The organism is Mesorhizobium sp. L2C066B000, from assembly GCF_000502335.1.
Lineage (GTDB): Bacteria > Pseudomonadota > Alphaproteobacteria > Rhizobiales > Rhizobiaceae > Mesorhizobium.
In genome coordinates, this window is sequence record NZ_AYWZ01000001.1 from 1,874,340 (window position 1) to 1,915,858 (window position 41,519).

General features: G+C 62.3%; 39 protein-coding genes, 4 tRNA genes and 3 pseudogenes (1 of these 46 only partly in view). 36 read left to right on the forward strand and 10 right to left on the reverse strand.

Going from position 1 to position 41,519, the window contains the following annotated elements; translation table 11 throughout:
• Nucleotides 1-1,760, reverse strand: the 5' portion of a protein-coding gene (locus X733_RS157300; RefSeq protein WP_023818197.1) for a caspase family protein. 1,027 nt of this gene lie to the left of the window's left edge; only the first 1,760 of its 2,787 coding nucleotides appear in the window; it begins with the start codon at nt 1,758-1,760; its stop codon lies off the left edge, out of view.
• 283 nt (nt 1,761-2,043) lie between these two features.
• On the opposite strand from X733_RS157300, the gene X733_RS157295 reads away from it, so the two are divergent.
• From X733_RS157295 to X733_RS157280, 4 genes are all read left to right on the forward strand, one after another.
• A complete protein-coding gene (locus tag X733_RS157295; protein WP_023715777.1) occupies nt 2,044-3,078 on the forward strand; it encodes an extracellular solute-binding protein in 1,035 nt (344 codons plus the stop codon).
• Nucleotides 3,079-3,175: 97 nt separating this feature from the next.
• Nucleotides 3,176-4,603, forward strand: a complete 1,428-nt coding sequence (locus X733_RS157290) for an amidase (protein ID WP_023695353.1) — start codon at nt 3,176-3,178, stop codon at nt 4,601-4,603.
• A 69-nt stretch (nt 4,604-4,672) separates the two neighbouring features.
• The gene (locus tag X733_RS157285) at nt 4,673-5,362 is read left to right on the forward strand and encodes a TetR/AcrR family transcriptional regulator (RefSeq protein ID WP_023688400.1); all 690 of its coding nucleotides are present in this window, start codon (nt 4,673-4,675) and stop codon (nt 5,360-5,362) included.
• Nucleotides 5,363-5,528: 166 nt separating this feature from the next.
• Nucleotides 5,529-6,056: a DUF2569 family protein gene (locus X733_RS157280; protein WP_245260196.1), complete on the forward strand. Its 528-nt coding sequence runs from the start codon at nt 5,529-5,531 to the stop codon at nt 6,054-6,056.
• Nucleotides 6,057-6,183: 127 nt separating this feature from the next.
• Here the strand turns inward: X733_RS157280 and X733_RS157275 are convergent.
• A tRNA-Thr gene (locus X733_RS157275) sits at nt 6,184-6,259 on the reverse strand.
• A 158-nt stretch (nt 6,260-6,417) separates the two neighbouring features.
• Here X733_RS157275 and X733_RS157270 point away from each other — a divergent pair.
• The 3 genes from X733_RS157270 (at nt 6,418) to X733_RS157260 (ending at nt 7,441) form a co-directional block, all read left to right on the forward strand.
• The gene (locus X733_RS157270; RefSeq protein WP_023667458.1) at nt 6,418-6,600 is read left to right on the forward strand and encodes a hypothetical protein; all 183 of its coding nucleotides are present in this window, start codon (nt 6,418-6,420) and stop codon (nt 6,598-6,600) included.
• Between the two features lie 120 nt (nt 6,601-6,720).
• The gene (locus X733_RS157265) at nt 6,721-6,930 is read left to right on the forward strand and encodes a hypothetical protein (protein ID WP_023818198.1); all 210 of its coding nucleotides are present in this window, start codon (nt 6,721-6,723) and stop codon (nt 6,928-6,930) included.
• A gap of 202 nt (nt 6,931-7,132) precedes the next feature.
• A complete protein-coding gene (locus X733_RS157260) occupies nt 7,133-7,441 on the forward strand; it encodes a BA14K family protein (RefSeq protein WP_023667455.1) in 309 nt (102 codons plus the stop codon).
• Nucleotides 7,442-7,517: 76 nt separating this feature from the next.
• Here the strand turns inward: X733_RS157260 and X733_RS157255 are convergent, their stop codons facing one another.
• Complete coding sequence (locus X733_RS157255; protein WP_245271306.1) at nt 7,518-7,907, reverse strand: hypothetical protein; 390 nt, start codon at nt 7,905-7,907, stop codon at nt 7,518-7,520.
• Between the two features lie 20 nt (nt 7,908-7,927).
• Nucleotides 7,928-8,746, reverse strand: a complete 819-nt coding sequence (gene bhcR / locus X733_RS157250; RefSeq protein WP_023681470.1) for an HTH-type transcriptional regulator BhcR — start codon at nt 8,744-8,746, stop codon at nt 7,928-7,930.
• 204 nt (nt 8,747-8,950) lie between these two features.
• On the opposite strand from bhcR, the pseudogene gcl reads away from it, so the two are divergent.
• From gcl to X733_RS157240, 3 genes and pseudogenes are all read left to right on the forward strand, one after another.
• Nucleotides 8,951-10,652 (forward strand): annotated as a pseudogene (gene gcl, locus X733_RS01000000165985) (glyoxylate carboligase).
• A 168-nt stretch (nt 10,653-10,820) separates the two neighbouring features.
• Complete coding sequence (gene hyi / locus X733_RS157245; protein ID WP_023715773.1) at nt 10,821-11,618, forward strand: hydroxypyruvate isomerase; 798 nt, start codon at nt 10,821-10,823, stop codon at nt 11,616-11,618.
• Nucleotides 11,619-11,836: 218 nt separating this feature from the next.
• Complete coding sequence (locus X733_RS157240) at nt 11,837-12,724, forward strand: 2-hydroxy-3-oxopropionate reductase (RefSeq protein WP_023818200.1); 888 nt, start codon at nt 11,837-11,839, stop codon at nt 12,722-12,724.
• Nucleotides 12,725-12,767: 43 nt separating this feature from the next.
• Here the strand turns inward: X733_RS157240 and rlmB are convergent, their stop codons facing one another.
• The gene (gene rlmB, locus X733_RS157235; protein WP_023667451.1) at nt 12,768-13,619 is read right to left on the reverse strand and encodes a 23S rRNA (guanosine(2251)-2'-O)-methyltransferase RlmB; all 852 of its coding nucleotides are present in this window, start codon (nt 13,617-13,619) and stop codon (nt 12,768-12,770) included.
• On the opposite strand from rlmB, the gene X733_RS1000000167770 reads away from it, so the two are divergent.
• The 3 genes from X733_RS1000000167770 to X733_RS157225 all read left to right on the forward strand — a co-directional run bounded on the left by X733_RS1000000167770 (nt 13,618) and on the right by X733_RS157225 (nt 14,016).
• The gene (locus X733_RS1000000167770) at nt 13,618-13,851 is read left to right on the forward strand and encodes a hypothetical protein (protein WP_023818201.1); all 234 of its coding nucleotides are present in this window, start codon (nt 13,618-13,620) and stop codon (nt 13,849-13,851) included. The two genes, rlmB and X733_RS1000000167770, sit on opposite strands and share 2 nt — an antisense overlap.
• Nucleotides 13,830-13,914, forward strand: a tRNA-Tyr gene (locus tag X733_RS157230). Before X733_RS1000000167770 ends, X733_RS157230 begins: the two co-directional genes overlap by 22 nt.
• Nucleotides 13,915-13,942: 28 nt before the next feature.
• Nucleotides 13,943-14,016: transfer RNA gene (locus tag X733_RS157225), tRNA-Gly, on the forward strand.
• A gap of 16 nt (nt 14,017-14,032) precedes the next feature.
• On the opposite strand, the gene X733_RS157220 is transcribed toward X733_RS157225, so the two are convergent.
• The gene (locus tag X733_RS157220) at nt 14,033-14,422 is read right to left on the reverse strand and encodes a VOC family protein (RefSeq protein WP_023688409.1); all 390 of its coding nucleotides are present in this window, start codon (nt 14,420-14,422) and stop codon (nt 14,033-14,035) included.
• Between the two features lie 98 nt (nt 14,423-14,520).
• Here X733_RS157220 and X733_RS157215 point away from each other — a divergent pair, with 98 nt between their 5' ends.
• The gene (locus X733_RS157215; RefSeq protein WP_023741372.1) at nt 14,521-15,408 is read left to right on the forward strand and encodes a helix-turn-helix transcriptional regulator; all 888 of its coding nucleotides are present in this window, start codon (nt 14,521-14,523) and stop codon (nt 15,406-15,408) included.
• Here the strand turns inward: X733_RS157215 and X733_RS157210 are convergent.
• Nucleotides 15,405-15,881, reverse strand: a complete 477-nt coding sequence (locus X733_RS157210) for a YidB family protein (protein WP_023741371.1) — start codon at nt 15,879-15,881, stop codon at nt 15,405-15,407. The genes X733_RS157215 and X733_RS157210 overlap by 4 nt on opposite strands.
• 130 nt (nt 15,882-16,011) lie before the next feature.
• On the opposite strand from X733_RS157210, the gene X733_RS157205 reads away from it, so the two are divergent.
• A complete protein-coding gene (locus X733_RS157205) occupies nt 16,012-16,269 on the forward strand; it encodes a GlsB/YeaQ/YmgE family stress response membrane protein (protein ID WP_023688411.1) in 258 nt (85 codons plus the stop codon).
• Nucleotides 16,270-16,334: 65 nt separating this feature from the next.
• Here the strand turns inward: X733_RS157205 and X733_RS157200 are convergent, their stop codons facing one another.
• Nucleotides 16,335-17,222 (reverse strand): DMT family transporter, encoded by an 888-nt coding sequence (locus X733_RS157200; protein WP_023681464.1) that lies wholly within the window; start codon nt 17,220-17,222, stop codon nt 16,335-16,337.
• A gap of 312 nt (nt 17,223-17,534) precedes the next feature.
• Between X733_RS157200 and X733_RS01000000165990 the strand changes: the two are divergent.
• From X733_RS01000000165990 to X733_RS157130, 16 genes and pseudogenes are all read left to right on the forward strand, one after another.
• Nucleotides 17,535-18,561 (forward strand): annotated as a pseudogene (locus tag X733_RS01000000165990) (elongation factor Tu).
• A gap of 148 nt (nt 18,562-18,709) precedes the next feature.
• Nucleotides 18,710-20,344, forward strand: a complete 1,635-nt coding sequence (locus tag X733_RS157195; RefSeq protein ID WP_023743053.1) for a hypothetical protein — start codon at nt 18,710-18,712, stop codon at nt 20,342-20,344.
• A 198-nt stretch (nt 20,345-20,542) separates the two neighbouring features.
• Nucleotides 20,543-21,025 carry a group II truncated hemoglobin gene (locus tag X733_RS157190; RefSeq protein ID WP_023743052.1) on the forward strand — a complete coding sequence of 161 codons (483 nt, stop codon included), beginning with the start codon at nt 20,543-20,545 and terminating at the stop codon, nt 21,023-21,025.
• A gap of 160 nt (nt 21,026-21,185) precedes the next feature.
• Nucleotides 21,186-21,261 (forward strand) — tRNA-Trp (locus X733_RS157185).
• 119 nt (nt 21,262-21,380) lie between these two features.
• Entirely contained in the window at nt 21,381-21,563 is a 183-nt protein-coding gene (locus X733_RS1000000169450) for a hypothetical protein (protein WP_155924168.1), read from the forward strand.
• A gap of 125 nt (nt 21,564-21,688) precedes the next feature.
• A complete protein-coding gene (locus tag X733_RS157180) occupies nt 21,689-22,234 on the forward strand; it encodes an Hsp20 family protein (protein ID WP_023818202.1) in 546 nt (181 codons plus the stop codon).
• A gap of 73 nt (nt 22,235-22,307) precedes the next feature.
• Nucleotides 22,308-22,775: a hypothetical protein gene (locus tag X733_RS157175; protein ID WP_050588468.1), complete on the forward strand. Its 468-nt coding sequence runs from the start codon at nt 22,308-22,310 to the stop codon at nt 22,773-22,775.
• Nucleotides 22,776-23,266: 491 nt separating this feature from the next.
• The gene (secE, locus tag X733_RS157170; protein ID WP_023667439.1) at nt 23,267-23,470 is read left to right on the forward strand and encodes a preprotein translocase subunit SecE; all 204 of its coding nucleotides are present in this window, start codon (nt 23,267-23,269) and stop codon (nt 23,468-23,470) included.
• A gap of 27 nt (nt 23,471-23,497) precedes the next feature.
• Complete coding sequence (gene nusG, locus X733_RS157165; RefSeq protein WP_006333333.1) at nt 23,498-24,025, forward strand: transcription termination/antitermination protein NusG; 528 nt, start codon at nt 23,498-23,500, stop codon at nt 24,023-24,025.
• A 172-nt stretch (nt 24,026-24,197) separates the two neighbouring features.
• On the forward strand, nt 24,198-24,626 hold the full coding sequence (gene rplK, locus X733_RS157160; protein WP_006333334.1) for a 50S ribosomal protein L11: 429 nt from the start codon (nt 24,198-24,200) through the stop codon (nt 24,624-24,626).
• Between the two features lie 4 nt (nt 24,627-24,630).
• Complete coding sequence (rplA, locus tag X733_RS157155; protein WP_023667438.1) at nt 24,631-25,329, forward strand: 50S ribosomal protein L1; 699 nt, start codon at nt 24,631-24,633, stop codon at nt 25,327-25,329.
• Between the two features lie 374 nt (nt 25,330-25,703).
• On the forward strand, nt 25,704-26,222 hold the full coding sequence (rplJ, locus tag X733_RS157150; protein ID WP_023667437.1) for a 50S ribosomal protein L10: 519 nt from the start codon (nt 25,704-25,706) through the stop codon (nt 26,220-26,222).
• A gap of 54 nt (nt 26,223-26,276) precedes the next feature.
• Nucleotides 26,277-26,654: a 50S ribosomal protein L7/L12 gene (gene rplL / locus X733_RS157145; RefSeq protein WP_023667436.1), complete on the forward strand. Its 378-nt coding sequence runs from the start codon at nt 26,277-26,279 to the stop codon at nt 26,652-26,654.
• A gap of 248 nt (nt 26,655-26,902) precedes the next feature.
• Nucleotides 26,903-31,039, forward strand: a complete 4,137-nt coding sequence (gene rpoB / locus X733_RS157140) for a DNA-directed RNA polymerase subunit beta (protein ID WP_023818203.1) — start codon at nt 26,903-26,905, stop codon at nt 31,037-31,039.
• Nucleotides 31,040-31,186: 147 nt separating this feature from the next.
• Nucleotides 31,187-35,383 (forward strand): DNA-directed RNA polymerase subunit beta', encoded by a 4,197-nt coding sequence (gene rpoC, locus X733_RS157135; protein ID WP_023667434.1) that lies wholly within the window; start codon nt 31,187-31,189, stop codon nt 35,381-35,383.
• 79 nt (nt 35,384-35,462) lie between these two features.
• Complete coding sequence (locus X733_RS157130; protein WP_023818204.1) at nt 35,463-36,128, forward strand: O-methyltransferase; 666 nt, start codon at nt 35,463-35,465, stop codon at nt 36,126-36,128.
• Between the two features lie 46 nt (nt 36,129-36,174).
• Here the strand turns inward: X733_RS157130 and X733_RS157125 are convergent, their stop codons facing one another.
• The gene (locus tag X733_RS157125; RefSeq protein WP_023818205.1) at nt 36,175-37,110 is read right to left on the reverse strand and encodes a Gfo/Idh/MocA family oxidoreductase; all 936 of its coding nucleotides are present in this window, start codon (nt 37,108-37,110) and stop codon (nt 36,175-36,177) included.
• A 106-nt stretch (nt 37,111-37,216) separates the two neighbouring features.
• On the reverse strand, nt 37,217-37,498 hold the full coding sequence (locus tag X733_RS157120; RefSeq protein ID WP_023713029.1) for a transcriptional regulator: 282 nt from the start codon (nt 37,496-37,498) through the stop codon (nt 37,217-37,219).
• Between the two features lie 494 nt (nt 37,499-37,992).
• On the opposite strand from X733_RS157120, the gene rpsL reads away from it, so the two are divergent.
• From rpsL to X733_RS0134295, 5 genes and pseudogenes are all read left to right on the forward strand, one after another.
• On the forward strand, nt 37,993-38,364 hold the full coding sequence (gene rpsL / locus X733_RS157115) for a 30S ribosomal protein S12 (RefSeq protein WP_006333356.1): 372 nt from the start codon (nt 37,993-37,995) through the stop codon (nt 38,362-38,364).
• A gap of 76 nt (nt 38,365-38,440) precedes the next feature.
• On the forward strand, nt 38,441-38,911 hold the full coding sequence (gene rpsG, locus X733_RS157110; RefSeq protein ID WP_008875664.1) for a 30S ribosomal protein S7: 471 nt from the start codon (nt 38,441-38,443) through the stop codon (nt 38,909-38,911).
• A 30-nt stretch (nt 38,912-38,941) separates the two neighbouring features.
• Complete coding sequence (gene fusA / locus X733_RS157105; RefSeq protein ID WP_023667430.1) at nt 38,942-41,032, forward strand: elongation factor G; 2,091 nt, start codon at nt 38,942-38,944, stop codon at nt 41,030-41,032.
• A gap of 65 nt (nt 41,033-41,097) precedes the next feature.
• Nucleotides 41,098-41,190 (forward strand): annotated as a pseudogene (locus X733_RS1000000170670) (GTP-binding protein); the annotation flags it as partial.
• Nucleotides 41,191-41,209: 19 nt separating this feature from the next.
• Nucleotides 41,210-41,519: GTP-binding protein (locus tag X733_RS0134295; RefSeq protein WP_031193142.1), on the forward strand; the 310-nt coding region annotated here is incomplete at its 3' end.

The following is a 41,519-nucleotide window of genomic DNA, read 5'->3' on the forward strand; positions in this document are numbered from 1 at the left end:
GCGGAGCGTTCGGCTGTGGCGCTCGGAGCGGCTGCCTCGACAGGCGCTGTGCGACGGATGACAACGGACCGCGACGCCGATCCGAGGAACCTCCCGGCGCTGTAGATGCGTGCGATGAACTGGGACGGCTTGCTGTTCTTGGCGATCGGCCGCGCCTTGACGTCGAAGCGGACGAAGTCGCTGTCGCCCTGGCGGTAGAGCGTCGTCCGTCGGCTCCATTTGCCGCCGTCGGTGAGATCGAAGCCGGAGGCGAACAGATCGATGTCGATCGGCCATTGCTCGGCTCCTGCCGGCATCGCCATGGCCAGGGCGCCATCTTCCGTCACCGACGAGTCCGGCGCTGCCTTCACCTTCACTTCGGGCGTGAATTGCTCTTCGGTAAGGGCGATCGAAACGGTCACCGTCTCGCCGGCGACAATCTCATCCGGCGCATCGATGGTTGGATGGCGCACCACCTCGACAGCGCCCGTCTCGGGGTGTGGAAGGGCGCCGCCGGAAGGAGGGCTTTGCGCCTGGTCGATGGGCGGCGGCGCTGGTTTCGGTGGCGCCTGCGCCTCCGGCGGACTTTCGGCGCCGGTCGCGGGTGGCGGGGCCGATGTCATGCCATCCTCAGGGGGGATCCTTGCCTTATCGGGGGGCGGTTCGGCGCCGGTGGCTTCGCCATCCTGCGGATAGGTCCCGCCGAGATTGTTCTGGGCAGCGGCCGCAGCCGCGTCTTCAAGACGTTGCTTTTCCTCTTCGTATCGTTGCCGAGCCTGCTCTTCCTGCAATTGGCGCTGCTGTTCCTGGCGTTTGTATTCCTCGTAGAGCGCCGCCTCCTTGGCGCTGTCGCCCATCGCGGCATCGGGACTGCCGGAGCCCGGTGCAACGTCCATGGGGTAGGGCTCCTGACCGCTGTCATCGGCGTAGTCGCTGCCGTCAGGCTGCCAACCCCCACTCCGGGAGATGTAGCCGCCGCTCGCCATCGCCGGCGGTGCCGGTTCCGGCACAAGCGGCAGCGCCGGTGCCGCGCCGGCCACTTGGTCCGGCGTCAGCACAAAGGCAGCGTCTGCCGAGCGGCCATATGACATCCATGGCCACTGGGCGCCTGACGTTTTGTCGATAGTGGTTTGCCTGACCGAGGCGAGGATGATGGCTATGTCCGCGCCGCGCTTGACCAGCGCAGCGGTGAGCGCATCGGCAAATACGGTGACGGGGCGGGCTTCGTCCAGTGCAACGGTTCCGGGTTTGGCCGACAGAGCGACGATGGCGTGGGTGAGGGGATCGACCGCAGCCAGACCCTGCATCACGCCGGAAGTAGGGTTGTGGCCATCGCCGGGATTGTCGAGCAGAACCACCTTCAATGTCGGGGTTGCCTCGAGCGCCTGCATGAACAGATCGAGGGGCAATGCCGTCTGGTCGACCGTTTCCTTTGAATCGATCCGGGTGCCGCGCGTCAGTAAATAGTTCCTGCCGTTGGCCTGCGCGGTGTGGCCGACATAGTAGAAGATGCCGACGGAGTCCGGATTGGCCAGGGATTGGGCGAAATCATGCATGGCGCGCGCGACATCGGCGCGGTCGCCATCCGACACCTGCCGGACGGTGAAGCTAAGCGATCGTAGTGTCGCTGCAACGAGTTCGGCACTGAGGTCGGCGTTGGCGATTGCCGGTGAGCCCTCAGAGGCCGGATTGGCGACAACCAGCGCTATCCGCGCTTCGCCGCGCGCAGCGGAGAAGAGCGCCATGGTCATCAGCAGCACGACCGCCAGAAAAAGGCGCATGACCGTGATCCAAGCCCTGCAGGCTGCGGCGCTCACGCCACGGCTTGCCCCAATTCATCAATGGCCCAACCTTGACCATATCATGTCGGCTTCGCCGGCGCACTGCCGGTGCCGATCATGCAGTTGTGTCGCAAAAGATATTGACTGTATGTTTAGTAATTAATACCGTTGCCGAGATACCGAGTTGGTCAGCCGGCATTCGCCGGTGAATGATCACCAGGACGAAGGGAACTTAGGGACTCGAGGCGCAATCCCGCCGGTCCCAACAATGGGAGACACAAGCATGCAGTTGAAATCGACCGCCACGGCGCTCGGCCTGTCGCTGCTGGCGATGACCGGCATTGCCCGCGCCGAGGGCGAACTCCAAATCTACAATTGGGGCAACTACACCAGCCCGGACCTGATCAAGAAGTTCGAGGAAACCTACAAGGTCAAGGTTACCGTCACCGACTACGACTCCAACGATACGGCTCTGGCCAAGGTCCGCCAGGGCGCTTCCGGCTATGACATCGTCGTTCCATCGGCCAGCGTGATGCCGATCTGGATCAGCGAAGGCCTGCTCTTGGAAACCGATCCCAACACGATGGAGAACTTTAGAAACGTCGATCCGAGATGGGTCGACGTGCCGTTCGACCCCGGCCGCAAATATTCGGTGCCGTGGCAATGGGGCACGACCGGCATCTCGGTCAACAAATCGGTCTATGCGGGCGATCCGAACACCTCGGCGATTTTCCTCGATCCGCCGCCGGAACTCGTGGGCAAGATCAATGTCGTGCCCGAAATGGGAGACATCATGTTCCTCGCCATTGCCTATGAGGGCGGTAAGTACTGCACCGACGACAAGGTGCTTTTGAAAAAGGTGCATGACAAGCTCATCGAGGCGAAAGCGAAATGGCTGTCGCTCGACTATGCGGCCGTCGACGGTCTCGGCAGGGGTGACATTGCCGCCGGCGTCAACTGGAACGGCATATCGCTGCGCGAGCGGCTGGAGAACGACAAGATCGTCTACGGCTATCCCAAGGAGGGCTTTCCAATCTGGATGGACAGTGTCGCGGTGCTCAAGGATGCCAAGAACGTCGAGAACGCCAAGCTCTTCCAGAATTTCATCATGGACCCCAGGAATGCAGCGATGATCTCGGCCTTCGCGCACTACGCCAATGGCATCAAGGGCTCCGAGCCCTTCCTGCCGGCCGATATGAAGGGCGCGCCCGAAGTGGATGTTCCGGCCGAATTTGCCGACAAGGGCCAATTCATGTCGGCCTGTCCCGCCGACGTCCAGGCGCTCTACACCAGGATCTGGACCGATCTGCAGAAATAGCAGCGCCGCCGGCCGAAGCTGACCAACATCGGGCCGCGCATCGCGGCTCGGCCATCCCCAATGCCAGATGCCGTAAAGCAGCCGCGGGAGATTTTCGATGTCCGATCTCGACCTTTGCTACATGCCGGCCAGCGAGGCGTTGCGGCTGTTCAAGGCGAAGAAACTGTCGCCTGTGGAACTGATGCAGGCCACCATCCGCCGCGCCGAGGCGACCAAGGCGACGATCAATTGCCTTACCTTCACGCATTTCGACGAGGCGATGGCTCTCGCCGGAAAAGCCGAGGCGAAATACACCAAGGGCGCCAGAACCGGCGCGCTCGAGGGCCTGCCGATCGGCATCAAGGATGAGAGTTACATCAAGGGCAAGCCGACATCGCATGGCTCGCTGCTGTCGAAGGACGCCATTGGCGGCCATACCTCGACCATGAACGAGCGTGTCATGAAGGCCGGCGGCATCGTCCACGCCCGCACCGCGACGCCCGAATTCAGCTGCGCCGGTTATACCTGGTCGAAGCGCTGGGGCGTCACGCGCAACCCCTGGAACCCGGATTTCACGCCGGGCGGTTCGTCGGGCGGTTCGGCGGCAACGCTGGCCTCCGGCACGTCGTCGATCGCAACCGGCTCGGACATAGCGGGCTCAATCCGCATCCCTGCCTCGGCCTGCGGCCTGGTCGGCTTCAAGCCGCCTTACGGCCGCAATCCCGATGAGCCGCCGTTCAATCTCGATTTTTACTGCCACACCGGGCCCTTGGCCCGAAACGTCGGGGATGCGATCCTGCTGCAGAACGTCATGGCCGGGCCGAGCCCGCTCGACATCGCCACGCTGCGCCCGAAACTGCGCCTGCCGCTCGACTACAAGCCGATCAAGGGTTGGAAGATCGCATTCTCCATGGATCTCGGGTCCTTCGAGGTGGATGCGGACGTGCGCAAGAACACGCTCGCTGCCTGCGATGTGTTCCGCTCGCTCGGCGCCACCGTCGAGGAGGTGGACCTCGGCTGGGGCGACGAGGTGCTCAAGGCCGGCATGGCCTATCTCGAACATCTCTTCGGCGCCTCGCTGTCGCCGCTGCTCGCCAAGAACGGCAAGGACATGACCAGCTATGCCAGGCAGTTCGCGCAGGACGGGCAGAAGTCGAAGGCGACGGATTTTGTCGCGACGCTCGATGTGGCGGCCAGGATGTACCTGACGCTGGGGCCTTTGCTGGAAAAATACGACGTGCTGATCTGCCCGACCAATGCGCTTCCCGCAGTGCCGGCGGAATTCGATCAGACCAAAGGCAAGGTCGAGATCAATGGACGAGAGGTGAACCCGTCGCTGGGCTGGGTGATGACGACGCCGTTCAACATGCTGAGCCGCTGCCCGGTTCTGTCGATCCCGTCGGGCCGCGCCGCCAACGGCGTGCCGACAGGCATCCAGATTGTCGGCCGCACCTATAGCGACGCCGACGTGTTCCGGGCGGGTATGGCCTATGAGACGGCTCGTGGTCAGTGGTACACGAATGCCGGGACACGCCCGGCGCTGTGAGTCCGCAGGGCGCCGGCATGCCAAGGCAGCGGCGGGATGTTTCGGCCGCCGGGGAAAGGCCTGACGACAATGGCGCAACGCATAGCCACTCCGGATGCGGGAAAAAGCAAGGCGGCCAAGGGTGCGGCGAACGACGCCGCGCCCAAGGACCGCCGGCGCGAGCGCGGCGAAGCGAGCGTCCAGCGCATCATCGACGCCACCATCGAGCTCATCGCGGAGGAGGGGCTGGCCAGCGTCACCATGCAGCGCATTGCCGAGCATGTCGGCTCGTCCAACGCACTGGTGGTCTTTCATTTTCGCAGCAAGGAGAACCTGTTCCGGGCCGTCCTGCAATATCTCAGCGACCAATATGACGCGCTGTGGCTGACGCTGGTGCGGGCGCCCGGCCTGTCGCCGGTCGAGCGGGTGTTGGGCGCGGTCGATTGCGCGCAGCGCTTTGCCCGGCAGCATCCGAAATGGGTCTCGGTCTTCGTCGTGTTTTCCAGCGACCGCAAGAGCATGCAGATCTACAATGAAATCGGCCTGCCGAGCGATCTCGCCTACACGGCCGAAGCGCGCGAGCTGCTGATCGAGATTTCACGCAGCGGCGGTTACACCGGCGTCGACATAGACACGCTGTCGGAGAGCCTGAACTATCTGGTGCATGGCGCCTGGTATTGGGACCATCTCAACCCGTCCAGCCGCGACACCGACGTGCTGCGCAAGACCATGCTGCTCCTGCTGCACCAGGCCTTTCCGCGGCATTTTGACTTGGGGTGAGATGCGGCCATTGCGAGCGACGAAAGCGTCCTCTGCAAACCTAAACCCGAAAATCTCTACGATGCCTTGATCTCTGTAAAAACGCTTGCACAATCCAGAGGTGCGAGCTAAACAACCCAGGGATGTATTCGAGGGTGGGTAAATGTGGCATTGGGCGATACTTCTGTTGCTGATTGGCGTGCCGGTTTTCTTCGCCGTCCGGTCGTCGCGCAAATCCTCACAGAGCCCAGATGACCTCGTGGGGTTCGGCGGCTGGCTGATCCTGCTGGCGATCAGCCTGTCCCTTTCGCCGTTGCGCACACTTGTCGATATGGCCAGTCTGGTCAAAACCTACCAACAGCTTGTTACAGTGCCCAACGGGGCCTTGGCCATCTATGGCGAGGCAGCCCTCAATCTGGCATTTCTGGTGCTTCAGCTGGTCGTGCTTGTTTCGATGCTGCGGCGAAGCCACCGCTTTCCGCAGCTGTTCATATGTCTGTGGTTCGCGATCCCTCTCTTATTCGTACTGGACACAGTTTGGATATCGACTGTTCTTGGTGTCCCGGTAAACCGTTTGCTTGCCGGAGGAGCTCTGGTTACACCTTTGGCATCCTTCATAGTCACAGGGATCTGGGCCGCCTACGTCTACAGGTCGGTTAGGGTGAGGAACACGTTCGGCGATACGGCAGCCATACAGGCTGCCACATTTTCCTAGAAGGTCCGACGGCTGCGAGTTGGCCTGATGTCGTGCTGCCAGCTCCGCCGAATAGAACTGTCGGCAGTCCTCCTTCGTCTAACGAGCTTTGGGTGGCCTGCCACCCGAAGCTCGAAGAGCGAAGGGGTGGTGCCCCCGGACGGAATCGAACCGCCGACCTTCGGTTTACAAAACCGCTGCTCTACCAGCTGAGCTACAAGGGCACGGCGCTCCGGTTAGCATATTTCCTGCGCCAGTAAAGACAAAACTCCGTTTTCGATCGCTGATGGACCCCGCCGAGGTGGGCGGGCCGCCATGCTGAAAACCGCCAATGCGATTCCTACATATCTCTCAGGTGCAAACGCATCGAACGGGGTGTCGCATGATCAGACTTGTCATCATCCTGCCGCTTGTCGTCATTGCCTGGCTGCTTGCGGTAAAGCTCATCAGGGACGTGAAGAGCGCCAATGTCGACTGGACCGGCATCGCCGCCATCGTCGGTTTTATCGCGATGGCGTTTTGGCTGCGGCATGTGACTGGGATGGGGATGAATGGTGAATGGTGAATGGGCGAACGCCTTTCGGACCATTGACTACTCACTACTCGCTCAAAACCTCGAACATTTCACCACGTCACCGCGACTGATCTCCAGAGGCGAATGGTCGCCTCGATCAAGGAGATCATCATGTTGAAGCGCAGTCTTACTTCGGGCCTGGTCGCCATCTTCGTCGCCACCGGCGCGCTCGCCGGTACCCAGTCGTCCTCCGCTCACAGCCATCATCACCACCATCATCACAAGCACCACGACAAGCCCTGGTGGTGGTGGAACCATCAACACAAGCACCATCACCACAAGCATCATCATCACCACGGCAAGGTGATCATCTTCCTTTGAGCGAGACGACCTGCCTCGCGGAAGGGCGGCTTCGGCCGCCCTTTTTTGCGTTGAGCGCTCGATCGATCAGATCTTGGTTTCCATCGGCTGATTTGCGGCCTTCAAGAAAATCCCAAATTCTTTCGAACCTTTTTCCGCGCCGAAACGACCCATCATCAAGAGGCGGATGGATCGCCTCTCGCAACGAAACAAGGAGATCGTCATGTTCACGCGCAAAATCGCTTCCGCTCTTATCGCCAGCACTGTCGCCGCCACCTCGCTGGTCGGCACCGTCCAGCCGTCGGCCGCCCACAGCCATCACCACAACCGCGAAATCGGCATCGGCATCGCCGCCGGCGTCGGCGGGTTCGTGCTCGGCAGCCTGCTCAACCAGCAGCCCCGCACCGTCTATGTCGACGACGAGGGTGGCTCCTGGCACGTCCGCCGCTGCGCCAACCGCTACGCCAGTTACGATCCGTACTCCGACACCTATGTCGGCTATGACGGCTACCGCCACTATTGCCGCCTTTAGGAGGAGGCACCCCCACACGGAAAGGAGGGGCTGTACGCAGCCCCTCCTTCCTGATTTGAGCGCGCCGCGGTGCGGGCTACGGTTCGGAGATCGGCAATCCCGCTGCACGGCAGATGCGGGCAACACTCGCATTCTGCGATTGATCGCCCATGGCGATGAGTTCGAAGCTGCTTCCTTCATCCGGATAGATCTTGGCGGCGAACGGTTGGTCTGTTGTATGACCACCGGACGACGTCTTTGCAGCGACATGGCCGCAGACCAGGATTTCGCGGCGGCCGTCGAGCGTTCGCTCGCCGGCACGCATCTGCCCGAATCTGGCGGATACAGGATCCTGCAAATGCTGGCGAATGCCGATCGTGATTGTCTCCTCCAAAGCGAGCGAGATCGGAATCTCGCTGACTTGCTGGGAGACAGGGGCGGGTTCGGGCGCCGTCGCCACGCATCCGCACAGTGAAGCGGCGAGCAAAAGCTGAAGCGTTCTCCGCATTATAATCGGAACCCGCCGATCATCCTCGTCACCTCAGCGGCGGCGTCGCGCACCAGCGGCCCGATCTCGTCCAGCCGCTCCATCGTCACCCGCACCGTCGGTCCGGAGACCGAGACACCGCCGATCGGCTCGCCGAACTCGTTGAAAATGGCGGCGGCTACGCAGCGCATGCCGGGATGCCGCTCCTCGTCGTCGACCGACCAGCCGCGGTGCTTGATGACAGCCAGGTCATGGGCCAGCGCCGAAATGTCGGACAGCGTCTTGTCGGTGAAGCGCTGCAGGCCCGACTTGCGCAGGATGGCGGCGACGCGTTCCGGCTCGAGCTGCGCCAGCACCGCCTTGCCGATGCCCGAGGCATGGAAGGAGCTGCGCGTGCCCGGGCGGAAGAAGGCGCGGATCGCCTGATGGGTCTCGACCTGGCTGACGAAAACGACGCAATCGTCCTCGGCGACGCCGAGATTGGCGGTTTCACCGGTCTTCTCCATCAATTCCTGCATGACCACGCGGGCCCTGTCGACAAGCTTGCGGCGGCGCAGGAAGGCGGCACCCATGCGGTAGGTCTCGACGCCGATCGACCACAGCTGGTCCGATGTATCGAACTCGACCATGCCGTGGTTCTGCAGCGTCGTCAGCATGCGGTAGGCGGTGGACGCCGCGAGCTCGCTACGCGCCGAAATCTCGCTCAGCGACAGGCCACTGCCTTCAGCGACGATGGCCAGGATGCGCAAGGCCCGGTCCAGCGACTGTACAGAACCGGCCTCGGACGGACCGTTGAAAGCGCGCGGCCGGCCGCGCTGGCGTTTTTCGCTGGTTTCCATGGCGGCATTGTCGCCGGTTTCGCCGAAATCGCAATGAAAAACTTTTTCATCGATTTTGATGGCCGGATTCACGGAAAACGAAAAAGCCAGTGGAATCAGTGTATAGAAGGGGTTTTCTCGAAATGAAAAATTATTCTGAAAAAATTGAAAAATGAAAACGACACTGGCATTGTCAACCAACCAACAATCTTGAGGAGGCTGGACATGGCCAGGATGCGCGCTGTCGATGCAGCGGTTCTCGTTCTCGAAAAGGAAGGCATTTCCTGCGGCTTCGGCGTGCCGGGCGCGGCGATCAATCCGTTCTATTCGGCGCTGAAGGCGAGGGGCTCGATCCGCCACATCCTGGCGCGGCATGTCGAGGCGGCCTCGCACATGGCCGAAGGTTATACGAGGGCCAAGGCGGGCAATATCGGGCTTTGCATCGGCACATCCGGCCCCGCCGGTACCGACATGATCACCGGGCTTTATTCGGCGGCGGCGGACTCCATCCCGATCCTGTGCATCACCGGTCAGGCGCCGCGGGCACGGCTCAACAAGGAGGATTTCCAGGCGGTCGATATCGCCGCCATAGCCGTACCCGTCGCCAAATGGGCGGTCACGGTCATGGAGCCCTATCTCGTGCCGATGGCGCTGCAGAAGGCGTTTCACCTGATGCGCTCGTCGCGGCCTGGTCCGGTGCTGATCGACCTGCCGGTCGATGTGCAATTGGCCGAGATCGAATTCGATATCGATGCCTACGAGCCGCTTGTCCCGTTCAAGCCGGCAATGTCGCGCGCCCAGGCCGAAAAGGCCTTGGCGATGCTCAACGCCGCGGAAAAGCCGCTGATCGTCGCCGGCGGCGGCATCATCAACGCCGATGCGTCGGATCTGTTGATCGAATTCGCCGAGATAACGGGCGTGCCGGTCATACCGACATTGATGGGCTGGGGCACGATCCCCGACGATCACCGGCTGATGGCCGGCATGTGCGGGCTGCAGACCTCGCACCGCTACGGCAATGCGACGATGTTGGAAGCCGATTTCGTCTTTGGCATCGGCAATCGCTGGGCCAACCGCCACACCGGTTCGGTCGATGTCTACACCAAGGGCAAGAAATTCATCCATGTCGACATCGAACCGACCCAGATCGGCCGGGTGTTCGCGCCGGATCTCGGCGTCGTCTCGGACGCCGGTGCGGCACTAAAGATGCTGCTCGACGTCGCCACCGAATGGAAGACGGCAGGAAAGCTGCGCGACTGGTCGGGCTGGGCGAAGGAATGCCAGACCCNCGTTCGGCCGTGACACCACCTACGTCACCACGATCGGCCTCTCGCAGATCGCCGGGGCGCAGTTCCTGCATGTCTACAAGCCGCGCAACTGGATCAATTGCGGCCAGGCCGGCCCGCTCGGCTGGACGCTGCCGGCAGCGCTTGGCGTGCGCGCCGCCGATCCGGATCGCACCATCGTGGCGCTGTCGGGCGACTACGACTTCCAGTTCATGATCGAGGAACTGGCGGCCGGCGCACAGCACAAACTGCCGTATATCCATGTCGTCGTGAACAATGCCTATCTCGGCCTGATCCGCCAGGCGCAGCGCGGTTTTGCGATGGATTTCGAGGTGAGCCTGGCCTTCGAGAACGTCAACCGCGCCAACGATCCGGAGGCCGGCTACGGCGTCGATCATGTCGCGGTCGCAGAAGCGATGGGCTGCAAGGCGGTCCGGGTGCGCAAACCGGAAGAGTTCGCCGGCGCGTTCAAGGAAGCGCAGCGGCTGATGAAGGAATACCAGGTGCCGGTGGTGCTCGAATTCATCCTCGAGCGCGTCACCAACATTTCCATGGGCACGGAAATCGACAAGATCACCGAATTCGAGGACCTTGCCGAAAGCCATGAGGATGCGCCAACGGCGATTGTGTTGCTCGATTAGGCGCGCCGATATTCAGGTGAGACAGGCCTGCAAACGGCGCCTTCCTGCGCTTCCGGTGCTCACGTACAGAAAGTACGTTCCGCTCCGGTTTTCGAAAGTCACCGTTTTCGACTCTGCCCGACCTGAATCTCAACACGCCTAGGGCCAAGCAGAAGAAGGAGAAAAAGAATGCCGCGTTTTTCAGCCAATCTGTCGATGCTCTTTGGCGAGCATGAGTTCCTCGATCGCTTCGATGCCGCAGCCCGCGCCGGCTTCAAGGGCGTCGAATATATCGGCCCCTATGATCATACGCCTGACGTGGTCGCGGCCCGGCTGAAGAAGAACGGCCTGACACAGGTGCTGTTCAACCTCCCGGCCGGCGACTGGGGCAACGGCGAGCGCGGCATCGCGGTTTTGCCCGACCGCGCGCCGGAATTCCGGCAAGGCATCGCCAAGGCGATCAGCTATGCCCATGCGCTCGGCTGCGAGCAGGTCAATTGCCTCGCCGGCATCGCGCCGCAGGGCGTGGATCGTTCGGTGCTGGAAAATACTTTAGCCGAGAACCTCGCGTTTGCAGCCGAGAAACTGGAGCAGGCCGGCATCCGGCTTTTGATCGAGCCGATCAACACGCGCGACATACCGGGTTTTTTCCTGAACTATTCGGAGCAGGCGCTGGCGCTGATCGAGCGCGTCGGTTCGAAGAACCTGTTCCTGCAATACGACATCTATCACATGCAGATCATGGAGGGGGATCTCGCCCGTACCATCGAGGCCAACCTCGGCCGCATCGCGCATATCCAGCTTGCGGACAATCCCGGCCGTCACGAGCCGGGGACGGGCGAGATCAATTATCCCTTCCTCTACGAGCATATCGACAGGATCGGCTATTCCGGCTGGGTCGGAGCGGAATACAAACCGAAGGCGGGGACGGAGGCTGGGCTGGGGTGGTTTCGGGAGCTTAACGGGCAGGGGAGTGCCGCGGCTTAGCTGTTACGATTGAAGTCGCGTTCCTTCGCGCCCCCTCTGGCCTGCCGGCCATCTCCCCCACAGGTGGGGAGATCGGACGTCATCCCGGCTTTTCGCCAATCCCCAACATTGCAGGGTGAGCGAGGCGCCGAAACTGCCAATCTCCCCACAAGTGGGGGAGATGGCCGGCAGGCCAGAGGGGGGCGCGAAGGAACTCAGCCTCAACAAAGGAGAAAACAATGGAAACCATCGGCTTCATCGGCCTTGGCATTATGGGCGCGCCGATGGCCGGGCATCTCCTGGATGCCGGCTACACCGTCATTGCCAGCGACCACCGCTCGAAGCCGCCGGCCGACCTCGTCGCCAAGGGCTTGAGAAGCATCACCGGCCACGCGGCAGTGGCGAAAGCCGCCGATATCGTCATCACCATGGTTCCTGACACCCCGCAGGTTGCCGAGGTGCTGTTCGGCGACAATGGTGTTGCATCCGGCCTGAGCAAGGGCAAGCTCGTCATCGACATGAGCTCGATCTCGCCGATCGAGACCAAGACCTTTGCCAAAAAGATCAACGATCTCGGCTGCGACTATCTTGACGCGCCGGTGTCGGGCGGCGAGGTCGGCGCAAAGGCGGCGTCCCTGACCATCATGGTCGGCGGCGAGGACAAGGCGTTCGAGCGCGCCAAGCCCGTGTTCGAAAAGATGGGCAAGAACGTCACGCTTGTCGGCCCGAACGGCGTCGGCCAGACCACCAAGGTTGCCAACCAGATCGTCGTAGCCCTGACCATCGAGGCGGTCGCCGAGGCGCTGGTCTTTGCCGCAAAAGCCGGCGCCGACCCCGCCAAGGTCCGGCAGGCGCTGATGGGCGGGCTGGCGGCATCGCGCATCCTCGAGGTGCATGGCGAGCGCATGATAAAGCGCACCTTCGCGCCGGGCTTCCGCATCGAACTGCACCAGAAGGATCTCAGCCTGGCGCTGGAAGGCGCCAAGGCGCTCGGCGTCTCATTGCCCAACACCTCGACGACGCAGCAGCTGTTCAACTCGTGCGCGGCGAATGGCGGGGCGAAAGAGGATCATTCGGCGCTGGTGCGGGCGCTGGAGCGGATGGCGGGGCATGAAGTGGGTGAATAGTGAACGGTGACGGTAAGAACGCTTTCCATTCAGCATTCACTATTCACTTTCCAAGGAACTTCCGTGCCGCATAAAGGCTCACCGCCGCGGCGTTCGACACGTTGAGCGAGCGGATGGCGCCGGGCATGTCGAGGCGGGCGAGTGTCGTCACCGTCTCGCGCGTCTTCTGGCGCAGGCCTTTGCCTTCGGCGCCGAGCACCAGGGCTATCTTTTCGCCTGAAAAACTCGTTTCGAGTTCGGCCGGCCCGTCCGAATCGAGGCCGATGGTCTGGAAGCCGGCTTCGTGCAGCTGTTCCAGCGCGTCGGCGAGGTTCTTCACCTCGACCTGGTCGATATGTTCCAGCGCGCCGGAGGCGGATTTGGCCAGCACGCCGGATTCCTGCGGGCTGTGGCGGGCCGTGGTGATCAGCGCACCGGCGCCGAAGGCGACCGCCGAGCGCAGGATGGCGCCGACATTGTGCGGGTCGGTGACCTGGTCGAGCACCAGCACCAGTTTGGTATCGCCGAGCGCGTCAAGGCGCTTGGGCTTCAGCGGCTCGGCCTCGATCAGCACGCCCTGGTGGACGGCGTCCGAACCGGTGATCTTGTCGATGTCCTTCGGCTCGACCAGTTCGGCCTTGAACGGCAAAGCGGCGAGGTCGGCGATCGCCAGCCGCTCGGCGGCATTGCGCGTCACCAACATCTTTCTGATCCGCCGGCGCGGATTGTCGAGCGCGGCGCGCACCGTGTGCAGGCCATAAAGCCGCACCAGCCCGTCGGCGGCGTTCTCGCCCGGCGGCACCGGCTGGCGCGGCCGGAAGGCGGGCGCGCCGCCGGCCTTCTCGTCGCGATGGGCGCGGCGCAGCTTGGCGTAATGGGTGTCTTTGGCGGTCTTGGGCGTGTTGTCATTGCTCATGGCCGGCTTCTATAGCCGCGTCGCCGGGCTGTGGATACAGGCAGAAACCCGGCTTGCCGGGCAGGCTGTCAAATTCAGCGCATTTTGCCTTGGGGTGCGGTTGACACCCACTGGCCTTGCCGCCATAAGGCGCTTCGCTGATTTCGGACAAAACCCTGGTTTCGACCTGATCGGCGAGAATGCCTCGTTGCAAGGCTTCGACGGCAGGCTGGAGAGGTGCCCGAGTGGTTAAAGGGGACGGACTGTAAATCCGTTAGCTTAGCTTACGTTGGTTCGAATCCAACCCTCTCCACCACTGCCAGCCCGCGAACCTTGAGGACGATGCGGGTATAGCTCAGTGGTAGAGCAGCAGCCTTCCAAGCTGAATATGCGGGTTCGATTCCCGCTACCCGCTCCAAACTCCCCACTCCGCATCAGATCTCAGCGAATATCTCGACAACGTTGCCGTCCGGATCGCGGAAGAACACTGTTCTGTGGCCCCATTCCTGGTCGGTGAGCGGCAGGACCGGCTGCACGCCCTTGGCCTGAAGCGCCTCGGCGCAGGCAGCGACCATCTCCGGCGCCACCCGGAATGCCAGCTGCAGCGACAGCGCATCCCGCTGCTGCGGCGTGTCGTTGAACATCATGCCGAGGCTGGTCAAGGCCAGCGTGTTCGGGCCGACCCGATATTCGATCCACCTGTCGCCGAGTTCGCGCTGCAGATCAAATTCCATCACATCCCCGTAGAAGTGCCGCATGGCGGCCATGTCGCGGGCGAAGATGACGGTGTAGTCGATCTGACGGATTTCATTGAGCGCGTTCATTGTCGAAGTCCCGTGGGCTGATGTTCGGTCGCCCGCAACCTAGCTTTCCTTTAAAGTAGTACAAGACTATAGCTTATACTGGTATCGGAGGTGACTGCATGCCATACGACGGCCCACGGCGCGATGAGCTTGCCCGCTTCCTGCGCGAGCGGCGGGACCGCTTGCCGCGGATCGATGGCGCCAATGGCCGCCGCCGGGCGCCGGGCCTCAGGCGCGAAGAGGTCGCCGCCGAGGCGGGGATCAGCACCACCTGGTACACCTGGCTCGAGCAGGGACGGGAGGTGAACGCGTCGCCGCAGGTGCTTCGCTCGCTGGCGCGGGTGCTGAGACTGAGCCGGTCGGAGCAGGCCTATCTCTTCCAATTGGCGCGGCCCGATCTCGATTGGCGAAACCGGCTCGGCGCGCAAGGCCTGCCCAGCGCGCCGTTGCTCAGCCTGCTCGACGGGCTGGCGCCGCACCCGGCATATGTCGTCAATCGCTACTGGCAGGTCGTCGCCTGTAACCATCCGGCGGCGGTGCTGCTTGGGGATTTCGAGACGGATGATGAGTGGTCCGGCAGCCTGCTCGCCCGGCTGTTTCTCGACCTGGAATGGCGGCAGCGCTTTGTCGACTGGCCGGAGGTTTCGCGCTCGGCGGCGGCGCAGTTCCGGCTTGCCACTGTCGCCATGACTCGCGATCCGGTGCTGGCTGCGCTGGTTTCGTCACTGGAAGCGGCAAGCGAAGCGTTCGCCACGTGCTGGAACAGCCGCGACATCGCCGAGCCACCGATCTGGCGGAAATCCATCCGGCACCCTGTCGCCGGCGCGATGTCGTTCGATTTCGCCACGCTGCAGCCGGGCGGCCGCGACAGTGATTTCTCGGTTTCCGTCTACACGCCGGTCGATGCGTCGACTGCCAGGCGGTTCGCGGCGCTGGTCGCAGCAACGCCCGACAGCCGCAAGGCGGTGCCGGGCGTGTTTGCGCGTGATGCAGGCGCAGAAGTCTAGCTGTTGAAGGCGGACGCGACCTGGTGTTGCTGCGGCACCTGTCCGTTCGGCGTCAGTCTGTCGACAATGCCGGGCAGGGCTGTGGACAATTGCTTGAGCAACTCCTGCTCGTCCAGTCCTGTCCTTTGCGCGATCTCTCGAATGACCTGCGGGCCGATCGCCTTGCCGAGATCATTGGCGTTGATCGGCTGGTTCTGTCCGGTGCCGACCCAGGAGTCAGCGACATTGCCTTGGCCGGCATTCTTGAGCTTGTCGAGCAGTCCGCCCAGTCCGCCGAGCAGGCCGCCGTCGCTGGAGGCCGTGGTTCCGGTGGGGGCTGGCGTTTGAGGCTGAGCGGGTTCGCCCGTCTCTCCGGCACTCGTCTGTTCGGCGCTTCTGCCGCTCAGCATCTTTCCCACCAGAAGCGCGCCGAGCGCGATCATCAGCGGTTTGGTGATGTTGCCGCCGGGTACGGCGTTGTCAAAGAGTCCCATAGGTCAATCCTCCATAACGACCAAGCCCGTCCCGCCGGCTACAATGGACCATGCGGGCGGAATTTCAAGTTGGCTTGAGCTTTTGACAATCATGTGACCATGATCGGCGGGCGGGGAATGGAGAGGAAAAATGGGCATTATCAGCTGGATCATCCTCGGCGTCATCGCCGGCTTTATCGGCAGCAAGATCGTCAACAAGACCGGCCAGGGCCTGATCATGGATATCGTGCTCGGCATTGTCGGCGCCATCGTCGGAGGGCTGATCTTCAGCGCCTTTGGCGCCACGGGCGTGACCGGCCTCAACATCTGGAGCCTGATCGTCGCCATCATCGGCGCGGTGGTCGTGCTGTGGGCCTATCACCAGTTCTCCGGCAAGCGAACGCTTTAGGCACTAGTCTGCCGACTGGCTGACCGCAGGACGGCCAAACCTGCTTCGACGCGTTGACTTGAAGGTCAGGCGACGACGGTCAGCCTGCGCTTGCGTTCATCAAGCGAGACGATGGTCAGCCCGCTCGCAACCACCAGCAGGATGCCGCAGACCGCCAGGGCATTCGGGAACTGGCCGAACACCAGAACGCCTGAGATGACCGCCCAGACGGTGAAGCAGTAGTAGAACGGCGCCACGACGCCGGTGGGACCGACGCGATAGGCCATGAAGATGAAGAAATGGCCGAAGATCAGGAAAAATCCGGCGCCGGCCATGAGCAGCAGGTGCCGGGCTTCCGGCATCACCCAGCGCTCGGAAACGAGATGCGCGGCGCCCGCGCCGATCAGCACCACCACGACGGCGGAAATGGCGACGATCATGCCCGGCACCTCGGCCGCGACCCGCCTGCCGGCAAGATCGCGCGCCGCCGCCAATGCCGCGTTGCCGAGCGCCAGCAACGCATAGACCGAGATGCCCTGCATGGTCGGCTGGGCCACCATGAGCGCACCGATGAAGCCAAGCCCGATCAGCGCCATGCGCACGCCGCCGATCCGTTCGCCGAACAGGATGGAGGAGCCGACCAGCATCAAAAGCGGGGTGATCTGCCCGAGCGCGGTCGAATCGGCGATCTGCATGTTGGCCAGCGCCACGACGTAGCAAAGGATGGCCGCCAGCTCGAGCAGGTTGCGGCGCAGCACGCGTTTGTCGAAGATCAATGGAATCTGCCTGCCATAGCCCAGCAGGAACAGCAGCGGCATGCCCCATAGCGTGGCCGCGACCCCGCGCAGGAACAGCACTTCATAGGACGGCAAGCCCGCGGTCGCGAGTTTCATCATCGTGTCGTTGACGAGGTACGACCCCGTCGAAACGATCATGAACAGCGGGCCGCGTATGGAGGTCGGTATGAATTGCATGGGGCAACCAAATCAGACCGCCGCCGTAGCGGCAATGGGCCAGGCGCTGGCTGCACATCCGGCAGGCAAAGGCCAGGACATGGGCGGGACAGGACATGGGCGGGAATAGCAAACAGGTGCTGGAGCCCGCAGCCCCCATTTCATTTCCGCTCGCGCGTTCCTATATCAGCGCCACATCCCGCAATCGGATCATCGGTTCGCACCGAGTGGACAGCGCACCCGGCCACAAGGCACTTGTGTTTTTCGGCCGTAGTCGCTAATCGCCCCGCATTCGACTGAACTGAAGGTCAAGGCCGTCCAAGGAAAGAGACTATGGCAAAAGGTAAATTCGAGCGTAACAAGCCTCATGTGAACATTGGCACGATTGGCCACGTCGATCATGGCAAGACGTCGCTGACGGCAGCGATCACGAAGTATTTTGGCGAGTACAAGCGCTACGACCAGATCGATGCGGCGCCCGAAGAGAAGGCCCGCGGCATCACGATTTCGACGGCGCACGTCGAATACGAGACGGCAGCGCGCCACTACGCCCATGTCGACTGCCCCGGCCACGCCGACTATGTGAAGAACATGATCACCGGCGCCGCGCAGATGGACGGCGCGATCCTGGTGGTGTCGGCCGCCGACGGCCCGATGCCGCAGACCCGCGAGCACATCCTGCTTGCCCGTCAGGTCGGCGTGCCGTCGATCGTGGTGTTCCTGAACAAGGTCGACCAGGTCGACGANGCCGAGCTGCTCGAACTGGTCGAGCTCGAGGTTCGCGAGCTTCTGTCGAAGAACGAGTTCCCCGGCGACGACATTCCGATCGTCAAGGGTTCGGCGCTGGCTGCTCTGGAAGATTCCAACAAGACCATCGGCGAAGATGCGATCCGCGAGCTGATGGCTGCGGTCGATGCCTACATCCCGACCCCGGTTCGTCCGCTGGACAAGCCGTTCCTGATGCCGATCGAAGACGTGTTCTCGATCTCGGGCCGTGGCACGGTCGTGACCGGCCGCGTCGAGCGCGGCATCGTCAAGGTCGGCGAGGAACTGGAAATCATCGGCATCCGTCCGACGACCAAGACGACCTGCACGGGCGTCGAGATGTTCCGCAAGCTGCTCGATCAGGGCCAGGCCGGCGACAANCACCAACTACCGTCCGCAGTTCTACTTCCGCACGACCGACGTGACCGGCATCGTGTCGCTGCCGGAAGGCACGGAGATGGTTATGCCCGGCGACAACATCACCGTCGATGTCGAGCTGATCGTGCCGATCGCCATGGAAGAGAAGCTGCGCTTCGCCATCCGTGAAGGCGGCCGCACCGTCGGTGCCGGCATCGTCGTCACCATCAAAGAGTAATCGAGCCCGGCATCGCCGGATCGAAACGGATAGGGGCGGCCCTCGGGCCGCCCTTTTTCGTTGGCCAGATGTGCCTGTTTTGGGGTCCCAATCTCTGTTGCAAGTCTGTGAGCCTCTACAGTATAGATTGCATTGAGGGCTTGGTCGGATGGTTCCACAGCACCGTTTGCATAGTCGGTCATGGTGGGCACTGGGGCTGATCTGCCTGGTGTCGATGTTTGCCATGGGCACTGCCGCCTTGGCGGCCGAGACAAAAAATTCAGAGCCGGATCCGGATCCGCCGATGCGGTTCGTCGTCGTGCGCAGCGACGCGGCGGGCTGTGAGCCGAGCTGTCCGGAATGGATATCGGCCGAGGGTGCGATATCGGCCAAGTCGCCGGCGCTGCTCAAGGCTGCCCTGAAAACGCTCGGCGGCCGCAAATTGCCGATCGTCATCAACTCTCCCGGCGGCGATGTCGATGCAGCCATCGCCATGGGCCGGATGATGCGCAAGAACAAGCTCGACATCGCGGTCGGCAGGACCTGGTTCGTCGGCTGCGAGCCAGGGGTGAAAAACTGCAAGGAGAACGACGCCAGAGGCGCGCACTATATCGGCAGCCCCTATGTGCTCGGCAGCTATTGCGCATCCGCTTGTCCAATGATGCTGGCCGGCGGCACCAGGCGCCTGGTCGGGCCGCTGGCCTATCTCGGCGTCCACCAGATCACCACCACGATCGTGCAGATGAACGTGCAATATCAGGTCCGCTACCGGATCGTGAAAGGCAAGAAGCGGGTCATCAGCAAGAAGGTCGTCAGCCGCAAGAACACCGGCAGCTACAAGACCTACGAGATGAGCAAGGGGGTGGAGCGCAAGCTGTCCGCCTATTTCAAGGAGATGGGTGTCGACCTCAGCATCATCGAGACGATGAAGAGCACGCCGGCCAGCGACATCCAGCAGATCGACCTCAGCGACATGCTGACAATGAAGCTGGTCACCAGCGAAGACGCTGCAGATCTGCTGACCAGCGCAAGCCTGTGCAGGCTGGACCTTCCGGCTCCGAATTGCCGGGAAATACCGGCGAACAAGCCAGCCGGCGGCCTGCCGGATGTGGCAAAGGCTGCGCCGCTGCCGGTGAAGCCGGAGAGCGCGCCGCACGATGACGGCATGCGCTTTGTCGTGGTTCGCGGCAGCAACCCGCTCTGCAATCCCGACTGCCCGGAATGGATTGCAGCGCAAGGCGCGATTACGCCCCAGACGCCGCAGAAACTCAGCCAATTGCTCGCCACGCTTGGCAACCGGCGGCTGCCGGTGGTGATCAGCTCGCGAGGCGGCGACCTCTCCGGCGCCCTGGCGGCGGGCCGGATCATCCATGAAAAGAAGCTCGACGTTGCCGTTGCCCGCACCGATTTCGTCGGCTGCGACCCGGCAGAGTGGAATTGCCTGGCCAGGGAAGGCGCCTATGCCGGGCTGAGCGTCGATGGCGACGGCGACTGCGATTCGGCTTGCGCGCTCATGCTGGCCGGTGGCGCCAGGCGGCTTGTCGGTACCCAGGTGCGGCTCAGCCTCTATCTGATGGGGCAGAAGCAGGCGGTCAAGTCCTACCTCGACGAGATGGCGATCAGCCCCGCTTTGTTCAGGGCGCTCCAGGGCAGTTCGGTCGAGCGCCAGCTCGAACCCGACATGATGCTGAAGGTCGGCCTGACAACCGAGCGCCAGTCGGTGGATGCGCTGACGGGGTCCAGCATCTGCAAATCGGCGCCGAAACCTGAGAATTGCCGCGTGGTGCCGTCGTCCAATGGCTGATCGTGCCTATCCTCATGGAAGCGAAAGGGGTCGGATGGGCGTGCTGGAGCCGAGGAAGGCGACGCCGGCAAGCGACATCACGCCGAATCGCCCCGCCAAATTGTAGGGCGGCGGGTTCACACTCGCCGTCGAGGCAGGTTGAGCAGGGTGCGATTTCCGCTATCTTCGTGCCGGCGCCGGGCTGGCGGAGGATCGACAATGAGCCAGGACATCCCGACACTCTACGAATGGGCCGGCGGCATCGAAGCCCTCAACCGGCTGACGGAAACCTTTTACGACAAGGTGTCGCGCGACCCGGTGGTCGGCCCGGTGTTCAAACACATGTCGCCGGATCATCCCGCGCATGTCGCGGCCTTCATCGGCGAAGTTTTTGGCGGACCCAAGACCTACAGCGAACAGCATGGCGGCCATCGCGAGATGGTCATGCATCACTTGGGCAAGCATCTGACGGAGGAACAGCGCCGCCGCTGGATCAGCCTGCTTGCCGATGCCGCCGATGCGGTCGGGTTGCCGGACGATCCCGAATTCCGTTCCGCCTTCATGGGCTATGTCGAATGGGGCTCACGGCTTGCCAGGATGAATTCCACCCTCGGCGAGACCTGCGACCCGCAGACCGAACCGATGCCGGCCTGGGGCTGGGGCGTGCCGGGCGGGCCGTACAAGCCGCCGGCCGGGGGCTGAGCGCCGGCATGCGGCTTCAGGCAGGCGAAAAATCGACATAGGCAGGGACGGGCTGGTCATCACCTATCCGGATTTCCGGCAAAGGATCTGAAAGCGCGTCAGACAACTCTTTACAGCGCGCCCGGAAGCTTTTAGGAAGCGCCTGCGCTGAAACGCGCGTACGGGCATAGCTCAGTTGGTAGAGCGGCGGTCTCCAAAACCGCAGGTCGTAGGTTCGAGCCCTGCTGCCCGTGCCATTTTCCTCGTTGGAATCCGGCATTTTAGAAACGCCTTGTTTTGGCTCCTCGTTTGGTTGGGCTGAAGCCGCGCACTCGACGAGCGACGTTCCGAAGGCATGCGCAGAGCGAGAGCGCTGATGCGCAATGCCGAAGTCGGCGTATTTCCACGAACCAATTTCCTTGATTCAACTGCCATTGGCGAGCCAATTGCCATTTGCGTTCACATTCAGAATAGGCCTATTTTGCTGCCGCCAGCTGCTTTTCAGCGGCTGCGAATTATTGGAAGCGGGATGCTGGCCTGGCTACTGGAATTTTTTTGAACAGGGCTCTTGAACCGGTTTTCAGCCCTTCCTAATTCGTTTCCCGCCGAGGCCGATTGGCTTGGCAAAAGGCGGCGCTGCTGGCGGCGCCCTTGTACCCATGTTGCTTCAAGGAGGATGTGGCTATGAGAACCTTTGACTCTCTCTATCGCAGCACCGTCGGTTTTGACCGTCTTTTCGACATGCCCGACAATGGTACGCGGCCCGACTGGCCACCCTATAACATCGAGAAGGTCGACGAGAACGATTACCGTATCTCGATGGCCATCGCGGGCTTCAGCCAGGATGAGGTTGAGCTGACCCAGCATGGACCCGAACTGGTCGTGGTAGGCCAGAANATCTCGATGGCCATCGCGGGCTTCAGCCAGGATGAGGTTGAGCTGACCCAGCATGGACCCGAACTGGTCGTGGCAGGCCAGAAGGCTGATGACCAGAGCGGACGCCAGCTGCTGCACCAGGGCATCGCCTACCGCAGTTTCAGGCAGACGTTCAAGCTTGCCGACCACATGAAGATCAAGGCAGCAAACCTTGAGAACGGTCTCCTGACCATCGACATCGTCCGTGAGATTCCCGAAGAGCTGAAGCCGCGCCGCATTAGCATCGGGGCCGGCGACGCCCAGGTGGGCAAGCAGATCGCCCAGGATACGGAACGCACCCGCAAAGCGGCCTGATCGTATCGATTCAGTTATCCCTGCGGTCCGCCTCCCGGCTTCGGCCGGGAGGCCCAGATTGCGGAGAATGGAGATGGACAACTTCTACGAGACACCGACACTTTCTGCGGCACGCTCGGGCAAAATTGAAACTTCTTTGTGCCTGCTCGACAATCCAGACAACGTCATCAACCATCCACGCCTCAGCAGTGGAGAAAAGCGGGCACTGCTTTCCTCGTGGGCGTCCGATGCCTGCGCGGTGGAAAACCAGCCTGCCTTGCGCCGCCTGGACAACGGCACGGTAATCCCTGTCGACCAGATTCTGAGTGCGTTGAAGGCTCTGGATGAGAAACCCACGCTGGGGAAAGAGACTTCAGGCCGGGTGCTGCCTTGGCGACCCTCCTCGCGCCGCAGCGTTCTCAAGGCTTGGCGGCGTCGGGGCCGTTCTTTCGGCCCCGACGATGACGACGACCCGCCCCCGTGCCCGGCAGTGATCGCGCCGCGCCCACGCCCGCCACGCGGAATCGGCGCAGTGGCCGGAGTCGAACTCGCCTGCGCCTGAGCTAACCCTGGGTAGATCCAGCTGCCTCGGCATGGGCAGCTGGATTCCAATCTTGCGTGCGCTTCATTTGGTTTCCAAAACAGCAGGTCGCAGGTTCGTCCCCAACGCCATTTCCTGGAACTTGTAATCACGTGCCTGATCTTCCGGATGCACCCTCCGGAATTAGGGTCTGGCATTGAAAAACGGCAGGCGGCTTGCCATATTGGGTGAACTGAGGCATAAGGTCCCGATAGCCGGGACGGGACGACTGGATGGTTCCGAGGCGGCGTTTGGTCATAAAGCGGACACTTGCCACTTGCGTGGATCAAGAATCGGTTTTATGTAGACAGAACAGACACGCGACGCGTGGAGCTGGGAAGCCGGCTTTACGCGTCCGATTTGCATGGGCGAAATGGCGCTGATTCGGTGCCGACTTGAACCCAGGCGGCACGTCCCGGCCAGCGGGATCATCCAGGAGACCCGGCCAACGGGTCTTGAAGACAGAGCGGCATATGGCTTCGAAAACCACAAATCCTTTCGTCTTTCTCCAGCAGGTCCGCGCGGAGACCGCCAAGGTGACTTGGCCGTCGCGCCGGGAGACGATGATCTCGACGGTGATGGTGCTCGTATTCGCGGTCATCGCGATGATCTTTTTCTTCACCGCCGACGTGGCTATGGGCTACGCGATCGAGCGGTTACTGAGCCTCGGCCATTAAGTCCGGCGATTACGGAGAAGTCTTGAAATGACCGCGCGCTGGTACATCGTCCACGCCTATTCGAACTTCGAAAAGAAGGTCGCCGAGGACATTGAGAACAAGGCCAAGCAGAAGGGCCTGTCCGCCGATATCGAGCAGATCGTGGTGCCGACCGAGAAGGTCGTCGAAATCCGCCGCGGCCGCAAGGTCGATGCCGAGCGCAAGTTCTTTCCGGGCTATGTGCTGCTCAAGGCCAATCTGACCGATGCGGTGTTCTCGCTGGTCAAGAACACGCCGAAGGTCACCGGCTTCCTCGGTGACTCCAAGCCGGTGCCGATCACCGAAGCCGAGGCGCAGCGCATCCTGAACCAGGTTCAGGAAGGCGTCGAGCGGCCGAAGCCCTCGGTCACTTTCGAGATCGGCGAGGCGATCCGCGTTTCGGATGGTCCGTTCGCCTCGTTCAACGGTTTCGTCCAGGAAGTGGACGAGGAGCGGGCGCGGCTCAAGGTGGAAGTTTCGATCTTCGGGCGCGCCGTGCCGGTCGATCTGGAATTCGGACAGGTCGAAAAGGGCTGATCCGAAAACCCTGCGCCGGTTCGCCGGCAAGGGGAGGCGGCGCGGAAAGCGCGCGGCCATGAACGGGTGGGAGGCGAATGCGGCTTTAGCCGGCCGCGCGGACCGCACCACCAGACTGCAACCGCCGGTGTTCCCGATACTGGGGCCGGCATGAGATAAAGGCAGGAAAGAGATGGCTAAGAAAATTGCAGGCCAGCTCAAGCTCCAGGTCAAAGCGGGATCGGCTACGCCGTCTCCGCCGATCGGCCCGGCACTTGGTCAGCGCGGCATCAACATCATGGAATTCTGCAAGGCGTTCAACGCGCAGACCCAGGAAATGGAAAAGGGATCGCCGATCCCGGTCGTCATCACCTATTACCAGGACAAGTCCTTCACCTTCGTCATGAAGACGCCGCCGGTGAGCTACTTCCTGAAAAAGGCGGCGAACTTGACGTCAGGTTCGAAAGAGCCGGGCAAGATCAAGGCCGGCACGATCGGTCGCGACAAGGTGCGCGCCATCGCCGAACAGAAGATGAAGGATCTGAACGCAAACGACGTCGAGGCGGCCATGCGCATGGTCGAGGGCTCCGCCCGCTCGATGGGTCTGGAAGTGGTGGGCTGAGATCATGGCAAAGATTGCAAAGCGTGTATCGAAGTCCCGCGACGGCATCGACCCCAACAAGGCCTATGCCCTTGGTGAGGCGCTGAAGCTGCTCAAGGACCGTTCGACGGTGAAGTTCGACGAGACCATCGAAGTTGCGATGAACCTCGGCGTCGACCCGCGCCATGCCGACCAGATGGTCCGCGGCGTGGTCAACCTGCCGAACGGCACCGGCCGCTCTGTCCGCGTCGCCGTGTTCGCACGTGGCGGCAAGGCCGATGAGGCTCGCGCCGCCGGCGCCGACATCGTCGGTGCCGAGGATCTGGTCGACATCGTCCAGAAGGGCACGATCGACTTCGATCGCTGCATCGCCACGCCGGACATGATGCCGCTGGTCGGCCGTCTGGGCAAGGTGCTGGGCCCGCGCGGCATGATGCCGAACCCGAAGGTCGGCACCGTCACCACCGACGTCGCCGCCGCCGTCAAGGCATCGAAGGGCGGCGCTGTCGAGTTCCGCGTCGAGAAGGCCGGCATCGTTCATGCCGGCGTCGGCAAGGTCTCGTTCGACGTCAAGGCGCTGGAAGAAAACGTCCGCGCCTTCGCCGATGCCGTGACCAAGGCAAAGCCGGCTGGGGCCAAGGGCAACTACGTCAAGAAGGTGTCGGTCACCTCGACGATGGGCCCGGGCCTCAAGCTCGACGTCTCGACGCTCGCAGCGTCTTGATACGAACATCTGGATCGGCTGCCAAGGCGCTGATCCGCAAGTGAATTCCGGGCCTCCGACTTGTCGGCGGCTCGGTACCGGAAGTCGAGAGGCTTCCGGACATCCTGTCCGAGATTGCAGGCGGCCCAGAAGCCTTAATTGAATTGGGCCTGCATGAGACGGGTGAAAACCGGACAACGGAGCGACAAGCTCCAATGAAAGGTTCGAACCGTGTTTGCCTTTTGTCTGCGCATCTCCGGCTTGCCGTCGATGTGGCGAAAGGGGGCAGGATCCTCGAGCGTCGTTCGGGAGATCTGTAATGGATGGCCCGGCCGGCAAAAAGGCAACCCGACGCCTGTCCCACTAGCGGGGCAGGGGTCAACTGGAGATAGGCAGTGGACAGAGCGGAAAAACGCGAACTCGTCACGGGCCTGAATGGTGCTTTTGCAGGCGCTGGTTCAGTCGTCGTGGCCCACTACGCCGGTATCACCGTCGCGCAAATGAACGACCTTCGGTCGAAAATGCGCGCTGCCGGTGGCACCGTCAAAGTCGCGAAGAACCGTCTCGCCAAAATCGCTCTTCAGGGCACGGACTCCGCATCGATCATCGACCTGTTCAAGGGACAGACGCTGATCGCTTATTCGGAGGATCCGATTGCGGCGCCGAAGGTCGCGTCCGATTTCGCCAAGGGAAATGACAAGTTGGTCATTCTCGGCGGCGCAATGGGCACCACCTCGCTCAACGCCGACGGTGTGAAGGCACTCGCCACACTTCCGTCGCTCGATGAGTTGCGCGCCAGGCTGGTTGGCATGATCGCCACGCCGGCAACCCGGATCGCCCAGATCGTCAATGCGCCAGCGGCTTCGGTCGCGCGCGTCATCGGCGCTTACGCCCGGAAGGACGAGGCGGCATGAGGCCGTTCCTCGCTATCACAAACACACGTTCGAACCTGATGAAGGAATACAACAATGGCTGATCTGGCAAAGATCGTAGACGACCTTTCGAAGCTGACCGTCCTCGAGGCGGCCGAGCTGTCGAAGCTTCTGGAAGAAAAGTGGGGCGTTTCGGCTGCTGCTCCGGTGGCGGTTGCCGCTGCCGGCGGCGCTGCCGCTGCTGCTGCTCCGGCTGAGGAAAAGACGGAATTCGACGTCGTCCTCACTGAGGCAGGCGCTCAGAAGATCAACGTCATCAAGGAAGTCCGCGCCATCACCGGCCTGGGCCTCAAGGAAGCCAAGGATCTGGTCGAAGCAGCTCCGAAGCCGGTCAAGGAAGCCGTTTCCAAGGCTGACGCTGAGAAGTTCAAGGCCCAGCTGGAAGCAGCCGGCGCCAAGGTCGACCTGAAGTAAGCGTAAAAGCGGCGGGCGGCCTCGCGCCGTCCGCCACTCCCTTCATCAGAGGGGAGGATGCGTAGCGCGAGATGTACGAGAACCTCTTTCCTGAGGGCCGAAACCGGCCTTCAGGAAACGGGTTTTCTCCCGTTTTAGCCGTCGCCGCCAGGCGGCGGGAAACAGATCAGGGGCCGCCGCCGAGGTGGCCGCGCATGCAAGGTGAGCCGCGGCGAGGCTCGCCCCGAGTTTATAGCTAAGGAGCGACGATGGCCCAGACCCAGACTTTCAATGGCCGCAGACGCGTACGCAAGTTCTTCGGAAAGATTCCGGAAGTTGCGGAGATGCCGAACCTTATCGAGGTTCAAAAAGCATCCTATGACCAGTTCCTGATGGTGGCGGAGCCCAAGGGTGGGCGTCCGGACGAGGGACTGCAGGCCGTTTTCAAGTCAGTTTTCCCGATCTCCGATTTCTCCGGCTCCTCGATGCTGGAGTTCGTGAAGTACGAGTTCGAAGGACCGAAATTCGACGTTGACGAATGCCGTCAGCGCGACCTGACCTATGCCGCGCCACTCAAGGTGACGCTGCGCCTCATCGTGTTCGATATCGACGAGGATACCGGCGCAAAGTCGATCAAGGACATCAAGGAGCAGGACGTCTATATGGGCGACATGCCGCTCATGACGCTCAACGGCACCTTCATCGTCAATGGCACGGAGCGCGTCATCGTCTCGCAGATGCACCGTTCGCCGGGCGTCTTCTTCGACCATGACAAGGGCAAGTCGCACTCCTCGGGCAAGCTTTTGTTTGCGGCGCGCGTCATTCCCTATCGCGGTTCGTGGCTCGACATCGAGTTCGATTCCAAGGACGTCGTGCACGCCCGCATCGACCGCCGCCGCAAGATTCCGGTGACGTCGCTCTTGATGGCGCTCGGCATGGACGGCGAAGAAATCCTGTCGACCTTCTACAACAAGATCACCTACAAGCGCGCCGGCGACCACTGGCGCATCCCGTTCAACGTCGAGCGTTTCCGCGGCTTGAAGGCCGTTGGCGACCTCGTCGATGCCGACACCGGCGAAGTTGTCGTCGAGGCCGGCAAGAAGATCACCGCCCGCCAGGCAAGGGCGCTTGGCGAAAAGGGTCTGAAGGCGATCAAGGCGACCGACGAGGATCTGCTCGGCAATTACCTGGCCGAGGACATCGTCAACTACGGCACCGGCGAGATTTTCCTCGAAGCCGGCGACGAGATCGATGAAAAGACGCTGAAGGTGCTGCTCGGCACGGGCGAAAGCGAGATCAAGGTTCTCGACATCGACCACGTCAATGTCGGCGCCTACATCCGCAATACGCTCAACGTCGACAAGAACGAGAGCCGCCAGGACGCACTGTTCGACATCTACCGTGTCATGCGCCCGGGCGAGCCGCCGACGCTTGAAACCGCCGAAGCCATGTTCAACTCGCTGTTCTTCGACTCGGAGCGCTACGACCTGTCGGCCGTCGGCCGCGTCAAGATGAACATGCGCCTCGAGCTCAAGGCTGAGGATACCGTGCGCGTGCTGCGCAAGGATGACATCCTGGCCGTGGTCAAGACGCTGGTCGAACTGCGCGACGGCAAGGGCGAGATCGACGACATCGACAATCTCGGCAACCGCCGCGTGCGTTCTGTCGGCGAGCTGATGGAGAACCAATACCGCGTCGGCCTGCTGCGCATGGAGCGCGCGATCAAGGAACGTATGTCCTCGATCGAGATCGATACGGTGATGCCGCAGGACCTGATCAACGCCAAGCCGGCGGCTGCCGCCGTGCGCGAGTTCTTCGGTTCCTCGCAGCTGTCGCAGTTCATGGATCAGACCAACCCGCTGTCGGAGATCACCCACAAGCGCCGCCTGTCGGCACTTGGCCCGGGCGGTCTGACCCGCGAGCGCGCCGGCTTCGAAGTGCGCGACGTGCACCCGACGCATTACGGCCGCATCTGCCCGATCGAGACGCCGGAAGGCCCGAACATCGGTCTGATCAACTCGCTGGCGACCTTCGCGCGCGTCAACAAGTACGGCTTCATCGAAAGCCCGTACCGCAAGATCGTCAATGGCAAGCTGACCAATGAGGTCGTCTATCTCTCCGCTATGGAAGAGTCCAAGCACCACGTCGCGCAGGCCAATGCCGAGCTCGACAAGAATGGTGGTTTCGTCGACGAATTCGTCATTTGCCGCAGCGCCGGCGAAGTGATGATGGCGCCGCGCGAAAACGTCGATCTCATGGACGTGTCGCCCAAGCAGATGGTGTCCGTGGCCGCGGCGCTGATCCCGTTCCTCGAGAACGACGACGCCAACCGCGCGCTGATGGGCTCCAACATGCAGCGTCAGGCCGTGCCGCTGGTGCGCGCCGAAGCGCCGTTCGTAGGCACCGGCATGGAGCCGATCGTTGCCCGTGACTCGGGTGCCGCCATCGGCGCCCGCCGCGGCGGCATCGTCGACCAGGTGGACGCGACGCGTATCGTCATCCGCGCCACGGAAGATCTCGATCCCGGCAAGTCGGGCGTCGACATCTACCGGCTGATGAAGTTCCAGCGTTCGAACCAGAACACCTGCATCAACCAGCGTCCGCTGGTGCGCATGGGCGACCGCGTCAACAAAGGCGACATCATCGCCGACGGTCCGTCGACCGAGCTCGGCGATTTGGCGCTCGGCCGCAACGTGCTGGTCGCGTTCATGCCGTGGAACGGCTACAACTACGAGGACTCGATCCTGCTCTCCGAGCGCATCGTGGCCGACGACGTCTTCACCTCGATCCACATCGAGGAGTTCGAGGTCATGGCCCGCGACACCAAGCTTGGACCGGAGGAAATCACGCGCGACATTCCGAATGTGTCGGAAGAAGCGCTGAAGAACCTCGACGAAGCCGGCATCGTCTATATCGGCGCGGAAGTGCAGCCGGGCGACATCCTGGTCGGCAAGATCACGCCGAAGGGCGAAAGCCCGATGACGCCGGAAGAAAAGCTCCTGCGCGCCATCTTCGGTGAAAAGGCGTCGGACGTTCGCGACACCTCGATGCGCATGCCTCCGGGCACCTTCGGCACCGTCGTCGAAGTGCGCGTGTTCAACCGCCACGGCGTCGAGAAGGACGAGCGCGCCATGGCGATCGAACGCGAGGAGATCGAACGCCTCGCCAAGGACCGCGACGACGAGCAGGCGATCCTCGACCGCAACGTCTATTCGCGCCTTTCCGACGTTCTCGTCGGCAAGGAAGCGATTGCCGGGCCGAAGGGCTTCAAGAAGGGCTCGAAGCTGTCGAAGGACACGCTTGACGAGTATCCGCGTTCGCAGTGGTGGCAGTTTGCGGTGGAGAACGAAAAGCTCCAGAGCGAACTGGAAGCCCTGCGTGGCCAGTACGACGATTCCAAGAAGGCGCTCGAGCAGCGCTTCATGGACAAGGTCGAGAAGGTCCAGCGCGGCGACGAAATGCCTCCGGGCGTCATGAAGATGGTCAAGGTCTTCGTGGCCGTGAAGCGCAAGATGCAGCCGGGCGACAAGATGGCGGGACGTCACGGCAACAAGGGTGTCGTGTCGCGGATCGTTCCGATCGAGGACATGCCTTTCCTCGAGGACGGCACGCATGCCGATATCGTGCTCAACCCACTGGGTGTGCCGAGCCGCATGAATGTCGGCCAGATCCTGGAAACGCATCTGGGCTGGGCATGCGCGGGCATGGGCAGGAAGATCGGCGAGCTGATCGACGCGTACAAGACGGCTGGAGACATTAAGCCGTTGCGCAAGACGCTCGAGAGCTTCATCCCGGCCAACGATCGCAACGAGCCGGTCCGCGAATATGACGACGAGAGCATCGTTCGCCTCAGCGAGCAGATGCGCCGCGGCGTCTCTATCGCGACACCGGTGTTCGACGGCGCGCATGAAGTCGACATCAACATCATGCTGGAGCAGGCGGGCCTGCACACCAGCGGTCAGTCGCAGCTCTATGACGGACGCACCGGCGAGCCGTTCGATCGCAAGGTGACGATGGGCTATATCTATATGCTCAAGCTTCACCACCTGGTGGACGACAAGATCCACGCGCGTTCGATCGGTCCGTACTCGCTCGTTACCCAGCAGCCGCTGGGCGGCAAGGCGCAGTTCGGTGGCCAGCGCTTCGGCGAAATGGAGGTCTGGGCGCTGGAAGCCTATGGCGCCGCCTACACGCTGCAGGAAATGCTGACGGTGAAGTCGGACGATGTCGCCGGCCGCACCAAGGTCTACGAGGCGATCGTGCGCGGCGACGACACGTTCGAGGCCGGCATTCCCGAGAGCTTCAACGTGCTCGTCAAGGAAATGCGGTCTCTCGGCCTCAATGTCGAGCTGGAGAACACCAAGCTCGACGACAACCCTGTCCGGCTGCCAGATGCTGCCGAATAGGGGCGCGGCCGAGTAAGCAAGACATCCGGTCGCGGAACGCCGCGACCGGATGCAACAAATTCTACGGCCAGTGGGCCGACCACTCAGCGGGCATTTGGCCCGCGTTAGATGCAAGGGGTTTTCGAGGACCCCGAAAAGGAGAACGGCATGAACCAAGAGGTCATGAATCTCTTCAATCCGCAGGCGCCGGCGCAGGTGTTCGATTCCATCCGGATATCGCTCGCCAGCCCTGAGAAGATTCTGTCCTGGTCGTTCGGCGAGATCAAGAAGCCGGAGACCATCAACTACCGCACCTTCAAGCCGGAGCGTGACGGTCTGTTCTGCGCGCGCATTTTTGGCCCGATCAAGGACTATGAATGCCTGTGCGGCAAGTACAAGCGCATGAAGTACAAGGGCGTCATCTGCGAAAAGTGCGGCGTCGAAGTCACGCTGTCGCGCGTTCGCCGCGAGCGCATGGGCCACATCGAGCTGGCGGCACCTGTCGCTCACATCTGGTTCCTGAAGTCGCTGCCGTCGCGCATCGGCACGCTGCTCGACATGACCCTGAAGGACATCGAGCGCGTCCTCTACTTCGAGAACTACATCGTCACCGAGCCTGGCCTAACCGCGCTGAAGGAGCACCAGCTGCTCAGCGAGGAAGAGTACATGATCGCCGTCGACGAGTATGGCGAGGATTCGTTCACCGCCATGATCGGCGCCGAGGCCATTCATGACCTTCTGGCCGGCATGGACCTGGAGAAGATCGCCGGCGATCTGCGTTCGGAACTGGCTTCGACCACGTCCGAGCTGAAGCAGAAGAAGTATCTGAAGCGGCTCAAGGTCGTCGAGAACTTCATGGAGTCCGGCAACCGTCCGGAATGGATGATCATGAAGGTGGTTCCGGTGATCCCACCGGACCTGCGCCCGCTGGTTCCTCTGGATGGTGGACGTTTCGCGACGTCCGACCTGAACGATCTCTATCGCCGCGTCATCAACCGCAACAACCGTCTGAAGCGGCTGATCGAGCTGCGCGCCCCCGGCATCATCGTGCGCAATGAAAAGCGCATGCTGCAGGAAGCCGTCGATGCGCTGTTCGACAACGGCCGTCGCGGCCGCGTCATCACCGGCGCCAACAAGCGTCCGCTGAAGTCGCTGTCCGACATGTTGAAGGGCAAGCAGGGCCGGTTCCGCCAGAATCTGCTCGGCAAGCGCGTCGACTATTCGGGCCGTTCGGTCATCGTCACCGGTCCGGAGCTCAAGCTGCACCAGTGCGGCCTGCCGAAGAAGATGGCGCTCGAACTGTTCAAGCCGTTCATCTACGCCCGCCTCGACGCCAAGGGGTTCTCCTCGACCGTCAAGCAGGCCAAGAAGCTGGTCGAGAAGGAGCGTCCGGAAGTCTGGGATATCCTCGACGAGGTCATCCGCGAGCATCCGGTGCTCTTGAACCGTGCACCGACGCTGCACCGCCTCGGCATCCAGGCGTTCGAGCCGATCCTGATCGAAGGCAAGGCGATCCAGCTGCATCCGTTGGTCTGCACGGCCTTCAACGCCGACTTCGACGGCGACCAGATGGCCGTTCACGTGCCGCTGTCGTTGGAAGCGCAGCTTGAAGCCCGCGTGCTGATGATGTCGACCAACAACATCCTGCACCCGGCTTCCGGCGCGCCGATCATCGTGCCTTCGCAGGACATGGTCCTGGGTCTCTACTATCTCTCGATCGTCAATCAGAACGAGCCGGGCGAAGGCATGGTGTTTGCCGACATGGGCGAACTCCAGCATGCGCTCGAGACCAAGGCGGTGACGCTGCACTCCAAGATCAAGGGTCGTTTCCGCACGGTCGACGCCGAAGGCAAGGTCGTGTCGAAAATCTACGACACCACGCCTGGCCGCATGATCATCGGCGAGCTGCTGCCGAAGAACGTCAACGTGCCTTACGAGACCGCCAACCAGGAGATGACCAAGAAGAACATCTCCAAGATGATCGACACCGTCTACCGCCACTGCGGTCAGAAGGAGACGGTCATTTTCTGCGACCGCATCATGGCCCTCGGCTTCAGCCACGCCTGCCGCGCCGGCATTTCGTTCGGCAAGGACGACATGCTGATCCCGGACGCCAAGATCAAGCTGGTTTCCGACACCGAGGCTTTGGCCAAGGAATACGAGCAGCAGTACAATGACGGCCTGATCACTCAGGGCGAGAAGTACAACAAGGTCGTCGACGCCTGGGCCAAGTGCTCGGAGAAGGTCGCCGACGAGATGATGGCCCGCATCAAGGCCGTCGAGTTCGAGGACAGTGGCCGTCAAAAGCCGATGAACTCGATCTACATGATGTCGCATTCGGGTGCGCGTGGTTCGCCCACCCAGATGCGTCAGCTCGCTGGCATGCGCGGCCTGATGGCAAAGCCCTCGGGTGAAATCATCGAGACGCCGATCATCTCGAACTTCAAGGAAGGCCTGACCGTGCTCGAGTACTTCAACTCGACCCACGGCGCCCGCAAGGGTCTGGCCGACACCGCCTTGAAGACGGCGAACTCGGGTTACCTCACCCGTCGTCTGGTCGACGTGGCGCAGGACTGCATCGTCAACTCCGTGGATTGCGGCACCGACAAGGGCCTCACCATGCAGCCGATCGTCGATGCCGGTCAGGTCGTTGCTTCGGTCGGTCAGCGCGTGCTGGGCCGCACCTCGCTCGACGACATCACGCATCCGGTTTCGGGTGAGGTTCTGGTCAAGGCCGGAACGCTGATGGACGAACGTGACGTGGAAAAGATCGAAAAGGCCGGCGTGCAGTCGGTCCGCATTCGCTCGGCACTGACCTGCGAGGTCAGGATCGGCGTCTGTGCGGTCTGCTACGGACGCGATCTTGCCCGCGGCACCCCGGTCAACCAGGGCGAAGCCGTCGGCGTCATCGCGGCGCAGTCGATCGGCGAGCCGGGCACCCAGCTCACCATGCGTACCTTCCACATGGGCGGTACGGCGCAGGTGGTGGACAGCTCGTTCCTTGAAGCCTCGTATGAGGGCAAGGTCGAGATCCGCAACCGCAACGTGGTGCGCAACTCGGACGGCCAGCAGATGGTCATGGGCCGCAACATGGCGGTGCTGATCCTCGACGAAGCCGGCAAGGAGCGTGCCTCGCATCGCCTTACCTATGGTTCGCGCATCTTCGTGGACGATGGCGACAAGGTGAAGCGCGGCCAGCGTATCGCCGAATGGGATCCCTATACCCGCCCCGTCCTCACCGAAATCGAGGGCAAGGTGTCGTACGAGGATCTGGTCGACGGCATTTCCGTTCAGGAAACGGCCGACGAATCGACCGGCATCACCAAGCGCGAGGTCATCGACTGGCGCTCGACGCCACGCGGCAACGACCTCAAGCCGGCGATCGCGATCCTTGACCCCAAGGGCAAGGTCGGCAAGCTGTCGAAGGGCGGCGACGCCCGCTTCCTGCTCTCGGTCGAGGCCATTCTTTCGGTCGAGCCGGGTTCGCAGGTTCGTCCCGGCGACGTTTTGGCGCGTATCCCGATGGAAAGCGCCAAGACCAAGGATATCACCGGTGGTCTGCCGCGTGTTGCCGAACTGTTCGAGGCACGTCGTCCGAAGGATCACGCCATCATCGCAGAGATCGATGGCACGATCCGCTTCGGCCGCGACTACAAGAACAAGCGCCGCATCATCATCGAGCCGCATGACTCGACGCTTGAGCCGGTCGAATACCTGATCCCGAAGGGCAAGCCGTTCCATCTCCAGGACGGCGACGTCATCGAGAAGGGCGACTACATCCTCGACGGCAATCCGGCGCCGCACGACATCCTGGCGATCAAGGGTGTGGAAGCACTTGCTTCCTACCTCGTGAACGAAATCCAGGAAGTCTACCGTCTGCAGGGCGTGTCGATCAACGACAAGCATATCGAGGTGATCGTTCGCCAGATGCTGCAGAAGGTCGAGATCACGGTGCAGGGCGACTCGACCTACATTCCGGGCGACCACGTCGACGTGATCGAACTGGAAGAGGTCAACGAGCGCCTGGTCGAGGACGGCAAGAAGCCGGCCGAAGGCCAGCCGGTGCTGCTGGGCATAACCAAGGCCTCGCTGCAGACGCCGTCCTTCATCTCGGCCGCCTCCTTCCAGGAGACGACCAGGGTGCTGACCGAAGCTGCGGTTGCCGGCAAGACCGACATGCTGCAGGGCCTGAAGGAAAACGTCATCGTCGGCCGGCTGATCCCGGCCGGTACCGGCGGCACGATGAGCCAGATCCGGCGCATCGCCACCTCGCGCGACGAACTGATCATCGACGAGCGCCGCAAGGCCTCCGGTGTCGAGGTCGCCGAGCCGATGCTGACCGACATGGTCAACGCCGCGCAGTAAGCGCGGTAGGACGAGAAGAAGGAAGGGGGCCCCAGTGGCCCCTTTTCGCGTTTTGACCCCTAATCGAATCGAGGAAAACATGAGCAAGAAGGTTTGGACTGACGTCGACGACTACATCGTTTCCTCTCTCTTCGAGGCGGATCCCGTCCTTGACGCGGTGCTTGCGGCCAACCGCGACCAGGGCCTGCCGGCCATCGACGTATCGCCGGCGCAGGGCAAGCTGCTGTCGCTGCTGGTCCGCATCAGCGGCGCCAGGAAGGTGCTGGAGATCGGCACGCTCGGCGGCTACTCGACCATCTGGATGGCAAGGGGATTGCCCGTCGGCGGCAAGATCGTGACGCTCGAACTCGAGCCGCATCATGCAAAAGTCGCGCACTCGAATCTTGAGCGGGCAGGGGTGTCGGACAAGGTCGAACTCAGGATCGGCCCCGCGCTTCAGTCGCTTGAGACGCTGGCTGCCGAAAATGCCGGTCCGTTCGATCTGATCTTCATCGACGCGGACAAGCCGAACAACCCGAATTATCTGTCATGGGCCATGCGCCTGTCGCGGCCGGGGACGGTCATCATCTGCGACAACGTCATCCGCGACGGCACCGTGCTCAACGACGATGGCCGTGATGCCTATGTCGAAGGCGCACGCGGTGCGTTTTCCTTCATCGGCGGCGACAAGCGCCTGGACGGCACCGCCATCCAGACCGTCGGCGCCAAAGGCTATGACGGGTTTGCGATTGCGATCGTCGAGTAAGGCTGCATGGCGAGTGTCCAGACTGCGGTCCGGCAGAACTCACCGCTCAATCGAAGAACGCTTCCACCACATTGCGCTTGCCGAGCATGAAGGCGTCGGCCACGTGCTGCAGGGGTGCCAAATCGACATCGGAGACGCCGGCGCGTACGATTTCAGCGAAGCGCCGGTAAAGCTGGGGATATTCGGCTTCCGGCTCGTCGTGAACCACCTTTCCGTCGATGGCGAGCCTGGTGCCGCCGCCCGACAACACCATCTTGCCCTTGTAGGTGTCGGCCAGGATGTCCCAGCTCTGTGGTCCAGTCTGCAGCCAGTCGAGCTCCATGGTCACCGGCAATCCGTCGGAGGTGCGGAAGGTCACGTGGGCCGCCACCGGCGAGGCGCGGTTTTCCGGAAAGTCGAGGACGGCCGAGGTGATGAACATCGCCGGCAGGATGTGGGTTGCGATCGACAGTGCGTTGATGCCGGGATCGAAGACGCCGAAACCGCCGGGCGCCCAGATCCAATCCTGGTTCGGATGCCAGCGGCGGACATCTTCCTTCCAGGCGATGGCAGCCGAGTTGACCTTGGCCGACGCTAGGAAGGCGCGCGCGGCCTCCACTGCCGGCGCGTAGCGCGAATGCCAGCTGGCGAACAGTGAAACGCCATTGGCTGCCGCCAGCTGCTTCAGGTCCTCGACCTCACTGACCGTGGCGCCCGGCGGCTTCTCCAGGAAAACATGCTTCTTCGCCATCAGCGCGGTGCGTGCCGCGTCGTAGCGGAACTGCGGCGGCATGCACAGCGAGACGGCCTCGAGGTCGGGCACCGCGTCGAGCATCGCCTCAATGGTCGGAAAATTCGGGATGCCGTCCACCTTGCCGTGCCGGCTGGCGGCGGCGATGAGGCGGTAGTCCGCATCCTTGGCCACTGCCGGCAGATGCTGGTCGCGCACGATCTTGCCGACGCCGACGATGCCGAGCTTGATGGGACCATTGTTCGAGGGCATGGGGACTCCGCGGATTCGAATTTGGCTTGTTAAGTCGCTTGGTTCTTAGCAGAGAACCGGTGCCGGGCAAGCCGGCGCGGTGACAGGCGCAAGCAGCCGGCGACGCTCAGAGCGGAACCTCGAACGTAACGATCGACACTTCGCCTTCGAGCGCGCCCTGGAAGGCCGACAGATGCGGCTCCTCGTCGGGTACGCCCTCCATATCGCCGATCTGGTCGAGCTCAGCTTCGGCATAGCCTTCGGCAGCGAGCGATTCGAGCGCCCGGCGCACGGCCGAATCGTCGTCGGGCGCAACCAGCATCACATGCACGCCTTCCGGCTTGCCGCCCTTCTTTTTCCAGACGCGGCCGGTGATGATGGTGACCGGGCGCTCCTCATTGTCGTTCACGGGCTGATTCCTCTTGAGACGGGGGCGGGCGAGGGGTTTTGGGCTGTCCATGGCGCCTTTTGCCATGAAGAACCCGCGCATGACAGCCAAAAGCCGGTCACTTTCTTGTCTGCCCGGTCACTTTCTTCCTTTGCCTTGCAAAATGAAGAAAGAAAATTACATGCGTTTTTCGCATGGCTGCCAAGCCGTGGTCAGCGCGCAATATTTGGCGCGCCGGGGTTGACGGTTCACGGTCTTGCGAGTAGAAGCCGCCCAGTCAGAACCGATGTGAGGCTCTCCCTTCCGAAGCGACACGCTTTGGAGTTTGCCTCAAACAGGGTTCGTTTTACGAGCGAAAAGACATTTCCGGCGCGCATGAAGCGGTTCCCGCTTCCTCTGCATTTTGTTCGGGCAGGACCGCGAGGCGCGGTTTATGGCCCGAATTTGCGTATGGAATTGGCGCTTTGAGCGGCCCTGACCGGGCGAGACACGGAATTGAGAGACAAGAGGGTTTAATGCCTACCGTCAACCAGCTGATCCGCAAGCCGCGCATTGCGCCGGTGAAGCGCAACAAGGTCCCGGCCATGCAGCAGAACCCGCAGAAGCGGGGCGTCTGCACGCGCGTCTATACAACGACGCCGAAGAAGCCGAACTCGGCACTGCGCAAGGTGGCCAAGATCCGCCTGACCAACGGCTTTGAAGTGATCGGCTACATCCCCGGCGAAGGCCACAACCTTCAGGAACACTCCGTGGTCATGATCCGCGGCGGCCGCGTCAAGGATCTTCCGGGCGTGCGCTACCACATCATCCGCGGCGTGCTCGACACGCAGGGCGTGAAGAACCGCAAGCAGCGCCGTTCGAAGTACGGCGCCAAGCGTCCGAAGTAAGGGGCGTCCGAAGTAAGATTTTCCGGCCCAGGCGCTGCTTGAATGCGTCGGGCTACGAGATTGAGAGACAAAAGCCATGTCGCGTCGTCACAGTGCAGAAAAGCGTGAGATCAATCCGGACCCGAAGTTCGGCGATCTGATCGTCACCAAGTTCATGAACGCCGTCATGTATGACGGCAAGAAGTCGGTTGCCGAGACCATCGTCTACGGTGCGCTCGACCAGGTTCAGTCGAAGACCAAGCAGGAGCCGGTCACCGTCTTCCATCAGGCGCTCGACAATGTCGCGCCGCATGTGGAAGTCCGGTCGCGCCGCGTCGGCGGCGCTACCTACCAGGTTCCGGTCGATGTGCGCCCCGAGCGCCGCCAGGCCCTGGCGATCCGCTGGCTGATTGCAGCTGCGCGCAACCGCAACGAGACCACCATGGTCGACCGCCTCTCCGGCGAGCTGATGGACGCGGCCAATAACCGCGGCACCGCCGTGAAGAAGCGTGAAGACACCCACAAGATGGCAGAAGCCAACCGCGCTTTCGCGCACTACCGCTGGTAAAGCGCGAACGAGACTGAGAAGGCATCCACGATGGCCCGCGAATACAAAATCGAAGACTACCGCAATTTCGGTATCATGGCGCATATTGACGCCGGCAAGACGACGACCACCGAGCGCGTCCTCTATTACACGGGCAAGTCGCACAAGATCGGCGAAGTCCACGACGGCGCTGCCACCATGGATTGGATGGAGCAGGAGCAGGAACGCGGCATCACCATCACGTCCGCCGCCACCACGACCTTCTGGAAGGGTCGCAGCGGCAAGATGTACCGCTTCAACATCATCGACACTCCCGGACACGTCGACTTCACCATCGAAGTCGAGCGTTCGCTGCGCGTGCTCGACGGCGCCATTGCGCTGCTCGATGCCAATGCCGGTGTCGAGCCGCAGACGGAAACCGTCTGGCGCCAGGCCGACAAGTATAAAGTTCCGCGCATGATCTTCTGCAACAAGATGGATAAGATCGGCGCCGACTTCTACCGCTCGGTCGAGATGATCGGCTCGCGTCTTGGTGCGCATGCCGTCGTCATGCAGTTGCCGATCGGCGCCGAGACCGAGTTCAAGGGTGTCGTCGATCTCGTCGAGATGAACGCGCTGGTCTGGCGCGACGAGACGCTGGGCGCTGCCTGGGACGTCGTCGAGATCCCTGCCGACCTTCAGGCCCGGGCCGAAGAATACCGCGAGAAGATGATCGAAGCCGCCGTCGAAATGGACGAGACGGCCCTCGAGAATTACCTCGAAGGCAAGATGCCGTCGAATGACGAGATCCGCGCGCTGATCCGCAAGGGCACCATCGCGGTCAAGTTCTACCCGATGTTCTGTGGCTCGGCCTTCAAGAACAAGGGCGTGCAGCCGCTGCTCGACGCCGTCGTCGAATACCTGCCGTCGCCGGCCGATGTTCCCGCCATCAAGGGCGTCGACGCCAAGACCGACGCCGAGATCGAGCGTCATGCCGACGACAACGAGCCGCTGTCGATGCTGGCCTTCAAGATCATGAACGACCCGTTTGTCGGTTCGCTGACCTTTGCCCGCATCTATTCGGGCAAACTGACCAAGGGCATCTCGGTCGATAACACCGTCAAGGGCAAGAAAGAGCGCATCGGCCGCATGCTGCAGATGCATGCGAATTCGCGCGCCGACGTCGAAGAAGCCTTTGCCGGCGACATCGTTGCTCTGGCTGGCCTCAAGGACACGACCACCGGCGACACGCTCAGCGATCCGCTGCACCCGGTCATCCTCGAGCGCATGGAATTCCCCGATCCGGTCATCCAGATCGCCATCGAGCCGAAGACCAAGAACGACCAGGAAAAGATGGGCCTCGCCCTTCACCGCCTGGCCGCCGAGGATCCGTCCTTCCGCGTCAAGACCGACGAGGAAAGCGGCCAGACCATCATTTCGGGCATGGGCGAACTTCACCTCGACATCATCGTCGACCGCATGCGCCGCGAGTTCAAGGTCGAGGCCAATGTCGGCGCGCCGCAGGTGGCTTACCGCGAGACCATCACCCGCAGGCACGAGCAGGACTACACCCACAAGAAGCAGACCGGCGGTACCGGTCAGTTCGCCCGCGTCAAGATCGTGTTCGAACCGAACCCGGAAAGCTCGGAGTTCGAGTTCGAGACCAAGATCGTCGGCGGTGCGGTTCCCAAGGAATACATCCCGGGTGTCGAAAAGGGCATCAACAGCGTCATGTCGTCGGGTCCGTTCGCGGGCTTCCCGATGATCGGCGTCAAGGCGACGCTTATCGACGGCGCTTACCATGATGTTGACTCCAGCGTCCTGGCCTTCGAAATCGCCGGCCGCGCCTGTTTCCGTGAAGCCGCACCCAAGCTTGGCGTGCAGCTGCTCGAGCCGATCATGAAGGTCGAAGTCGTGACGCCGGAAGACTATGTCGGCAGCGTCATCGGCGACCTGAACGGCCGTCGCGGCCAGATCCAGGGCCAGGAAGCGCGTGGCGTGGCTGTCGTCATCAACGCGATGGTGCCGCTGGCCAACATGTTCAAGTACGTCGACAACCTGCGCTCGATGAGCCAGGGCCGCGCGGCCTACACGATGCAGTTCGATCACTATGAGCCTGTGCCGACCGCGGTCGCCCAGGAAGTCCAGAAGAAATACGCGTAACCTGAACGGGTTGCATCGGTAACTTAATTCAAGGCCCGTACGGGCGAGCAGATTGGAGACATCACATGGCAAAAGGTAAATTCGAGCGTAACAAGCCTCATGTGAACATTGGCACGATTGGCCACGTCGATCATGGCAAGACGTCGCTGACGGCGGCGANAGCGTAACAAGCCTCATGTGAACATTGGCACGATTGGCCACGTCGATCATGGCAAGACGTCGCTGACGGCGGCGATCACGAAGTATTTTGGCGAATACAAGCGCTACGACCAGATCGATGCGGCGCCCGAAGAGAAGGCCCGCGGCATCACCATTTCGACGGCGCACGTCGAATACGAGACGGCAGCGCGCCATTATGCCCATGTCGACTGCCCCGGCCACGCCGACTATGTGAAGAACATGATCACGGGCGCTGCGCAGATGGACGGCGCGATCCTGGTGGTGTCGGCCGCCGACGGCCCGATGCCGCAGACCCGCGAGCACATCC

What these genes read in the sequence shown, in the direction of transcription:
- fusA (WP_023667430.1), top strand. Translation starts at nt 38,942, where the DNA reads ATGGCCCGCGAATACAAAATCGAAGACTACCGCAATTTCGGTATCATG.
- X733_RS157125 (WP_023818205.1), bottom strand. Translation starts at nt 37,110, where the DNA reads ATGCCCTCGAACAATGGTCCCATCAAGCTCGGCATCGTCGGCGTCGGC.
- X733_RS157240 (WP_023818200.1), top strand. Translation starts at nt 11,837, where the DNA reads ATGGAAACCATCGGCTTCATCGGCCTTGGCATTATGGGCGCGCCGATG.
- rpsL (WP_006333356.1), top strand. Translation starts at nt 37,993, where the DNA reads ATGCCTACCGTCAACCAGCTGATCCGCAAGCCGCGCATTGCGCCGGTG.
- X733_RS157265 (WP_023818198.1), top strand. Translation starts at nt 6,721, where the DNA reads ATGTTGAAGCGCAGTCTTACTTCGGGCCTGGTCGCCATCTTCGTCGCC.
- X733_RS157270 (WP_023667458.1), top strand. Translation starts at nt 6,418, where the DNA reads ATGATCAGACTTGTCATCATCCTGCCGCTTGTCGTCATTGCCTGGCTG.
- X733_RS157130 (WP_023818204.1), top strand. Translation starts at nt 35,463, where the DNA reads ATGAGCAAGAAGGTTTGGACTGACGTCGACGACTACATCGTTTCCTCT.
- X733_RS157260 (WP_023667455.1), top strand. Translation starts at nt 7,133, where the DNA reads ATGTTCACGCGCAAAATCGCTTCCGCTCTTATCGCCAGCACTGTCGCC.
- rplA (WP_023667438.1), top strand. Translation starts at nt 24,631, where the DNA reads ATGGCAAAGATTGCAAAGCGTGTATCGAAGTCCCGCGACGGCATCGAC.
- rpoC (WP_023667434.1), top strand. Translation starts at nt 31,187, where the DNA reads ATGAACCAAGAGGTCATGAATCTCTTCAATCCGCAGGCGCCGGCGCAG.
- X733_RS157195 (WP_023743053.1), top strand. Translation starts at nt 18,710, where the DNA reads ATGGTTCCACAGCACCGTTTGCATAGTCGGTCATGGTGGGCACTGGGG.
- X733_RS157210 (WP_023741371.1), bottom strand. Translation starts at nt 15,881, where the DNA reads ATGGGACTCTTTGACAACGCCGTACCCGGCGGCAACATCACCAAACCG.
- X733_RS157205 (WP_023688411.1), top strand. Translation starts at nt 16,012, where the DNA reads ATGGGCATTATCAGCTGGATCATCCTCGGCGTCATCGCCGGCTTTATC.
- secE (WP_023667439.1), top strand. Translation starts at nt 23,267, where the DNA reads ATGGCTTCGAAAACCACAAATCCTTTCGTCTTTCTCCAGCAGGTCCGC.
- X733_RS157220 (WP_023688409.1), bottom strand. Translation starts at nt 14,422, where the DNA reads ATGAACGCGCTCAATGAAATCCGTCAGATCGACTACACCGTCATCTTC.
- bhcR (WP_023681470.1), bottom strand. Translation starts at nt 8,746, where the DNA reads ATGGAAACCAGCGAAAAACGCCAGCGCGGCCGGCCGCGCGCTTTCAAC.
- X733_RS157295 (WP_023715777.1), top strand. Translation starts at nt 2,044, where the DNA reads ATGCAGTTGAAATCGACCGCCACGGCGCTCGGCCTGTCGCTGCTGGCG.
- rplL (WP_023667436.1), top strand. Translation starts at nt 26,277, where the DNA reads ATGGCTGATCTGGCAAAGATCGTAGACGACCTTTCGAAGCTGACCGTC.
- nusG (WP_006333333.1), top strand. Translation starts at nt 23,498, where the DNA reads ATGACCGCGCGCTGGTACATCGTCCACGCCTATTCGAACTTCGAAAAG.
- X733_RS157200 (WP_023681464.1), bottom strand. Translation starts at nt 17,222, where the DNA reads ATGCAATTCATACCGACCTCCATACGCGGCCCGCTGTTCATGATCGTT.
- X733_RS157190 (WP_023743052.1), top strand. Translation starts at nt 20,543, where the DNA reads ATGAGCCAGGACATCCCGACACTCTACGAATGGGCCGGCGGCATCGAA.
- X733_RS1000000169450 (WP_155924168.1), top strand. Translation starts at nt 21,381, where the DNA reads ATGCGCAATGCCGAAGTCGGCGTATTTCCACGAACCAATTTCCTTGAT.
- X733_RS1000000167770 (WP_023818201.1), top strand. Translation starts at nt 13,618, where the DNA reads ATGGCCGGCTTCTATAGCCGCGTCGCCGGGCTGTGGATACAGGCAGAA.
- X733_RS157290 (WP_023695353.1), top strand. Translation starts at nt 3,176, where the DNA reads ATGTCCGATCTCGACCTTTGCTACATGCCGGCCAGCGAGGCGTTGCGG.
- X733_RS157215 (WP_023741372.1), top strand. Translation starts at nt 14,521, where the DNA reads ATGCCATACGACGGCCCACGGCGCGATGAGCTTGCCCGCTTCCTGCGC.
- hyi (WP_023715773.1), top strand. Translation starts at nt 10,821, where the DNA reads ATGCCGCGTTTTTCAGCCAATCTGTCGATGCTCTTTGGCGAGCATGAG.
- rpoB (WP_023818203.1), top strand. Translation starts at nt 26,903, where the DNA reads ATGGCCCAGACCCAGACTTTCAATGGCCGCAGACGCGTACGCAAGTTC.
- rpsG (WP_008875664.1), top strand. Translation starts at nt 38,441, where the DNA reads ATGTCGCGTCGTCACAGTGCAGAAAAGCGTGAGATCAATCCGGACCCG.
- rplK (WP_006333334.1), top strand. Translation starts at nt 24,198, where the DNA reads ATGGCTAAGAAAATTGCAGGCCAGCTCAAGCTCCAGGTCAAAGCGGGA.
- X733_RS157285 (WP_023688400.1), top strand. Translation starts at nt 4,673, where the DNA reads ATGGCGCAACGCATAGCCACTCCGGATGCGGGAAAAAGCAAGGCGGCC.
- X733_RS157175 (WP_050588468.1), top strand. Translation starts at nt 22,308, where the DNA reads ATGGACAACTTCTACGAGACACCGACACTTTCTGCGGCACGCTCGGGC.
- rlmB (WP_023667451.1), bottom strand. Translation starts at nt 13,619, where the DNA reads ATGAGCAATGACAACACGCCCAAGACCGCCAAAGACACCCATTACGCC.